At 73.6% G+C, this 45,515-nt stretch carries 42 protein-coding genes and 1 other RNA gene; 22 read left to right on the top strand and 21 right to left on the bottom strand.

The annotated features are described in order from the left end of the window. Positions 1 to 218: 218 nt before the first annotated feature. Entirely contained in the window at positions 219 to 1,853 is a 1,635-nt protein-coding gene (locus ABZ318_RS19750) for an MFS transporter (RefSeq protein WP_356903752.1), read from the bottom strand. 189 nt (positions 1,854 to 2,042) lie between these two features. Here ABZ318_RS19750 and panB point away from each other — a divergent pair, with 189 nt between their 5' ends. From panB to ABZ318_RS19735, 3 genes are all read left to right on the top strand, one after another. After that, complete coding sequence (gene panB / locus ABZ318_RS19745; RefSeq protein ID WP_225798847.1) at positions 2,043 to 2,906, top strand: 3-methyl-2-oxobutanoate hydroxymethyltransferase; 864 nt, start codon at positions 2,043 to 2,045, stop codon at positions 2,904 to 2,906. A gap of 120 nt (positions 2,907 to 3,026) precedes the next feature. Next, on the top strand, positions 3,027 to 4,028 hold the full coding sequence (locus ABZ318_RS19740; protein WP_356903751.1) for an ATP-binding cassette domain-containing protein: 1,002 nt from the start codon (positions 3,027 to 3,029) through the stop codon (positions 4,026 to 4,028). Next, positions 4,025 to 4,885, top strand: a complete 861-nt coding sequence (locus ABZ318_RS19735; RefSeq protein WP_356903750.1) for an ABC transporter permease — start codon at positions 4,025 to 4,027, stop codon at positions 4,883 to 4,885. The genes ABZ318_RS19740 and ABZ318_RS19735 overlap by 4 nt, the downstream gene beginning before the upstream one ends. Before the next feature lie 15 nt (positions 4,886 to 4,900). Here the strand turns inward: ABZ318_RS19735 and ABZ318_RS19730 are convergent, their stop codons facing one another. Beyond that, on the bottom strand, positions 4,901 to 8,374 hold the full coding sequence (locus ABZ318_RS19730; RefSeq protein WP_356903749.1) for a BTAD domain-containing putative transcriptional regulator: 3,474 nt from the start codon (positions 8,372 to 8,374) through the stop codon (positions 4,901 to 4,903). Between the two features lie 137 nt (positions 8,375 to 8,511). On the opposite strand from ABZ318_RS19730, the gene ABZ318_RS19725 reads away from it, so the two are divergent. Continuing rightward, positions 8,512 to 9,309 (top strand): site-2 protease family protein, encoded by a 798-nt coding sequence (locus ABZ318_RS19725; protein ID WP_356903748.1) that lies wholly within the window; start codon positions 8,512 to 8,514, stop codon positions 9,307 to 9,309. A gap of 71 nt (positions 9,310 to 9,380) precedes the next feature. Here ABZ318_RS19725 and ABZ318_RS19720 read toward each other — a convergent pair whose 3' ends face one another. Both ABZ318_RS19720 and ABZ318_RS19715 read right to left on the bottom strand, forming a co-directional pair. Next, the gene (locus tag ABZ318_RS19720) at positions 9,381 to 10,598 is read right to left on the bottom strand and encodes a helix-turn-helix transcriptional regulator (protein ID WP_356903747.1); all 1,218 of its coding nucleotides are present in this window, start codon (positions 10,596 to 10,598) and stop codon (positions 9,381 to 9,383) included. Positions 10,599 to 11,006: 408 nt separating this feature from the next. Continuing rightward, positions 11,007 to 11,519 (bottom strand): PadR family transcriptional regulator, encoded by a 513-nt coding sequence (locus tag ABZ318_RS19715; protein ID WP_356903746.1) that lies wholly within the window; start codon positions 11,517 to 11,519, stop codon positions 11,007 to 11,009. Between the two features lie 106 nt (positions 11,520 to 11,625). On the opposite strand from ABZ318_RS19715, the gene ABZ318_RS19710 reads away from it, so the two are divergent. Continuing rightward, a complete protein-coding gene (locus ABZ318_RS19710; protein ID WP_356903745.1) occupies positions 11,626 to 12,180 on the top strand; it encodes a hypothetical protein in 555 nt (184 codons plus the stop codon). Beyond that, complete coding sequence (locus ABZ318_RS19705; RefSeq protein ID WP_356903744.1) at positions 12,177 to 13,490, top strand: carotenoid oxygenase family protein; 1,314 nt, start codon at positions 12,177 to 12,179, stop codon at positions 13,488 to 13,490. Before ABZ318_RS19710 ends, ABZ318_RS19705 begins: the two co-directional genes overlap by 4 nt. A gap of 36 nt (positions 13,491 to 13,526) precedes the next feature. Here the strand turns inward: ABZ318_RS19705 and ABZ318_RS19700 are convergent, their stop codons facing one another. Next, positions 13,527 to 13,712 carry a hypothetical protein gene (locus ABZ318_RS19700; protein WP_356903743.1) on the bottom strand — a complete coding sequence of 62 codons (186 nt, stop codon included), beginning with the start codon at positions 13,710 to 13,712 and terminating at the stop codon, positions 13,527 to 13,529. Between the two features lie 106 nt (positions 13,713 to 13,818). Continuing rightward, complete coding sequence (gene npdG, locus ABZ318_RS19695) at positions 13,819 to 14,517, bottom strand: NADPH-dependent F420 reductase (protein ID WP_356903742.1); 699 nt, start codon at positions 14,515 to 14,517, stop codon at positions 13,819 to 13,821. A 106-nt stretch (positions 14,518 to 14,623) separates the two neighbouring features. Between npdG and ABZ318_RS19690 the strand changes: the two genes are divergently transcribed. Further along, positions 14,624 to 15,229, top strand: a complete 606-nt coding sequence (locus tag ABZ318_RS19690; RefSeq protein ID WP_356903741.1) for a hypothetical protein — start codon at positions 14,624 to 14,626, stop codon at positions 15,227 to 15,229. Between the two features lie 211 nt (positions 15,230 to 15,440). After that, complete coding sequence (locus tag ABZ318_RS19685) at positions 15,441 to 16,745, top strand: MFS transporter (RefSeq protein ID WP_356903740.1); 1,305 nt, start codon at positions 15,441 to 15,443, stop codon at positions 16,743 to 16,745. Between the two features lie 27 nt (positions 16,746 to 16,772). Here the strand turns inward: ABZ318_RS19685 and ABZ318_RS19680 are convergent, their stop codons facing one another. Next, positions 16,773 to 17,006 (bottom strand): hypothetical protein, encoded by a 234-nt coding sequence (locus ABZ318_RS19680; RefSeq protein ID WP_093876397.1) that lies wholly within the window; start codon positions 17,004 to 17,006, stop codon positions 16,773 to 16,775. 61 nt (positions 17,007 to 17,067) lie between these two features. Here ABZ318_RS19680 and map point away from each other — a divergent pair, with 61 nt between their 5' ends. Both map and ABZ318_RS19670 read left to right on the top strand, forming a co-directional pair. After that, positions 17,068 to 17,925, top strand: coding sequence for a type I methionyl aminopeptidase (gene map, locus ABZ318_RS19675; protein ID WP_033209659.1), 858 nt, complete (start codon positions 17,068 to 17,070; stop codon positions 17,923 to 17,925). Positions 17,926 to 18,039: 114 nt separating this feature from the next. Further along, a complete protein-coding gene (locus ABZ318_RS19670; RefSeq protein ID WP_356903739.1) occupies positions 18,040 to 18,690 on the top strand; it encodes a biliverdin-producing heme oxygenase in 651 nt (216 codons plus the stop codon). Between the two features lie 41 nt (positions 18,691 to 18,731). Here the strand turns inward: ABZ318_RS19670 and ABZ318_RS19665 are convergent, their stop codons facing one another. Then, entirely contained in the window at positions 18,732 to 19,400 is a 669-nt protein-coding gene (locus tag ABZ318_RS19665; protein ID WP_356903738.1) for a PhzF family phenazine biosynthesis protein, read from the bottom strand. A gap of 266 nt (positions 19,401 to 19,666) precedes the next feature. On the opposite strand from ABZ318_RS19665, the gene efeO reads away from it, so the two are divergent. Genes efeO through ABZ318_RS19645 form a run of 4 tightly spaced genes read left to right on the top strand, consistent with a single transcriptional unit; the run spans position 19,667 to position 23,995 of the window. Further along, a complete protein-coding gene (gene efeO, locus ABZ318_RS19660; RefSeq protein ID WP_356903737.1) occupies positions 19,667 to 20,821 on the top strand; it encodes an iron uptake system protein EfeO in 1,155 nt (384 codons plus the stop codon). Between the two features lie 14 nt (positions 20,822 to 20,835). After that, positions 20,836 to 22,113 carry an iron uptake transporter deferrochelatase/peroxidase subunit gene (gene efeB, locus ABZ318_RS19655; protein WP_356903736.1) on the top strand — a complete coding sequence of 426 codons (1,278 nt, stop codon included), beginning with the start codon at positions 20,836 to 20,838 and terminating at the stop codon, positions 22,111 to 22,113. Positions 22,114 to 22,131: 18 nt separating this feature from the next. Beyond that, positions 22,132 to 23,013, top strand: coding sequence for an iron uptake transporter permease EfeU (efeU, locus tag ABZ318_RS19650; RefSeq protein WP_356903735.1), 882 nt, complete (start codon positions 22,132 to 22,134; stop codon positions 23,011 to 23,013). After that, a complete protein-coding gene (locus tag ABZ318_RS19645) occupies positions 22,970 to 23,995 on the top strand; it encodes a hypothetical protein (protein WP_356903734.1) in 1,026 nt (341 codons plus the stop codon). Before efeU ends, ABZ318_RS19645 begins: the two co-directional genes overlap by 44 nt. Positions 23,996 to 24,295: 300 nt before the next feature. On the opposite strand, the gene ABZ318_RS19640 is transcribed toward ABZ318_RS19645, so the two are convergent. Together ABZ318_RS19640 and ABZ318_RS19635 are read right to left on the bottom strand one after the other, a co-directional pair. Further along, positions 24,296 to 25,075 (bottom strand): bifunctional DNA primase/polymerase, encoded by a 780-nt coding sequence (locus ABZ318_RS19640; RefSeq protein ID WP_356903733.1) that lies wholly within the window; start codon positions 25,073 to 25,075, stop codon positions 24,296 to 24,298. A 113-nt stretch (positions 25,076 to 25,188) separates the two neighbouring features. Beyond that, complete coding sequence (locus ABZ318_RS19635) at positions 25,189 to 25,821, bottom strand: TetR/AcrR family transcriptional regulator (RefSeq protein ID WP_356903732.1); 633 nt, start codon at positions 25,819 to 25,821, stop codon at positions 25,189 to 25,191. Positions 25,822 to 25,985: 164 nt separating this feature from the next. Between ABZ318_RS19635 and ddaH the strand changes: the two genes are divergently transcribed. Next, positions 25,986 to 26,816 carry a dimethylargininase gene (gene ddaH, locus ABZ318_RS19630; RefSeq protein ID WP_356903731.1) on the top strand — a complete coding sequence of 277 codons (831 nt, stop codon included), beginning with the start codon at positions 25,986 to 25,988 and terminating at the stop codon, positions 26,814 to 26,816. Between the two features lie 32 nt (positions 26,817 to 26,848). Here the strand turns inward: ddaH and ABZ318_RS19625 are convergent, their stop codons facing one another. Next, positions 26,849 to 27,826 carry a small ribosomal subunit Rsm22 family protein gene (locus tag ABZ318_RS19625; RefSeq protein WP_356903730.1) on the bottom strand — a complete coding sequence of 326 codons (978 nt, stop codon included), beginning with the start codon at positions 27,824 to 27,826 and terminating at the stop codon, positions 26,849 to 26,851. A gap of 9 nt (positions 27,827 to 27,835) precedes the next feature. Continuing rightward, positions 27,836 to 29,131: a multidrug effflux MFS transporter gene (locus ABZ318_RS19620; protein WP_356903729.1), complete on the bottom strand. Its 1,296-nt coding sequence runs from the start codon at positions 29,129 to 29,131 to the stop codon at positions 27,836 to 27,838. A 77-nt stretch (positions 29,132 to 29,208) separates the two neighbouring features. Here ABZ318_RS19620 and ABZ318_RS19615 point away from each other — a divergent pair, with 77 nt between their 5' ends. Then, the gene (locus ABZ318_RS19615) at positions 29,209 to 30,216 is read left to right on the top strand and encodes a Gfo/Idh/MocA family oxidoreductase (RefSeq protein WP_356903728.1); all 1,008 of its coding nucleotides are present in this window, start codon (positions 29,209 to 29,211) and stop codon (positions 30,214 to 30,216) included. On the opposite strand, the gene ABZ318_RS19610 is transcribed toward ABZ318_RS19615, so the two are convergent. Then, positions 30,203 to 31,831, bottom strand: coding sequence for an alkaline phosphatase D family protein (locus ABZ318_RS19610; RefSeq protein ID WP_356903727.1), 1,629 nt, complete (start codon positions 31,829 to 31,831; stop codon positions 30,203 to 30,205). The genes ABZ318_RS19615 and ABZ318_RS19610 overlap by 14 nt on opposite strands. 102 nt (positions 31,832 to 31,933) lie before the next feature. Here ABZ318_RS19610 and ABZ318_RS19605 point away from each other — a divergent pair, with 102 nt between their 5' ends. After that, positions 31,934 to 32,710, top strand: coding sequence for an SDR family oxidoreductase (locus ABZ318_RS19605; RefSeq protein ID WP_356903726.1), 777 nt, complete (start codon positions 31,934 to 31,936; stop codon positions 32,708 to 32,710). A 54-nt stretch (positions 32,711 to 32,764) separates the two neighbouring features. Here the strand turns inward: ABZ318_RS19605 and ABZ318_RS19600 are convergent, their stop codons facing one another. After that, positions 32,765 to 33,088 (bottom strand): nuclear transport factor 2 family protein, encoded by a 324-nt coding sequence (locus tag ABZ318_RS19600; RefSeq protein ID WP_356903725.1) that lies wholly within the window; start codon positions 33,086 to 33,088, stop codon positions 32,765 to 32,767. Positions 33,089 to 33,254: 166 nt separating this feature from the next. Further along, positions 33,255 to 33,716 (bottom strand): VOC family protein, encoded by a 462-nt coding sequence (locus ABZ318_RS19595; protein WP_356903724.1) that lies wholly within the window; start codon positions 33,714 to 33,716, stop codon positions 33,255 to 33,257. 140 nt (positions 33,717 to 33,856) lie between these two features. Here ABZ318_RS19595 and ABZ318_RS19590 point away from each other — a divergent pair, with 140 nt between their 5' ends. Beyond that, the gene (locus ABZ318_RS19590) at positions 33,857 to 34,369 is read left to right on the top strand and encodes a DUF1203 domain-containing protein (protein ID WP_356903723.1); all 513 of its coding nucleotides are present in this window, start codon (positions 33,857 to 33,859) and stop codon (positions 34,367 to 34,369) included. 69 nt (positions 34,370 to 34,438) lie between these two features. On the opposite strand, the gene rnpB is transcribed toward ABZ318_RS19590, so the two are convergent. Next, an RNA gene (gene rnpB, locus ABZ318_RS19585) (RNase P RNA component class A) lies at positions 34,439 to 34,837 on the bottom strand. A 210-nt stretch (positions 34,838 to 35,047) separates the two neighbouring features. Here rnpB and ABZ318_RS19580 point away from each other — a divergent pair. Continuing rightward, the gene (locus ABZ318_RS19580) at positions 35,048 to 35,959 is read left to right on the top strand and encodes a hypothetical protein (protein WP_356903722.1); all 912 of its coding nucleotides are present in this window, start codon (positions 35,048 to 35,050) and stop codon (positions 35,957 to 35,959) included. On the opposite strand, the gene ABZ318_RS19575 is transcribed toward ABZ318_RS19580, so the two are convergent. Then, complete coding sequence (locus tag ABZ318_RS19575; RefSeq protein ID WP_356903721.1) at positions 35,904 to 37,346, bottom strand: RNB domain-containing ribonuclease; 1,443 nt, start codon at positions 37,344 to 37,346, stop codon at positions 35,904 to 35,906. The genes ABZ318_RS19580 and ABZ318_RS19575 overlap by 56 nt on opposite strands. Before the next feature lie 267 nt (positions 37,347 to 37,613). Here ABZ318_RS19575 and yaaA point away from each other — a divergent pair, with 267 nt between their 5' ends. After that, a complete protein-coding gene (gene yaaA / locus ABZ318_RS19570; RefSeq protein WP_356903720.1) occupies positions 37,614 to 38,381 on the top strand; it encodes a peroxide stress protein YaaA in 768 nt (255 codons plus the stop codon). 65 nt (positions 38,382 to 38,446) lie between these two features. After that, positions 38,447 to 39,094 (top strand): bifunctional 4-hydroxy-2-oxoglutarate aldolase/2-dehydro-3-deoxy-phosphogluconate aldolase, encoded by a 648-nt coding sequence (gene eda / locus ABZ318_RS19565; protein ID WP_356903719.1) that lies wholly within the window; start codon positions 38,447 to 38,449, stop codon positions 39,092 to 39,094. A 150-nt stretch (positions 39,095 to 39,244) separates the two neighbouring features. Here the strand turns inward: eda and ABZ318_RS19560 are convergent, their stop codons facing one another. From ABZ318_RS19560 to ABZ318_RS19545, 4 genes are all read right to left on the bottom strand, one after another. Beyond that, positions 39,245 to 41,023 (bottom strand): bifunctional RNase H/acid phosphatase, encoded by a 1,779-nt coding sequence (locus ABZ318_RS19560; RefSeq protein ID WP_356903718.1) that lies wholly within the window; start codon positions 41,021 to 41,023, stop codon positions 39,245 to 39,247. Next, positions 41,023 to 41,766, bottom strand: a complete 744-nt coding sequence (locus ABZ318_RS19555) for a C4-type zinc ribbon domain-containing protein (RefSeq protein WP_356903753.1) — start codon at positions 41,764 to 41,766, stop codon at positions 41,023 to 41,025. Before ABZ318_RS19555 ends, ABZ318_RS19560 begins: the two co-directional genes overlap by 1 nt. Continuing rightward, entirely contained in the window at positions 41,763 to 42,581 is an 819-nt protein-coding gene (locus ABZ318_RS19550) for a Nif3-like dinuclear metal center hexameric protein (RefSeq protein WP_356903717.1), read from the bottom strand. The genes ABZ318_RS19555 and ABZ318_RS19550 overlap by 4 nt, the downstream gene beginning before the upstream one ends. Positions 42,582 to 42,733: 152 nt before the next feature. Further along, positions 42,734 to 43,768 carry an iron-siderophore ABC transporter substrate-binding protein gene (locus tag ABZ318_RS19545; protein ID WP_356903716.1) on the bottom strand — a complete coding sequence of 345 codons (1,035 nt, stop codon included), beginning with the start codon at positions 43,766 to 43,768 and terminating at the stop codon, positions 42,734 to 42,736. Between the two features lie 231 nt (positions 43,769 to 43,999). On the opposite strand from ABZ318_RS19545, the gene ABZ318_RS19540 reads away from it, so the two are divergent. Then, positions 44,000 to 45,127, top strand: coding sequence for a hypothetical protein (locus ABZ318_RS19540; protein ID WP_356903715.1), 1,128 nt, complete (start codon positions 44,000 to 44,002; stop codon positions 45,125 to 45,127). Positions 45,128 to 45,515: the final 388 nt, after the last annotated feature.

Genomic DNA, 45,515 nt, shown 5'->3' with positions numbered 1-45,515 from the left:
CTTGCCGGTGCCCGAGGCTCCCGCGCCCTGACCCGCACCGGGTTGTGCGCCGCCGCTGGGGTGCGGGTCAAGGCCCGGAACGCGGAGGCGCCGCTCAGCGCGCCGTCCCGTGTGCCCACCCGTCCCGCCCCAGCGGGACGATTGCCCACACGGCGGGTGGCGGGGGGCACCGCCCGGCAAGGGCGCGGGCCCCACACGGGCGGGGTACCGGGTCGGGGCTAGCCGGCCGAGGTCGCGGTCGGGGCCGGCGTCTCAGCCGCACCGGCATCCGCGCCCGCCCCCGCCCCGCCGCCCCCGGCCGGCGCCCGGCCCGGGAGGAAGACGGCGACGACCACCGCGCCGGTCAGGCCGATCGCGGCCGAGGCGATCGCCGTGACGTGCATGGCGTCCAGGAAGGCCGTGTACGCGGGGCCGACCAGGGCCTCGCCCGCCGGGCCGAGCTTCGCCGCGACCGCGAGCGTGGCCTCGATGGACTCGCCCGCCGTGTCGCGCAGGGCCGCCGGGACGCCGCCCAGGTGCCCCTCGATCTCGCCCCGGTACGCGGAGGAGAGCACCGAGCCGAGGACGGCCACGCCCAGCGCGCCGCCGACCTGCCGGAAGGTGTTGTTGACGGCGGAGCCGGAGCCCGCCTTCTCGCGGGGCAGCGCCTGCATGATCGAGACCGTGACCGGCGGCATGATGTGCGCCATGCCCGCGCCCTGCAGGAAGAAGACGACCTCCAGGACCCAGACGGGGGTGTCGGCCTCGAAGAAGGCGAAGGCGGCCAGGCCGGCGGCGACGAGCAGCATGCCGCCGGTGCAGACGGCCCGGGCGCCGAAGCGTTCGACGACGAGCCGGGCCCGGGGCGCGAAGACCATCTGCGCGACGGCGAGCGGCAGGATGAGCAGCCCGGACTCCAGCGCGGTGTAGCCGCGCACGCTCTGCAGGTAGAAGGCGGAGAAGAAGGTCACGCCCATGAGGGCGAAGAAGACGAGCGCGATCGCGGCGACGGCCGCCGAGAACGCGGGCTTCCTGAAGTACGACATGTCGAGGGCCGGGTGGTCGCTGCGCCGCTCGTGGAGGACGAAGACGACGAGGACCGCGAGGCCGCCGAGGACGGGGGCGAGGACGGTCACGTCGGTGAAGCTCGCCAGCTCGCCGCCGCGGATGATCCCGTACACGAGCAGGACGAGTCCGACGACGGAGAGCAGCACGCCGGGTATGTCGATGCGGCCGGGCTCGGGGTCCCGGGAGTCGGGCACGAGCCACAGCATCAGGGCGAGGGCGAGGAGCACCACGGGCACGTTGACGAGGAAGATCGATCCCCACCAGAAGTGTTCGAGGAGGATGCCGCCGGTGATGGGGCCGATGGCGATGGCGAGGCCGACGCTGCCGGCCCAGATGCCGATGGCCTTGGGCTGCTCGTCGCGCTCGAAGACGTTCATGAGGACGGCGAGCGTCGCGGGCATCACGAACGCGGCGCCGAGGCCCATGACGGCCCGGTAGGCGATGAGTTCGCCCGGGGAGCCGGAGAGCGCGGCGAGGGCGGAGCCGATGCCGAAGACGGTGATGCCGAAGAGCAGCACCTTCTTGCGGCCGAGGCGGTCGCCGAGCAGGCCGGAGGTGAAGAGGAGTCCGGCGAAGACCAGCGTGTAGGAGTTGATGGACCACTCCAGCTCGCTCTGGGTGGCGCCGATGCCGGTGGGCGCGGGGGCCGCGATCGTCTTGACCGCGACGTTCAGGATCGAGTTGTCGAGGACGACGATCAGCAGGCTGAGCATGAGGACGCCGAGGACGGCCCAGCGGCGCCGGTGGACGGCCTCGGGGACGCGGGGCCCGGCGGGCGTGACGGGTGCGGTGGACTGCTGTGACATGGCCACCACCCTAGATCGATTTCGATACGAGACCGTCTCGTATCGAAAATCCAGAGAAAGTCTTTACGTTGCGGCGGTGTGAACAGCGCCACTCCGGCCCACTTCCCCGCCCGCCCGGCGAAGTGCCACCATGGACGTGGTCCGGGGACGCCACAGGGCGCCTCGAGATGACAAGAGGAGCCGTTCACCATGACGCTTCAGGCTGCCCAGAAACCGCCCGCCGACAGCAGCAAGGCGCTGTACGGGGGGAAGGGCACGCGCCGCATCACCGTCCACGACATCGCCGCCGCCAAGGTCCGCGGCGAGAAGTGGCCCATGCTCACCGCCTACGACGCGATGACCGCGTCGGTCTTCGACGAGGCCGGCATCCCCGTGATCCTCGTCGGCGACTCGATGGGCAACTGTCACCTCGGCTACGACACCACCGTGCCTGTCACGATGGACGAGATGACGTTCCTGTCCGCCGCCGTCGTCCGGGGCACCAAGCGCGCCCTCGTCGTCGGCGACCTGCCCTTCGGCTCGTACCAGGAAGGGCCCGTCCAGGCCCTGCGCAACGCCACCCGCCTCGTCAAGGACGCGGGCGTCGGGGCGATCAAGCTGGAGGGCGGCGAGCGCTCGCTGCCGCAGACCGAGCTGCTCGTCCAGGCCGGCATCCCCGTCATGTCCCACCTGGGACTCACCCCGCAGTCCGTCAACACCATGGGCTACCGGGTGCAGGGCCGCTCCGACGAGGCCGCCCACCGGCTCCTCAGCGACGCCAAGGCGGCGCAGGACGCGGGCGCCTTCGCCGTCGTCCTGGAGCTCGTCCCGGCCGAACTGGCCGCCGAGGTCACCCGCTCCCTGCACATCCCGACCATCGGCATCGGTGCCGGCGCCGGCACCGACGCCCAGGTCCTCGTCTGGACCGACATGGCCGGCCTGACCGGCGGCAAGGTGCCGCGCTTCACCAAGCAGTACGCCAACCTCCGCGAGACGCTCGGCGACGCCGCCCGCGCCTTCGCCGAGGACGTCGGCGGCGGGGCGTTCCCCGCCGAGGAGCACACGTTCCACTAGCCGGAACCGGCTGACCGACAGCCACTGCGGCACCACCCGACAGCCCGCCGACATCCCCCATCGGCGGGCTGTCGGTCGCCTGTCGGGGGATTGTCGGTGGCCCCCTGTTCCATGGTGGACATGACGCGATCACACACCAACGCCGTCGAGGTCCGGGGCCTCGTGAAGCACTTCGGCGCGACGAAGGCCCTCGACGGGGTCGACCTGGACGTCCGGGAGGGCACGGTCCTCGGGGTCCTCGGCCCCAACGGCGCCGGGAAGACCACCCTCGTCCGCTGCCTGTCCACCCTCCTCGTCCCGGACGCCGGGACCGCCACCGTCGCCGGCTACGACGTGGTGAAGCACCCCCGCCAGCTGCGCCGCACCATCGGCCTCACCGGCCAGTACGCCTCGGTCGACGAGAAGCTGTCCGGCTGGGAGAACCTCTACATGATCGGGCGGCTGCTCGACCTCTCCCGCGCCGACGCCCGCCGCCGCGCCGACGAGATGCTGGAGCGCTTCTCCCTCACCGAGGCCGCCAAGCGCCCGGCCATGAACTACTCCGGCGGCATGCGGCGCCGCCTCGACCTCGCCGCCTCGATGATCGGACAGCCCGCCGTCCTCTACCTGGACGAGCCGACCACCGGCCTCGACCCCCGCACCCGCAACGAGGTGTGGGACGAGGTGCAGCGCATGGTCTCCGAGGGCGTGACCGTCCTCCTCACCACCCAGTACATGGAGGAGGCGGAGCAGCTCGCGAGCGAGCTGACCGTCATCGACCGGGGCAAGGTCATCGCCAAGGGCGGGGTCGACGAGCTCAAGGCCAAGGTCGGCGGCCGGACCCTGAAGGTCCGCCCCACGGACCCCGGCCGGCTGTCCGAGATGGCCGCCGCGCTCCGCGAGACCGGCCTCGACGGGGTCGCCGGCTCGACCGTCGTGCCCGACGAGGGCGTGCTGTACGTGCCGATCCTCGCCGACGAGCAGCTGACCGCCGTCGTGGGCCTGCTCGGCGCGCGCGGCTTCGGCATCGCCCACATCGGCACCCATCTGCCCAGCCTGGACGAGGTGTTCCTCGCGATCACCGGTCAGAAGACCGCCGACTCCGAGCTTTCCGACGCGATTCCCGAGGAGGTCGCCGCGTGAGCACGACCACTGTCACCAAGTCCCCCGCCGTCACCCGGAACCCCGGGCCGGCCTCGGCACGCCCCGCGCCCGTCGCGGAGGGCCGGATCGGCCTGCGGGCCAACCTCCGCCACATCGGCGCCCTGGTCCGCCGCAACGCCCTCCAGATCAAGCAGGATCCGGAGTCGATGTTCGACGCCGTCCTGATGCCGATCATCTTCATCCTGCTCTTCGTGTACGTGTTCGGCGGCGCCATCGCCGGCAAGGGCAACAACGACGCGTACGTGAACTACGTGACGCCCGGCCTGATGGCGATGATGGGCATGAACATCGCCATGGCCGTCGGAGTCGGCATCAACGACGACTTCAAGAAGGGGGTCATGGACCGGTTCCGGACGATGCCGATCGCCCGGTCCTCGGTCCTCGTCGCGAAGATCGTCGTCGAGGCGGGCCGGATGCTCATCGCCACCTCGATCCTGCTCGGCATGGGCTTCCTGCTCGGCCTGGAGATCCACACCTCGGTCCTCCACCTCTTCGCCGCCATCGGCCTCTCGATGGCCTTCGGAGCCTCCCTCATGTGGATCTTCATCCTGCTCGGCCTCACCATGAAGACGGCCCAGGCCGTCCAGGGCGTGGCGATGCTGGTCCTGATGCCGCTGCAGTTCGGCTCGTCGATCTTCGCCCCGCCGACCTCGATGCCCGGCTGGCTGAAGTCCTTCACCGACTACAACCCGCTGTCCAACCTCGCCGACGCCGCCCGCAACCTGATCAACGGCGGCCCGGTCGCCCACTCGGTGGGGATGGTCCTCGGCTGGGCGGCGCTGATCACCCTCGTGACGGCACCGCTCGCGGTCGCCAAGTTCCGCAAGAAGACCTGAGTCCCGACCGGGGGATCATGACTCGGCGCGCTCACTGATCGCGTCGGCGGCGCGACCGAGCAGGGCGGCGGCCTCCTCCTTGGAGAGGCCGTCGCCCTCCGCGTACGCCGCCTCGAACTCCGCGTCCCCGAGGACGGACCGGCACAGCTCCGTCGCCCGCGCCAGGTTCTCCCGCTCCATCGGCGGCGCCAGGTGTCCCGGCGGCAGCAGCCCCTCGTACCCGCCGAGCAGCACCGCGGCGGTACGGGCGACCCCGGCGGTACGGGCACCGAGCCCGGCGAGCGCCCAGGCCACGGTGACCAGGTGGATCGCCGGCATCTGCGGGGCGACCATCAGCGACAGGCCGCCGAGGGAGCGCTCGTACGCCCGCCGGGACAGCTCGAACGCCGTCTCGTACCGCTCCTCGAGGTTGTTCACCCAGGCCAGGCTGCCGAGCGCGAAGCCCTCGAAGATGGAGAACGTCTCGGAGCTGAAGACGCTGTCGGAACGGAACTCGTCGAGCAGCCGCTCCAGTTGCTCGCGGGCCTCGGCCGTCCGGCCGGTCCGGCCGAGCAGCAGCCCCAGGAAGATCCGCCCGGCCAGCATCGGCTCGTGGCCGCGCCCGTGCTCGCCCTCCACCACCTGGCGCAGGATCCGCTCCGCCTCCTCGCCGCGGCCGGTTTCGATCAGCATGTCGGCGTAGCGGGCGCGCAGCAGGGCCATCTGGGACTGGGCGCCGATCCGCTCCGCGTACGCGATGGCGTCGGCGAAGTCCCGGGCCGCGCCCTCGAACTCGAGCCGCCGCTCCCGGGCCTCGGCGCGCGAGGACAGCGCCTCGGCCGCGCCCCAGGCGTCCCCGAGGCGGACGAAGATCTCCAGGCTCTCCTCCGCGTCGGCGCTCGCCCGCTCGGCCAGGTCGCCCCGGTTGGCCAGCATGTTGGCGCGCAACTGGAGGGCGTGGGCGAGCTCCCACTCGTCGCCGTGCCGGCGGCAGGCGTCGACGTGCGCCTCCAGGGCCTCGCCCATGCGGCCCGGTTCGCCCAGGAGGAGGACCGCGAAGACCGTGAAGGAGCCGGGCAGCCGGCAGGTCTGCGGGAGCCCCGGCGGGTAGATCGCGTTGATCCGCCGCAGCCTTTCGACGCCGGCGGGCGTCATCCAGCGGCCGGTCTCGTAGTCCATGTTGATCAGCTCGATCAGCCGCACCCCGCGCCGGGCCTCCCAGCGCTGCTCCTCGGAGAGCGGCGGAGGCGTGGCGGTGCACGGCTCGTGCAGCGGTACGACGGGGGCGGCGGGCGTCCCGAACGGGTCGGGGCCGAGCGCGGCGACGGACTCCGCCCAGTGCAGGGCGTCGGCGCGCAGGTCGCGCATCTGCCAGTACCAGAGCAGGGAGTGGACGAGGACCAGCGCCTCGTCCTCCTCCCGGGCGTCGACGGCCCGGCGCAGGGCGGTACGGATGTTCCCGTACTCGGTGTTGAAGCGGGCGATGGCCCCGGCCTGCCCGGAACCGCGCAGCTCGGGGTCGGTGCGGCGGGCGAGTTCGCGGTAGTACGTGAGGTGCCGGCGCTCGGTGCCGGCCCGCTCCCCCGCCTCGTCGAGCCGCTCCCCGGCGTACTCGGCGACGGTCTCCAGGAGCCGGAACCGCATGCCGGCCTCACCGGGCACGGCGACGACGAGCGACTTGTCGACGAGGGCACCGAGGAGATCGAGGACGGGTGCCGACTGCTCGACGGCGTGGGGTTTGACGGCGTGGGGCTCGGGGGCTTGGGGCTCGGAGGCTTGGGGCTCATGTACGGACGGCTCGGCGGCGCACGGCTCGGCCGGGCGGGGCTCGTGTACGGACGGCTCGGCGGCGCGCGGCTCGGCCGGGCCCGGCTCGGCGGCGTGCGGCTCGCCCGCGCAGACGGCCTCCGCCGCCTCCAGGTCGCAGCCGCCCGTGAAGACCGAGAGCCGGCGCAGGACGGCCCGTTCGGCCCCGTCCAGGAGGTCCCAGGACCAGTCGACGACCGCCCGCAGGGTCTGCTGCCGGGGCAGCACCGTCCGCGCGCCCGACGTCAGCAGCCGGAAGCGGTCGTCGAGCCGGTCCGCGATCTGGCGCAGGGTCAGCATCCGCAGTCGGGCCGCCGCCAGTTCGATGGCCAGCGGCAGACCGTCGAGGCGCCGCACGACCTCGCCCGCGGCGACCGGGTCGTCCTCGACGCGGAACCCCGGACGGACCGCGGCGCCGCGCTCGCCGAGGAGCCGCAGGGCCATCCCGGTCGGCAGCGGGCCGAGGGGGCGGAGCGTCTCCCCCGGGACGCCCAGCGGCTCCCGGCTCGTCGCGAGCACCCGGAGCTCGGGGCAGCGCGCGAGCAGCGTCTCGGCCAGTTCGGCGGCCGCGCCGACGAGGTGCTCGCAGTTGTCGAGGAGGAGCAGCATCCGGCGCCCGGCGCAGTGCTCGACGAGCCGGGCGAGCGGGTCGCCGCCGCCCCGTAGCTCCTCGGCCCCGGCGCCGCGGAGCACGGTCTCGCGGGCGCCGACGGCCGCGAGGACCGCCTCGGGCACGGCCTCGGGATCCCGTACGGGAGCGAGCTCCGCCACCCAGGCGCCGTCCGGCCAGTCCTCGGTCCCCCGCTCGGCCGCCTCCTGCGAGAGCCGGGTCTTCCCGGCGCCTCCGGGCCCGAGCAGCGTCACGAGCCGTGCGCCGCGCAGGTCGTCCCGCACGAGGGCGATCTCCTCGTCGCGGCCGACGAAACTGGTGAGCCGGGCGCGCAGGTTGCCCCGGAGGGGAGCACGCGGGGGCTCCGGGGCCAGCAGCTCGGCGTGCAGGGCCCGCAGGGCGGGTGACGGGTCCGTGCCCAGGCGGGTGGCGAGGGCCCGGCGGACCGACTCGTACGCGGCGAGGGCCTCGGCCGCCCGGCCGGTGTCCCGCAGGGCGCGGATCCGGAGGGCCTGGAGGGGTTCGTCCAGGGGGTGGGCGGCGCAGAGGGCGGTGAGTTCGGGAAGGGCGGCCGCGGCGCCGCCGAGCACGAGGGCGGCGTCGAGCCTCGCCCGGCGGGCGTCGAGCCGACGGGCCTCCCAGCGGGCGGCCTCCGCCTCCCGGTCCGGCAGGTCGGCGAAGGCCGGCCCGCGCCAGAGCCCGAGGGCCTCGTCGAGGAGGGCGGCGGCGCGTGCGGGATCGGCCGCGCCGAGCGCGGCCAGGCCCTCGGCGGCGAGGCGCTCGAAGCGGCGGACGTCCACGTCCTCGGGCCGGGCGTCCAGCCGGTAGCCGCCCTCGGCGGAGACCACCCGGTCCCGGCCGAGGGCCCTGCGGAGCCGCCCCACGAGGGCCTGGAGTGCGGCGGGCGCGTCGGCGGGCGGCTCGTCACCGTGCCACACCTCGTCGACGAGGTCGGGCACGGGAACGATCCGGCCGGCCCGCAGGGCGAGGACGGTGAGCAGCGCACGGACCCGGGGGCCGCCGACGGGCACGTCGGTGCCGTCGGGGGTGCGGGCGAGGGTCGGGCCGAGGACGGAGTAACGCACGGGCCCCATTCTCCGCGAGACCGCCGCACGACTCCCCGCCGGGACCACCCGCCGCACGGGCGAAGCCCGGCAGCGGGGGTGGAACTCCCCTCGGGGACCGGTACGTTTCCCCGGCAGTAGTCCTTCGTCCCCTGGGAGCCCCCGCGATGACCACGGCCACCACCCGGCACCACGAGCGGCGGATCAGCCCCGTCTTCCTGGCGATCCTCGCCGTCATGGCCGTCACCGGGTGGGCGGTGTGGACGGGTTTCGCCGCCTCGCCCGGCCTCGCGGTGTTCCTCTTCGTGACCTCGGCGTGGGTCGTGTCGCTCTGTCTGCACGAGTACGCGCATGCCCGGACGGCCCTGCACGGCGGGGACATCACGGTGGGCGCGAAGGGCTATCTGACCCTGAATCCGCTCGCGTACACGCACGCCGTGCTGAGCGTCGTCCTGCCGGTGCTGTTCGTGATCATGGGCGGGATCGGTCTGCCGGGCGGCGCGGTCTTCATCGAGCAGGGCCGGATCAGGGGCCGCTGGAAGCACAGCCTGATCTCGGCGGCGGGCCCCCTGGCCAATGTGCTCTTCGCGCTCGTCTGCACGGCGCCGTTCTGGCTGGGCGCGCTCGACGGCGTGCCCGTCGCGTTCCAGTACGCGCTGGCGTTCCTGGCGTTCCTCCAGGTGACGGCCGCGCTCCTGAACCTCCTGCCGGTGCCGGGGCTCGACGGCTACGGCGTGGTGGAGCCCTGGCTGTCGTACAAGGTGAAGCGGCAGATCGAGCCGTACGCGCCGTACGGCTTCTTCATCGTGATCGCGCTGCTGTTCGTGCCGGCGGTCAACGCCGCCTTCTTCGACGCGATCGACGCCCTGATGCGGACCCTCGGGGTGCCGGAGCCGAGCCGGTACTGCGGCTCGCAGCTGTTCCGGTTCTGGGAGGAGGCCCCGGAGTTCTGCCGGGCCCAGTAGCACGTCGGCCCCGGCCGGAGCGGAAACGGCCGTCGACAGGCGCAGGGCCGGCGTACCGGGGCCGAAGGGGGCTATCCCCCGGCCCCGGAAGCCGTCGGCCGTTCGGGTTCCTCCCCACCGCCCTCCTCAAGGAGGGCGGGTAGTTCGGTGCGGGAGGCGATGCCGAGTTTGGGGAAGGCGCGGTAGAGGTGGTGGCCGACGGTGCGGGGGCTCAGGAAGAGGTGGGCGGCGATCTCGCGGTTGGTGGCGCCCTCGGCGGCGAGGCGTACGACCTCCCGCTCCTGCGGGCTGAGCCGGGCGAGCGGGGAGCGCGCGGTCACGAGCGGGCTCAGGGGTTCGCCGATCGCCTGGAGTTCGACGCGGGCGCGGGATGCCCAGGAGAGGGCGCCCAGCGCCTCGAACGTCTCCAGCGCGGCGTGCAGGTGGCGGCGGGCGTCCGTGCGGCGGCGTTCGCGGCGGAGCCATTCTCCGTACAGCAGGTCGGTGCGTGCCCGTTCGAACGGTTGGACCGGATCCTCCGCGTGGGCGCGCAGGGCGGCCGCGAAGTGTTCGGCCACGGCCTGGGTCTCGGCAGGGCTGTTGCCCGCTCTGGTCAGCGCCCCGCAGCGGTGGAGCAGGGCGGTGGCCGGCGGTTGTCCTGCGGCCGCGGCCCAGGCCGCCAGCCGTGTCATCGGTTCGGCTGTCCGGTCCGGAAAGCCGGCGCGTACCGCGGCTTCGACGAGGTCGGGCAGCAGGTGAGCCGACAGGCCGGGATGGTCGACGCGCGCATCGGCGGACTCCAACCGGGCGAGCGCGTCCTCGGCCCTGCCGAGGCCGAGGGCGAGCAGGCCGAGCGCCCGGTCGGCCTGTGCGGCCGCGAAGCCGATGCCGTGCGCGTCGGCGTACTCCAGGGCTGCGGTGCTCAGCGCGGTGCAGCGTTCCTCCTCGCCGAGTACGGCGGCGAGCGTCGCCAGGGTCGCGCGCAGATACGTGGCCCGGTGGTTGCGGCCGAACTCCTCGGCGATGGCGAGCCCTTCCTCGGCCGCCGCACCGGCCTCCCGGTACCGGCTCAGGGCGAACTCCGCCTCGGCGAGCAGGTGCAAGGAGGCCGGCAGCCAGCCGAGGACGTCCTGCTCCCGGCAGTCGCGGACGCAGGCGGTGGCCTCCCGGTGCGCGGCGACGTGATCGGCGAGCAACCAGGCGTGACGGCCGGCTGTGATCCGCTCGGCGAATCCGGCTCCGGGCGCCGCGCCGTCGGGCAGGGCGGCCCTCCGGGTCTCCGTCTCGGTGATCAGATCCGCTGAACCCACGGACTGCGCCGCCTGGAGCGCCTCGGACAGCACTGCGTCCAGGTCGGCGGCGCGCTCGGGGAAGGAGCGGATCCGGTCCGCGCACTCCAGGAGGATGCGAGCGGCCCGGCGCGGCGACCCTTGGTCCAGTTCGACGATGGCGCGGACCCTGGCCAGGTCGGTGAACGTCGCCGGGTCCAGGGCGAGCGCGTCGATCCGGTCGGCCAGCGCGGCTGTCCGGGCGAACTGGCACGCCTCCGCCGAGGTGAAGGCCGCGGCGGCCAGCAGCCGGGTACGGCGGGCCGGGTCGGCCGTGAGCTGAGCGGCCCGCTCGTACGCGGCCGAGGCGGCGGCCGCTCTCTGGCGTCCTCCGGCCCGGATCGCGGCTTCCTCCCGGCCTTCACGCCGTCGCGAACGTGACGGCAGGCCCTAGCGGAGCTGGGTGGCCGCCCAGCGGGCCCACTCGCGCTTCATCTCGTTGAAGCGGAGCCCGTACTCCAGGGCGATTCGGCCGTACACCGAGAGCTGGTCGTCGCCCCAGTCGATCGACCGCTCCAGCTCCCGCAGGGCTTCGACCTCCCGGTCGGACATGTCCATCAGCCCGGCGAGGTAGCCGCTCGCCTGCTCCCGCGTCAGCACGCCGAGGAAGAAGACCCTCAGCAGGGTGTCGCTGCGGGGGTTGCGCTGCGGCTCGGTCTCCGTCAGCCAGTGGCGCAGCTCGGCCAGTCCCTCGTCCGTGAGGGTGTACTCCTTGCGGCCGCGCGGACCTTCCGCCGAGACGCTGATCAGCCCGGCGGCGGCGAGCTTGGACAGCTCGCCGTACATCTGGCTCTGGGTGGCGGGCCAGACGTTGGCCAGCGAGGTCTCGAAGCGTTTCAGCAGGTCGTAGCCGCTGGCGGGGCGCTCGGAGAGAAGCCCCAGGAGGGCGTGTCGAAGGCTCATGGACGTCACTCTACATTCCATCCTTGACATGTCACTTCTGGAACGTCTAGCTTCGACATGTCAGAACAGGAACGTCAGAGCAGCGAACAGCAACCGGGGGCCTTCGATGGCGTACGTGCGCACCTTCCTTCCGTGGATCGTCTTCGCGGTGATCCCGTCCGCCCAGTGGCAGTGGGGCGCGCTCGCCGCCCTGGTGGCCGCCGTCGCGGTGACCGTGCAGCAGCGCCGCGCGGGGGCCGGGTTCGACGCGCTGGTCATCGAGACCGGCTCGGCGGTCTTCTTCGCGGCCCTGGCGTGCATCGCCTTCGCCGACCCGCGATCGGCCGTGCACGGCTACTCGGCGGCCCTGTCCTCGGCCACCCTGGCCCTGGTCGCCGCGGTCTCGCTGCTCGTCCGCAAGCCCTTCACCCTGGGCGTCGCCAAGCGCACCACGCCGCGCGAGGTCTGGGGGCTGCGCCCCTTCGTGCGGGCCAACACCGTCATCACCGCCGTCTGGACGGCCGCCTTCGCACTGACCGCCGGCGCGCTCGCGCTCCTCGCCCGGGCCGGCCAGGGCCACTCGACGGCCGCCACGGCCGTCCAGGTGGCCGGGTTCGCCGTCCCGATGCTGTTCACCTCCCGCCACGTCGCCTCCCTCCGGGCCGAGGCCGGTGCCCGATGAGCTCCTCCACCACCCCCCGCCACCTCTCCGGCAACTACGCCCCGGTCACGGAGGAGCTGACCGCGCACGAGCTGCCCGTCACCGGGCGGATCCCCGAGGAGCTGACCGGCTGGTACCTGCGCAACGGGCCGAACCCGGCCGACACCGCCTCCGGCCACTGGTTCTTCGGCGACGGCATGGTCCACGGCGTACGACTGGAGGGCGGCCGGGCCGTCTCGTACCGCAACCGCTGGGTCCGCACGGCCACCTTCACCGACGGGGCCCGGATGTACGACGAGCGGGGCCGGCGGGACCTCACCGCGGGGCCGGCCAACACCCACGTCGTCCGGCACGCCGGCCGCACCCTCGCCCTCGTCGAGACGGCCCTGCCCCACGAGCTCACCCCCGCGCTCGACACCGTCGGCCCGTACGACTTCGGCGGCCGGCTGACGACCGCGATGACCGCACACCCCAAGACCTGCCCCCTCACCGGGGAGCTGCACTTCTTCGGCTACGGGATCGCGGAGGCCCCGTACCTCACCTACCACCGGGCCGACGCCTCCGGCGAGCTGACGGTCAGCCGGCCGGTGGAGGTGCCGGGGCCGACGATGATGCACGACTTCGGCCTCACCGCCGGGCACGTCGTCTTCCTGGACCTGCCGGTGGTCCTCGACCTCGGCCTCGCCGGCACCGGCACGATGCCGTACCGCTGGGACGACGGGTACGGGGCCCGGCTCGGCGTGCTGCGCCGCGACGACCCGTACGGGCGGGTGCGCTGGTTCACCGTCGACCCCTGCTACGTGTTCCACGTGCTCAACGCGTACGACGCGGCGGACGGGACGGTCGTCGTCCACGTCATGCGCTACCCCGAGCTGTGGCGGCGCGCCGCGGACGGGACGGTCGACCGGGACCGGGAGGCCGTGCTGTGGAAGTGGACGGTCGACCCCGTCACGGGGACCGTCCGGGAGGAGCAGTGCGACGACCGCCCGGGCGAGTTCCCGCGGACGGACGACCGGCTGGCCGGGCTACGGGCGGCGCACGGACACGTGACCTGCGGGAACTCGCTGGTGCGCTACGACCTGGACGCGGGGTCCTCCGTCACCCACGACTTCGGGCCGGCCCGCACGCCCGGTGAGGCCGCGTTCGCCCCGGCCGCCGACGGGTCCCCCGCCGGCTGGCTCATGACGTACGTCCACGACGCCGGCACCGGCCGCAGCGACCTGGCCGTCCTCGACGCCGACGACCTCGCGGCCGGACCGGTGGCCACGATCCACCTGCCGGCCCGGGTCCCGCACGGCTTCCACGGCAACTGGCTGCCGGACCTGCCGTAGCCCCCGACCTCGCCGGGCGGTGCGCCCGGGGCTCGGTCAGGCCTGGGCCGCCGCGGCCTTCTCGGCCTTCGCGCGGCGGAGGTAGTACCAGGCCATGTTGGAGGAGAGGCCGGCGAGGAGGACCCAGACAATGCCGAGGAAGCTGCCCTGGACGAAGGAGACGACGGCCGCGGCGACGGCCAGGGCGCAGACCACGAGGGCGTAGAGGGCGAGGCGGGGCATGGGGTCGGCTCCTGTCGGGCGGGTACGGCTGATGGTGCCCGTCCAGTGTCCCCCATGCCCCGAAGGGTCCGTTCTCCGGCTCAGGGCCTGTCTTCCGGACCGGGCCCTAGACGTCGGTGACCCGCAGCCCCGCGTGGGCCTTGTAGCGGCGGTTGACGGAGATCAGGTTGGCGACGAGCGACTCGACCTGGTGGGCGTTCCGCAGCCGTCCGGCGAAGACTCCGCGCATGCCGGCGATGCGGCCGGCGAGGGCCTGGACGATCTCGACGTCGGCGCGCTCCTCGCCGAGGACCATGACGTCCGTGTCGATCTCCTCGATGGAGGTGTCCTTGAGGAGGACGGCGGAGAGGTGGTGGAAGGCGGCGGCGACCCGGGAGTCCGGGAGGAGTGCGGCGGCCTGCTCGGCGGCGGAGCCCTCCTCGGGCTTGAGGGCGTAGGCGCCCTTCTTGTCGAAGCCGAGGGGGTTGACGCAGTCCACGACGAGCTTGCCGCGGAGCTCCTCGCGCAGCGACTCCAGGGTCTTGGCGTGGCCGTCCCACGGCACGGCGACGATGACGACGTCGCTGCGGCGGGCGGTCTCGGCGTTGTCGGCGCCCTCGACGCCGTGGCCGATCTCCGCCGCCACGTCCCGCGCGCGCTCGGCGGCGCGGGAGCCGATGATCACCTTCTGGCCGGCCTTGGCGAGCCGGTAGGCGAGACCGCGGCCCTGGTCGCCGGTGCCGCCGAGGACGCCGACGACGAGACCGGAGACGTCGGGGAGGTCCCACGGGTCCTTGGGGGCGGGCTTGCTGTCAGTCGTAGTCATGGCCCCGACATTACCGACCGGTCGGGCTCGTGGGGTCCCTCCCGTACGGGTGGAACCGCCGCGACCGGGCCGCGCGCGGGACCCGGCTGGGGCAGGATGCGGGCCCATGGATGCCGTACGGGTCGCGTTGCTGCGGGAAGTGCTCGCCGGGACGGAGTGGCCGGCGGCGGCCCGCCGGTTCGCGGGCGCGCTCCGGTCGTCGGTGGTGCCGCACCGGGGCGGGCTGCTCCTGGTGGGCACGGAGGAATACGAGCCGTGGCACCTGGCGGCGCACCTGGTCGACGAGTCCGCCTGGTCGGGGCTGCCGGAGCTGGCGCCGACGCTCGTGCGGCACCGGGTGCGTCCGGGCGCGCCGGCGCACCTCGCGGTCGGTCTCGGGCGGCTGGAGGCGGCGGGGCGCGGGGCGACGCTGCTGATGGTGGCGCCGGGGCGGCCGGACGCGGGGCTGCTCCAGCGGGTGCACGACGCCCGGCGGGCGGGGGCGACGGTGCTGTCGCTGGACGGGGGCGACGAGGAGGTCCGGGGGCTCGCGCACGAGACGCTGACGGTGGCGGAGGGGGCGGAGGTGGACCTGGACACGGTGCAGCACCTGGTGAGCGCGGCGGCCGGGGAGAACAGCCTGCCGTCGCCGCGCGGCGGCCGCCGCCGCTTCCGGGACCGGCTCTCGACCCTCGCGGACCGCCTGACGGCCCCGCCCCCGACCCGCTGGTAGACCGCCGGGGCCCGTACCACCGCAACCGGCTGGCACCCCGCCGACGAACCACCGGAGCCCGCACCTCCCACCACCGGCTGACGGGCCCCGCCGCCCGACCGCCGGAGCCCGTACCACCCGCCGCCGGCTGACGGGCCCCGCCGGTGGGCCCCGGTCCGTACCGACGTAATTCGGTTGTCCCCGTCGTCCGGCGGACGGAGCATGGCCCCTCGTGTCCTCCCCTCGTACTTCCCTCCTCGCCGGGCTCGTCGCCCTGCTGCCCGATCCGGCGCCCTGGCGTTCGTCCCGCGACTTCCGCCTCCTGTGGGTGCAGGGGCTCGTCACCTACTTCGGCAGCGCTACGGCCATGATCGCCCTGCCGCTGCAGATCAAGGAGCTGACGGGTTCGCCGCTGGCGGTCGGTGCGATGGGCGCGGTCGAGCTGGTGCCGCTGGTGGTGTTCGGCCTGTACGGCGGGGCGCTCGCGGACGCGGTCGACCGGCGGAAGGTGATCCTCTGGACGGAGGCGGGGCTCGGGCTGATCGCCGTGCTCCTGCTGGTCGACGCGCTGCTCCCGGAGCCGATGCTCTGGCCGCTGTACGTGGTGGCGGCCGGGGTGTCGGCGCTCGCGGGGCTCCAGCGGCCGGCGCTCGACTCGCTGCTCGCCCGGATCGTGCCGCACGAGCAGCAGACGGCGGCGGCCGCGCTGAACTCGCTGCGCTGGCAGATCGGCTCGATCGCGGGTCCGGCGGTCGCGGGTCTGGTGGTGGCGTACGCGGGTCACGCGCCCGCGTACGGGGTGACGGTCGTCTGTTTCACGGTCTCGGTCCTGATGTGCCGCCGGCTCTCCCCCGCGCCGGCCGCGCACGACGCGGAGAGGCCCTCGCTGCGGGGCATCGCGGAGGGCGCGCGGTACGCCTGGTCGCGGCCGGTCCTGCTCGGCACGTACGTGGTCGACCTGGCGGCGATGCTCTTCGCCTTCCCGAACACGATCTTCCCGTTCCTCGCGGACGAGCTGGACGCGGACTGGTCGCTGGGTCTGATGTACGCGGCGGGTTCGGTCGGCTCGCTGGTCCTGGGCCTGACCAGCGGCTGGACCTCGAAGGTGCGGCGGCACGGGCTGCTCGTGGCCGGCGGCGCGGCCGGCTGGGGTCTGGCGATCGCGGCGGCCGGCTGGTTCGGGAACGTGTGGCTGGTGCTGCTCTGCCTGGGTCTGGCGGGCGCGGGCGACATGCTGAGCGGGCTCGGGCGCGCCACGATCTGGAACCAGACGATCCCGGAGGAGCTGCGCGGCCGGCTCGCCGGCATCGAGGTGCTCTCCTACAGCGTGGGCCCGCAGCTGGGTCAGGTCCGGGCGGGCGCGATGGCCGGCTGGACCGGCACCCGGGCGGCCGTCTGGACGGGTGGCGTGGCGTGCGTGGCCTCGGTGGGGCTGCTCTGCCTGGCGCTGCCGAAGCTCCTCGCGTACGACTCCGCGACGGACGAGGACTCGCTGCGCCGGAAGGCCCAGCGGGAGGAGGCGGCCGGAACCGTCTGACGGGTCCCGGCCGCTCCCTCGGAGGTGTTACTCGTCCTCCGTGCGGTCCTTCCCGGCGGCGTCGTGCCAGCGGGGGTCGGTCTCCCACTCCAGGTTCCGGTCGCGGGCGGTCTCCATGGCGTGGGAGGCCTCCTCACGGCTGGCGTACGGGCCGAAGCGGTTCTTCGCCGGGCACTCGGGGCCCTCCTCGACCTTCTTGTGTTCCAGGCAGTAGTACCACTCGCCCGGTTTGCCCGTGGTGCGCTTCTTGAACAGGGCCATCGTCTTCGGCTCCTTCCTTCGGGACCATGCTGCCCCAGACCCGGTCGTTAGACTCGCTGGCATGTCTGGCCAGTCGCTTCTCGTACCGGGGGAGCTCTCCCCCCATCGCTCCGTTCCGGGCTCCATCCGCCGCCCCGAGTACGTCGGGAAGCCCGCCCCGGCCCCGTACACCGGGCCCGAGGTGCAGGATTCCGACACCATCGAGCGGATGCGGATCGCCGGCCGCATCGCCGCGCAGGCGATGGAGGAGGCCGCCAAGCACATCGCCCCGGGTGTCACCACCGACGAGCTCGACCGGGTCGCGCACGAGTACATGTGCGACCACGGCGCCTACCCGTCCACGCTGGGCTACCGCGGCTTCCCGAAGTCGCTGTGCGCCTCGATCAACGAGGTCATCTGCCACGGCATCCCGGACTCCACCGTCCTGCGGGACGGCGACATCGTGAACCTGGACGTCACCGCGTACATCAACGGCGTCCACGGCGACAACAACGCCACGTACCTCTGCGGCGACGTCGACGAGGAGTCGCGGCTGCTCGTGGAGCGCACCCGGGAGTCCCTCAACCGGGCCATCAAGGCGGTGAAGCCGGGCCGCCAGATCAACATCATCGGGCGGGTCATCGAGTCGTACGCCAAGCGCTTCGGCTACGGGGTCGTGCGCGACTTCACCGGGCACGGCATCAACTCGTCGTTCCACTCCGGCCTGATCGTGCCGCACTACGACTCGCCCCACCACACCACCGAGATCAAGACCGGCATGACGTTCACGATCGAGCCGATGCTGACGCTCGGGACCCACGACTACGACATGTGGGACGACGGCTGGACCGTGGTGACCAAGGACCGGAAGCGGACGGCGCAGTTCGAGCACACGCTCGTGGTGACCGAGAACGGGGCCGAAATCCTCACGTTGCCCTGACCCCTCGAACGGGTAGCGTTTTACCGACAGGACGTCGGGAACCAGTTGACTTAGGTAAGCCTAACCAGGCACGCTCGTCACTGGTTCCCGTCCCATCGGTCTCGGAGGCACGCCTTGGACACGCCCTTCTCCACGTTGATCCGTACGGCTTCGCACGAGCAGCACACGGAGGCGGAGACCTCGTCCTTCATGGGCGACCTGCTGGGCGGACGGCTGGCCGTCGACGCGTACGCGCGCTACACCGAGCAGCTCTGGTTCGTGTACCGGGCCCTGGAGGAGGGCGCGGAGGCGCTCCGCGCGGACCCGGTCGCCGGGCCCTTCGTGCGGCCCGAGCTCTTCCGCACGGCCGCCCTGGAGCGGGACCTCGCGCATCTGCGCGGCCCCGGCTGGCGCGCCGGTGTCTCCCCGCTGCCCGCCACCGCCGCGTACGCGGAGCGGGTCGCCGAGTGCGCCCGCGACTGGCCCGCCGGCTATGTGGCCCACCACTACACGCGTTACCTGGGCGACCTGTCGGGCGGTCAGATCATCCGCGACAGGGCGGAGCGGACCTGGGGCTTCGACCGCAAGGGCGACGGCGTCCGCTTCTACGTCTTCGAGGAGATCCCCAACCCGGCGGCGTTCAAGCGGGGGTACCGGGAGCTGCTCGACGGGGTGGACGTCGACGACCTGGAGAAGCAGCGGATCGTCGACGAGTGCAGGCGCGCCTTCGCCTTCAACACCGCCGTCTTCCGGGAGCTGGGCGGGGAGTACTCCCTCAGCGCGTGAGGCCCTCCCTCTCCCTCAGCGCGTGAGGCCCTCCCTCCGGGTCAGCGCGTGAGCGTTCCCTCCAGGAGGACCCGGCCGCCCAGTTCCACGACGCCGTCGGGGCCGGGGGCGGTGAGGAGCTGGGAGCCGCGGCCCTGCGTGATGTTCAGGGCCCGGCCCAGTTCCGCCGTGAGGAGCAGGGCGGCCGCGCCGGTCGCCTCGTCCTCGTCGATGCCGTCGCCCCGGCCGGGGAACGCCCGCGCCCGGATCCGGCCGGCGGCCTCCTCCTCCCAGGCCCAGGCGTAGATCCACTCCCCCGGCTCGGGCACCTCCAGGGCGTCGACCTCGGCGACGGAGCCGTACCGGCGCAGGGTGCGGGGCGGTGCCCACTCGGCGCGCGCCTCGATCCAGGTGAACTCGCCGTCGCCGCGCACCCACACCTCGCCGGCGGGCGGGTGGACGACCTCCAGGTCGAGCAGCCAGGCGGCACCGACGAGCGGGTGTCCGGCGAACGGCAGCCGCAGGCCGGGCGTGTAGATGTCGACGATCCCGCGCTCCGGATCGTCCACGAACACGGTCTCGCTGAAGCCGAGTTCCTTGGCGAGCGCCTGCCGGGAGGACTCGTCGGGGTGGGTACGGGCGTCCCGCACGACCCCGAGACGGTTGCCGTGCCGGCCGTCGCCCGCACAGAAGACCCGGAGGACGTCGATGTCAGTGGCGGTCGTGTTCATGACTGAATTGAACCACCCGTCACCTGCGGACAGGGGCGCTCCGCCGTTTCCCCGCCGCCCTACCGAGGCGTAACCGGAACCGGGACAATCCACCTTCCTTGACTCTCCCTTGACCAAGCCATGAGGGCCCCATGGAGACCCCGTGACCCCGCTGTGTCCGGTACGCCCGACCTGAGAGCTGAATCACTGGACGCGCGGGTATTGCTGAGGTAAGCCTCGGTTAAGTTAGGTCCGCCTCAGTCCGTCCCCGCGTTCCTGGAGTCCTCATGCGAGCCGTCCGCCTCTCCGTCGTCACCGCCGCCGCGACCGCGGCCGCTCTGACCGCCGTCACGGGCTGCGCCGAGAAAAGCGACTCCAAGGCGGGCGACGACGCCATCACCGTCGTCGCCAAGGACGACTCCTGCGAGGTCTCGAAGAAGGAGTTCCCGGCCGGGCACGTGAAGCTGGCCGTCGAGAACCGCGGCTCCAAGATCACCGAGGTCTACGTCCTCTTCCCGGACGACCGGATCGTCACCGAGCGCGAGAACATCGGCCCCGGCACCAAGGCCACCATCACCGCCGAGATCAAGGCCGGCGACTACGCCATCGCCTGCAAGCCCGGCATGAAGGGCGACGGCATCCGCCAGCAGGTCAAGGCCACCGGCGGCAAGGCCGCCGCCAAGCGCTCCCCCGAGATGGACGGCGCCGTCGCCGCCTACCGCCAGTACGTCCAGGCGCAGGCCGACGAGACCCTCCCCAAGGTCAAGGTCTTCACCGACGCCGTCCGCGCCGGTGACGTCGAGGCCGCGAAGAAGGCCTACGCCGAGTCCCGCATCGGCTGGGAGCGCACCGAGCCGGTCGCCGAGTCCTTCGGCGACATCGACCCCAAGGTCGACGTCCGCGAGGACGGCCTGGAGGACGGCCAGGACCCGGCGAAGGACTGGACCGGCTGGCACCGCCTGGAGAAGGCGCTCTGGCAGGACAAGAAGATCGGCGACCGCGAGAAGCAGCTCGCCGACCTCCTCGACAAGGACCTCGCCGACTGGCAGAAGCGGGTCGGCAAGGCCGAGATCACCCCGACCTCCATGGCCAACGGCGCCAAGGAGCTCCTGGACGAGGTCGCCACCGGCAAGGTCACCGGCGAGGAGGAGCGCTACTCCCACACCGACCTCGTCGACTTCAAGGCGAACGTCGAGGGCGCGCAGAAGTCCTTCGAGCTGCTCAAGCCGGTCGCCACGAAGAACGACCCGAAGCTCGTCGCCGAACTCGACAAGCAGTTCGCCGCGCTGAACACGCTGCTCGACAAGTACCGCACGGACAAGAGCGGTTACGTCTTCACCTCGTACGACAAGGTCGGCAAGGCCGAGCGCAAGGAGCTCTCCGACGGCGTCAACGCGCTGGCCGAGCCGCTCTCCAAGCTCGCCGCCGCGGTCGTGAAGTAACAGGGGGCATCATCATGACCGACGAGACCACCACGGAGCAGGCCGCCGCGGAGCAGGCCTCCGCGCCCTCCCGTCGCAAGGTCATCGGCTGGGGCGGTGCCGGGCTCGCGCTCGGTGCCGCCGCGGCCGGCGGCGCGGTCGCCCTGACCCGCGACGGCGACTCCACCGTCCCGGTCGCCGAGAGCGGCGGGGCCGTCCCCTTCCACGGCCCGCACCAGGCCGGCATCGCCACCGCCGTGCAGGACCGGCTGCACTTCGCCTCCTTCGACGTGAAGACGAAGGACCGCGACGAGCTGATCCAGCTCCTCAAGGACTGGACGCGGGCCGCCGAGCGCATGACGGCCGGCGCCGAGGTCGGCGAGGGCGCCTACGGCGGCCTGCCGGAGGCCCCGCCGGACGACACGGGCGAGGCCCTGGGCCTCAAGCCCTCCCGCCTCACCCTCACGATCGGCTTCGGCCCCACGCTCTTCGACGGGCGCTTCGGGCTGAAGGACAAGCGGCCCGGGGCCCTGGTGGACCTGCCCAAGTTCCCGGGCGACAACCTGGATCCGGCGCGCAGCGGCGGCGACATCTGCGTGCAGGCCTGCGCGGACGACCCGCAGGTCGCCGTGCACGCCATCCGCAACCTCGCCCGGATCGGCTTCGGCAAGGTCGCGGTGCGCTGGTCGCAGCTGGGCTTCGGCAAGACGTCCTCGACGACCCCGGACGCCCAGACCCCGCGCAACCTCTTCGGTTTCAAGGACGGCACCCGCAACATCGCGGGCACTGACACCGAGCGGCTCGCGAAGCACGTGTGGGTGTCGGGCAAGGACGCCGAGGGCGCCGCGGCCTGGATGGACGGCGGTTCGTACCTCGTCGCCCGCCGCATCCGCATGAACGTCGAGACCTGGGACCGCACTCCGCTCTCCGAGCAGGAGGACATCTTCGGCCGCGACAAGCGCGAGGGCGCTCCGGTCGGCAAGGCCAAGGAGCACGACGAGCCGTTCCTGAAGGCGATGAAGCCGGACTCGCACGTCCGGCTCGCCCACCCGGACAGCAACAACGGGGCGACGATCCTGCGCCGCGGCTACTCCTTCACCGACGGCACGGACGGCCTCGGCCGTCTGGAGGCGGGCCTGTTCTTCCTGGCGTACCAGCGGGACGTCCGCACCGGCTTCATCCCGGTGCAGAGCTCGCTGGCCAAGTCCGACGCGCTCAACGAGTACACACAGCACGTGGGTTCGGCGCTCTTCGCCGTCCCGCCGGGCGTCCGCGACAAGGACGACTGGTGGGGCCGGGCGCTGTTCGCGTAACCGAGGAGGAGAACCGACGTGTTCGGAAACTATCTGATCGGCCTGCGTGAGGGCCTGGAAGCCAGCCTGGTCGTCTGCATCCTCATCGCGTACCTGGTGAAGACCGGGCGCCGGGACGCGCTGAAGCCGATCTGGATCGGCATCGGCGTGGCCGTCGGCGTCGCCCTGGCCTTCGGCGCCGGGCTGGAGTTCGGCTCCCAGGAGCTGACCTTCGAGGCGCAGGAGGCGCTCGGCGGCTCGCTGTCGGTGCTCGCCGTGGGCCTGGTGACCTGGATGGTCTTCTGGATGCGGCGGACGGCCCGGCACCTCAAGGCGGAGCTGCACGGCAAGCTGGACGCGGCCCTGCAGATGGGCACCGGCGCGCTGGTGGCCACCGCCTTCCTGGCGGTGGGCCGCGAGGGCCTGGAGACGGCGCTCTTCGTGTGGGCGTCGGTACGGGCCTCCTCGGACGGCTCGTACGCGCCGCTGGTCGGTGTCGTCCTGGGCCTGCTCACGGCCGTCCTCCTCGGCTGGCTGTTCTACCGGGGCGCGCTGAAGATCAACCTGGCGAAGTTCTTCACCTGGACCGGCGGGATGCTGGTCGTGGTGGCGGCGGGCGTGCTCGCGTACGGCGTGCACGACCTCCAGGAGGCCCGCTTCCTCGGCGGCCTCGCGGACAAGGCCTTCGATATCTCGGCGACGATCCCGCCGGACAGCTGGTACGGCACGCTCCTCAAGGGCGTCCTCAACTTCCAGCCGGACCCGACGGTCCTTCAGGTCACGGTGTGGGCGCTGTATCTGATCCCGACTCTCGCGCTGTTCCTGGCCCCGATAGGGTCGGGTCCGTCCGTGCGGGTGAAGAAGCAGAAGGCGACCGATGAGAAGGCTGAGGCTGAGGCGAGCGCCGGGACGACCGCTTGAGCGGCTGTCGTCGCGGCCCACGAGGTTCCTCGCCGCCGCGGCGGCGGCGACCGTCCTGTCGCTGACGGCGAGCGGCTGCGTGACCGTCCACGGCGAACTGGCGCTGCTGCCGCCGGCGACGAAGGCCGAGGCGGCGCAGGCCCTCGCGGACTTCACGACGGCCTACAACAAGGCCGACAAGGCCTATGACCCGGCCCTGGACGCGGGCCGGGTCACCGGCCCGCTCGGGGAGGTCAACCAGGCGGGCCTGCGCGCCCGGTCGATCAACACCCCGGGCGGCAACCCGGACCACAAGCCCCTCCAGCTGACCGACGCGCGGTTCGTGCTGCCCCGGAAGGCGGGCTGGCCGCGCTGGTTCGTGGCGGACACCGCGTCCAACCGGGCCTCCGGCGACCAGCGCTGGCTCCTGGTCTTCCTGCGCAACGGGCCCGAGCAGCTGTGGGAGGTCGCGTACCTCACGATCCTCCCCCGGGGCGACGTGCCCGAGTTCGCCGAGGAGGAGGGGTACGCGGTGCCGGTCGCCGCGGACACCGACGCGCTCGCGGTCGCGCCCGAGGACCTCGGCAAGGAGTACGTGGCGTACCTCAAGGACGGGCGGCCGGGGCCGTTCGCGCCGGGCGTCCACACCACGGAGTGGCGGGCGCAGCGGCAGAAGGCCGCCAAGCGGCCGGGCATGGCCACCCAGTACATCGACCGGGTCACGGACCAGGGGGACTTCGCGCCGCTCGGGCTGCGGACCCGGGACGGCGGCGCGCTCGTCTTCTTCGCGACGCGGTACTTCGAGCGGCAGACGGCGGCGAAGGGCTACCGGCCGAAGGTCGGCGCCGACACCAAGGCGCTGCTGACCGGCGAGATCAAGAACACGGTCACCCGGGAGTGGGTGTCGAGCCAGGCGGTCCTGGTGAAGCCGGCGGGCACGAACCGGAACGGGGTCGTGGTCGCGAGCCGGCTCCAGGGCGTGGTGGGCGCGGAGGGCTCGTAGCCCGCCAGCCCTGTGCGGGGCTCGGCGCGTCCGTCGGCGGCCGGGTGACGGGGCTCAACGCGTCGGCGGTCGGCCCAGGCGGGGCTCAGCGGGTCAGCGGCCGACCGCGCGTCAGCGGCCGGCCCGTGCGGGGCTCGGCGGGTCAGCGGCCGGCCCGGGCGACGGGGCTCGGCGCGTCCGTCCGCGGCCGGGCGACGGGCTCAGCGCGTCAGCGGCCGCCCCGTGCGGGGCCCAGCGCGTCGGCGGCCGGCCCGGGCGACGGGGCTCAACTCGTCCGTCGGCGGCCGGCCCAGGCGGGGCTCAGCGGGTCAGCGGCCAGGCGATTTCGTGGGCCGTGTGCTCCCCGTCCCCGTCCGCCTCGCGCTCGGCCGCGTGGCGGGCGCAGGCGTCCTGGAGGGCCTCCAGGAGGTTCAGCGGGTCGGGCAGCGGGTGCTCGGGACCGCGGAGCCAGGCGACGACCGGGTGGGCGTCCTCGTCCCCGGGCAGCCGGGCCGGCGGCACGAGGACGTAGCTGCCGCGGCAGTGCCAGCGCAGCCCCGGATGCTCGTCCATCGTCTCGGGGTGGCAGTCCAGCTCGCACGGCCACCACTCGTCCTCGTCCTCGGGGGTGCCCCGGGTGGCGGTGAAGAAGAGCATCCGCCCGCCGACCGTGTCGACGTCGGCGGACTCGGCGACCGGGCCGACCTCCACGCCCTCCGCGAGGAGGCGCTCCAGGGCGGCGCGGCCGGCGGCCAGCGGGACGTCGAGGACGTCGTGGACCATGCCGGTGGCGGTGACGAAGTTCGCCTCGGGCTCGTTGCGGGCCCAGCGCTCGATCTGCGCGCGGTCGGTGGTCGACTGCGTCTGCCAGGCGAAGGAGACGGGGTGCCGGGCGGGGGTGGGACAGCCGATCCGCTCACAGGAACAGCTGTAGCCCACGGGGTACGCGGCGGGGGCCAGGGGCAGCCCGGCGGCGGCGGTGGCCAGGAGCAGCTTCTCGCGGTCGTTCTCGTCGTCGGCCGCGGTGCGTTTGGGGCGCCTGCGCAGCCACTGTGCGAGTCTGCTCTCCGTGCCGCGGTAGCGGCCGATGCCGTCGCCCATCTATCCCCTCACACCTCATGCTCGCCCGTTCGGCTCTGCCCATGGTCCCACCATCCTGCGCCCCGGGTGACCGGAGTGTGGAACCGGGGTGGGGAACCGGTGTGCGGACGGGGTCAGGTACGGGGGGCGAGGCCGCGCAGGGCGAGGTCGACGAGGGTGTCGGCGTAGGCGTGGGTGAGCGGCAGGGTGCGGTGGATCCAGCGGTGGTGGAGCGGTCCGACGAGGAGTTCGACGGCGACGCGGGGATCGACCCCCGGATCGATGTCGCCCTTGGCCTGAGCGGCCTCGATGCGGCGGACGTAGTACTGGAGCTGGGGTTCGAGCAGGGCCTCGGTGAAGCGGGCGCCGAGCTCGGGGTCGACGACGCCCTCGGCGGCGAGGGCGCGGGTGGGGCCGTCGAAGGCGGGGTTGGCCAGCTCGTCGACGGTGGCGCGCAGCACGAGCTTGAGGTCGGCGGCGAGGTCTCCGGTGTCGGGGATCTCACTGCCGGCGTCTCCACCGAGGGCCTCGTTGGCCCGGGCCGCGAGGTCGAGGAAGGCGTCGAGGAGGACGGCCGCCTTGGAGGGCCACCAGCGGTAGATGGTCTGCTTGCCGACGCCGGCGCGGGCGGCGATGCCCTCGATGGTGGTCTTCGCGTAGCCGGTCTCGGAGACGAGGGCGAGGGCGGCGTCGAAGATGGCGCGACGGGAGCGCTCGCTGCGGCGGGAGGCGTCGGGGGCGGCCTTGGCGGGCCTGGTCTCGGGCATGGCCCCAATCTAGCAGCGAACGAGACGCCGCGTCTCGCCCACTGGGCGGGCCCCGAACCACCCGAACGGTCCACAGCGCGGAGCCCGCCGAGAGCGGACCATGGGTCCACCGATCGACCACAGATCACCGGCCGCTCCGGCCGCCCGTCCGTGAGGAGCCTTCATTGCGCCCCACTCCGCGCACGCCCTCGCCCCGCCGTTATCTGATGTGCCCACCCACGCACTTCACGGTGACGTACTCCATCAACCCCTGGATGGACCCCACGAAACCGGTCGACCTGCCGCTCGCCCTCGCCCAGTGGGAGGACCTGCGCGACCGCTACCGCTCGCTCGGCCACACCGTGGAGCTCCTGGAGCCCGACCCGGCGCTGCCGGACATGGTCTTCGCGGCGAACGGCGCGACGGTCGTCGAGGGCCGGGTCCTCGGCGCGAAGTTCGCCCACCCGGAGCGGGCCCGCGAGGCCGACGCCCATGTGTCCTGGTTCCGCAGGAACGGTTGGGCGGACGACGACGTGCGCGTGCCGGAGCACGTGAACGAGGGCGAGGGCGACTTCGCCGTCACCGCCTCCTGGATCCTCGCCGGCCGCGGCTTCCGCTCCAGCCCGCTCTCCCACGACGAGGCGCAGGAGTTCTTCGGCCGCCCGGTGATCGGCCTGGAGCTGGTGGACCCGCGCTACTACCACCTGGACACGGCGCTGTGCGTCCTGGACGACGCCCGGGACGAGGTCATGTACTACCCGGACGCCTTCTCCCCCGGCAGCCGCGCGGTGCTCGCCCGGCTCTTCCCGGACGCGCTGATCGCGACCGGCCAGGACGCGGCGGCCCTCGGGCTCAACGCGGTGAGCGACGGCCGGCACGTCCTGCTCCCGCAGGCCGCGGTGGGCCTCTTCGAGCCCCTCCGCGCCCGGGGCTTCGAACCGGTCGGCATGGACCTGGGCGAGCTCCTCAAGGGCGGCGGCAGCGTGAAGTGCTGCACCCAGGAGCTGCGGCCCTAGGGCCTGCCCGACCCTGATCCGCCGGACAGCTCCTAGGCGTCCTCACCCCACGCGTCGCCCCACTCGGCGTCACGGGCCTGCTTGTACAGGGGCCCGTGGCGCTTGGTGACGGTCTCGCGGCCGAGGCCCTCGGGTCCGCACAGCTCCAGCAGGACCTGCCCCTTGCGGATCTGCGGGCGACGGATGATCCGGGAGACGGCGGGGGTCACCGGGAACCTGGTCGCCGCCACGTACGCGTACTTCTCGTCCTCGTACGACAGCGACCCGCCCTTCACCTTCCGGTGCAGCGAGGAGCGGCTCACCCGGGCGGAGAAGTGGCACCAGTCCGTGCCGGGCACGATCGGGCAGGCCCCGCTGTGCGGGCAGGGCGCGGCGACGGCGAAGCCGGCGTCGATCAGCAGGGTGCGGGCCGCGATGATCCGCTCGTAGCCGTCGGGCGTGCCGGGCTCGACGATCACCACGGCCTGCGCGGCGCGGGCCGCCTCGGTGACGAGCGCCGCCCGGTCGGCCTCGGTCAGCTCCTTGAGGACGTACGAGACGGTGACGAGGTCGGCGTCGGCGAGGCTCAGGGCGGAGCCGATCCGCTCGCGCCGCCACTCCGCGTCCAGGACGCCGTCGGCCAGCTCGCGGCCGAGCGCGAGGGCGGGCTCCGCCCAGTCGAGGACGGTGGTGCGCGGCGGCTCCTCTCCCCAGGCCTCGGCGACGGCCCAGCTCGCCGCGCCCGTGCCGCCGCCGACGTCGGTGTGGGTGCGCGGCGCCCAGTCGGGCGCGGCCTCCCGGAGGGCGTCGAGGGCGCCCCGTACCGCCTCGAAGGTCGCCGGCATGCGGTACGCGGCGTACGCGGCGACGTCGGAGCGGTCGCGCAGCACGGGGGCGTCCGTCGGGGTGGTGCCCCGGTAGTTGGCGATCAGCCGCTCGACGGCCTGCGCGGCCCGGTGGGGCGGCAGCCCGTCGAGGAGCCCGGCGAGGGCGGCGCGCAGGGAGTCGGCGGAGGGAGCTGAGGCGTTCACCGCAACAGTCTAGGCGGCCGGGCCCTGCGCCTTCGCGGACTGCCAGGGGCGGCAGAGGCCCAGGAAGCAGGCCAGGGCCAGGACGGCGCAGCCGAGCTGGACGACCGCCATGGGGACGGCGGTGCGCTCGCCCGCGATGCCGACGAGCGGGGAGGCGACGGCGCCGATGAGGAAGGAGGAGGTGCCGAGGAGGGCGGAGGCGGATCCGGCGGCGTGCGGGGTGCGCATGAGGGCCTGGGCGTTGGTGTTGGGCATGGCCAGGCCCATCGCGGACATCAGGACGAAGAGTCCGGCGGCGACCGGGGCGAGCCCGACCTTTCCGAGGACGCCGCTGGTCATGAGGGTCAGGGCGACGGCCGCGAGCAGGATGGTCCCGAGGCCGCAGCCGAGCGCCTTGTCGAGGCTGACGCGGCCGACGAGGAGCTTGCCGTTGATCTGGCCGACGGCGACGAGCCCGATGGAGTTGAGGCCGAAGAGCAGGCTGAAGGTCTGCGGCGAGGCTCCGTAGATCTCCTGGACGACGAACGGGGACGCGCTGATGTACGCGAAGAGGGCGGCGAAGGCGAGTCCGCCGGTCAGCATGTAGCCGGTGAAGACCCGGTCGGCGAGGAGGCCCCGCATGGTGCGCAGGGCCTGTCCGACCCCGCCCTCGTGCCGCCGCTCGGGGGGCAGCGTCTCGTGGAGGAAGCGCCAGACGACGAGGGTGAGCAGGACGCCGATCGCGGTGAGGACGTGGAAGACGCCCCGCCAGTCGGTGAGCCGGAGGATCTGGCCGCCGATGAGGGGGGCGATGATCGGGGCGGCGCCGGAGATCAGCATCAGGGTGGAGAAGAAGCGGGCCATCTCGACGCCGTCGTACAGGTCGCGGACGACGGCGCGGGCGATGACGATGCCGGCGGCGCCGGCGAGGCCCTGGAGGAGCCGGAAGCCGATGAGGAGTTCGGCGGTGGGGGCGAGGGCGCAGACGGCGGTGGCGAGGACGTACACGGCCATGCCGGCGAGCAGCGGGCGCCGGCGTCCCCACTTGTCGCTCATGGGGCCGACGACGAGCTGGCCGAGGGCCATGCCGGCGAGGCAGGCGGTGAGGGTGAGCTGCACGGTGGCGGCGGGGGCCCGCAGCGCGCCGGTGACCTCCGGGAGTGCCGGGAGGTACATGTCCATGGAGAGCGCGGGGAGGGCGGTGAGTCCGCCCAGGACGAGGGTGACGAGGAGTCCCGTACGCCGGGCGGCGGTGACGGCCGGGGCGGTTTCGGTTATGTGTCCTTGTGTTGTTTTCTGGCCGCTCTCCGGCATCGACTGCTCCATTTCGTTGAATCCTTGTCTATGCTCTCAGCTCGACCGGCATGGTCGAGACCTGTGGGGTGGGGATGATGAGGGCGGGGATGGACGCGAACAGGACGGTGCGCTGGGGAATCCTGGCGACGGGCGGCATAGCGGAACGGTTCACCACGGACCTGACGACGCTCGACGGCGCGGAGGTCGTCGCGGTGGCGTCCCGTACGGAGGCGTCGGCGAAGGCCTTCGCGGACCGGTTCGGGATTCCGCGGGCGTACGGGGAATGGGCCGGGCTCTTCGCCGACGAGGACGTCGACGTGGTGTACGTGGCGACTCCGCATCACGCGCACCGGATGGCTGCCGGCCTCGCCCTGGAGGCGGGAAAGGCGGTGCTCTGCGAGAAGGCTCTCACACTCAACGCCCGCGAGGCGGAGGAACTCGTCACCCTCTCCCGGGACCGCGGCCTCTTCCTGATGGAGGCCATGTGGATGTACTGCAACCCGCTGGTCCGGCGGATCGCCGAGCTCGTGCGCGACGGGGCGATCGGCGAAGTCCGCACGGTCCAGGCCGACTTCGGGATCGCGGGCCCCTTCGACGCCGGCCACCGGCTGCGGGACCCGGCGGTGGGCGGCGGGGCGCTGCTCGACCTCGGGGTGTACCCGGTGTCGTTCGCGCAGCTGCTGCTCGGCGAGCCGTCCACGGTCCACGCGCACGCGCGGATCTCGCCGGAGGGCGTCGACCTGAACACGGGCATGCTGCTGGGCTGGGACTCGGGCGCCTCGGCCCTGCTGTCCTGCTCGCTGGAGGCGGACACCCCGCTGACGGCCTCGGTGACGGGCACGGAGGGCCGGATCGACGTCCCGCGCGGCTTCTTCTTCCCCGAGCGGTTCACGCTGCTGCGCAACGGCGCGGAACCGGAGGAGTACGTGAACGAGGACGACCCGCACTCGCTGCGGCACGAGGCGGCGGAGGTGATGCGCTGCCTGCGCGCCGGCGGGACGGAGTCCCCGCTCGTCCCCCTGGACGGCTCGCTCGCGGTGATGCGGACGCTCGACGCGGTACGGGACCGCATCGGCGTCCGCTACCCCTCCGAACTCGCGGCTACACGGGTGTGAGCCCCGGGTCGCCCGCCTCCGTGACGTAGGAGGCGGCGGTGGTGACGGGGGCGCCCGGCCGGGTCACGTACGGAACCGTGCGGAAGTCGGCACGGGCGCTCTCCTCGCCGAGCTCGACGGTCACGTAGCCGCGGCGCCCGTTGAAGAACCTCAGGTGCGGGTTGGCCTGCATGAGCTTGTCGTAGTTGGACGGCCGGTCGGCGCCGTCCCTGCCGCTGGTGACCGACGTGGCGACGATCTCGGTGCCGAGGGTCCGGGAGGCCGGGTCGCGGAAGTCGGCCTTGATGTCGAGCCCGTAGCCGACGTGGACGTCACCGGTGAGCACCATCAGGTTCTCGACGCCGGCGGCCTCGGCCCCCGCGAGGATCCGCCGCCGGGAGGCCGGGTAGCCGTCCCAGGAGTCCATGGACAGCTTGAAGTCGGCGGTGGAGCGGTCGCGGCGCTCGGAGAACACCACCTGCTGCGGCAGCACGTTCCAGCGGGCCTCGGAGGCGCGCCAGCCGTCGAGCAGCCAGCGCTCCTGGGCGGCGCCGGTCAGGGTGCGCGCCGGGTCCTCGGACTCGGGGCCCGGGACCTGCCAGCCGTCCCCGTACGCCTGGTCGGAGCGGTACTGGCGGGTGTCGAGGACGTCGAACTGGGCGAGCCGCCCGAAGCGCAGCCGCCGGTACAGCCTCATGTCGGGACCCTCGGGCAGCTGGGGGCGGCGCAGGGGCTGGTGCTCCCAGTAGGCGCGGTAGGCGGCGGCGCGGCGGAGCAGGAACTCCTCCGGTGGGACGCCGTTCTCGGGGGTGTCGCCCGCGTAGTTGTTCTCGGTCTCGTGGTCGTCCCAGGTGACGACGAAGGGGTGGGCGGCGTGCGCGGCCCGCAGGTCGGGATCCGACTTGTAGAGCGCGTGGCGGAGCCGGTAGTCCTCCAAGGTGAGCGTCTCGCGGTTGAAGACGCCCGGAAGGGTCCGGTCGGTGTAGGCGCGGGCGCCGCCGGTGGCGTTGACGGCGTACTCGTACAGGTAGTCGCCGAGGTGGAAGACGACGTCGACGTCCTCCCGGGCGAGGTGGCCGTAGGCCGTGAAGTACCCGTCGTGGTAGGCCTGGCAGGAGACGGCGGCCAGCTTCAGGGCGGTGTTCCGGGCACCGGGGGCCGGGGCGGTGCGGGTCCGCCCCACCGGGCTGACCCACTCGCCGGCCCGGAAGCGGTAGAAGAACACGCGGTCGGAGTCGAGGTGCCCGACCTCGACGTGGACGCTGTGCCGGAACTCGGGGTGCGCGGTCGCCAGGCCGCGCCGGACGATCCGGGTGAAGCGCTCGTCGCGGGCGAGCTCCCAGTGCACGGAGACCCGGCCGGCGGGCAGCCCGCCGTCGGGCTCGAAGGGGCGGGGCGCGAGCCGGGTCCACAGGAGCACGGAGCCGGGCAGGGGGTCGCCCGAGGCCACGCCCAGGGTGAACGGGTCCTCCGTGACACGCCGGGCGTCCAGCTCGTCGGCGGCCGCGGTGCCGGCCGCGGGCAGCTGGGTCGCGAAGGCGAGCGCGGCGGCCGCGCCGGTGACGGTGAGGAACCGGCGGCGCCCGAAGTGGCGCGCGGCGGCGAGGAGTTCCTCGGAATGCTGTACGTGGTCCATGTGCCCCTCCCCAGACGGATGCTGTCCGTCCGTCATTCGAAGGGGAGGGAACGACCTCTCATTGTCGAGTACAGAACATCCACGTGTCGGACGGATGAGTTCATGGGGCACGCGTCTCGCGTACGCTGCGCGCCCATGAGCATCGCAGTGGTGACGGGAGCCGGTTCGGGCATCGGGCGGAGCGTGGCGCTGGCCCTCGCGGCGGCCGGCTGGTCGGTGGCCCTCGCGGGCCGCAGGGCCGGGGCCCTGGAGGAGACGGCGGCGGCCCTCCCGGCGGGCGACTTCCTGTCCGTCCCGACGGACGTGACCTCCGAGGAGGAGGTGGCGGCCCTCTTCGCGTCCGTACGGGACCACTGGGGCCGGGTCGACCTGCTCTTCAACAACGCCGGTACGTTCGCGGGCGGCGGCGTCCCCGTCGAGGACCTGGACCCGGCGACCTGGCGCGCGGTCGTCGACGTGAACCTGACGGGCGCGTTCCTCTGCGCCCAGGCGGCCTTCCGGACCATGAAGGAGCAGGACCCGCAGGGCGGCCGGATCATCAACAACGGCTCGATCTCCGCGCACGTGCCGCGCCCGCACTCGATCGCGTACACGGCGACGAAGCACGCGATGACGGGCCTGACGAAGTCCCTGTCCCTCGACGGACGGCCGTACCGGATCGCCTGCGGTCAGCTCGACATCGGCAACGCGGCGACGGAGATGACGGCCCGCATGCAGACCGGCATCCTCCAGGCCAACGGCGAGCTGGCGGTGGAGCCGGTGATGGACGCGGCGGACGTGGCGGCGACGGTGGTGCACATGGCGGGGCTGCCGCTGGAGGCGAACGTGCAGTTCGCGACGGTGATGGCGACGACGATGCCGTACATCGGCCGGGGTTGAGATCCCGTGCCGCACACCGGCCGGGGGTGAGGCCCACCCCCGGCCGGAGGGGGATCAGGCCTGCCCGGTCTCGAAGCGCGAGATCTTCCCGCCGTCGACGGTGAAGGCCCACTTGGTACGCATCTCGCCCCAGGTGTCGTTGCGGTAGCGGGCGACGAGCGCGCGCCCGCCGTCCGCCTCGGACTCGACGTCCATGTGCCCGCGCGAGGCGAACACCTCGCGGTCGAGCCACTCCCGCACATCGCGGTCGGAGCCGTCGTCGGACATGGTCACGTCGGGTGTCAGGGCCTCGAAGAGGGCGGCCTCGTCGTTGGCGTTGAGAGCCGTGACGAAGACGCGCACGGCCGGGTCGCTGAGTCGGTCCACGGGAATGGTCATGCTCTACGCGTACACCCGTGGGACCGCCCTGACCGTTCACCCCGGCCGTGAGGTCCCTCCGACAGCGGTCCCGGTCCGTCAGGACCAGTCACAGGTCTTGCCGCCGCGGGCGGGTCCGCCGGCGGGTCGCTGGTGCCGACCGCCGCGAACCAGACGGCGGAACGGTTCAGTCCAGGCAGAACTCGTTGCCCTCGGGGTCGGTCATCACGATGTGGCCGCCGCTCATCGGCGGAGCGGGCTCGAAGCGGCGCACCCGCTTCGCCCCGAGGCCGACGAGCCGGTCGCACTCGGCCTCCAGGGCCGCCATGCGCTCCTCCCCCACGAGCCCGGGGGCGGCGCGGACGTCGAGGTGCACCCGGTTCTTGCCGGCCTTGTCCTCCGGCACCCGCTGGAAGAAGACGCGCGGGCCCTGCCCGTCCGGGTCCTCGATGGCGGACCTCGCGTTGCGCTCCGCCTCCGGTACGCCGGCCCTCGCGAGGAAGTCGTCCCAGGCGGCCAGCAGGTCGGCGCCCTCGGGCAGTTCGACCCCGGGCGGCCCCGGGTGGACGTACCCCAGCGCGTCACGCCAGAAGGAGGACAGCGCACGGGGGTCGTGGGCGTCGAAGGTGACCTGGAAACGGCGGCTCATGGGGACGTGCTCCCTTCGTAGCGGTTCGCCAGGCGACCGTATCGGAGCCCTCTGACAGTCGCCCGGCGGAACACCGGACGCCTCAGCACGCCGTCCGAATTGCGCCAGCGGCACGGGAGCCGGCCCGACACCCTGGCGTCATGAGCACCCACACCGCCACGGCGTACCGTGCCCTCGCGATCCCCTCCGCGACCCTCGCCCGGTTGCGCGTCACCGACGACGCCGGCCGCGCCTGCGTGCCCCGCACCGCCACCGACGGCGGCGATCCCCTCCGCTGCTGCCTGCGGCTCTCCGTGCCCGGCGAGCGGATCGCCCTCGTCTCGTACGCGCCCCTGCGCCGCTGGGCCGCCGAGACCGGTGCCGAGCCCGGGGCGTACGACGAGCAGGGCCCCGTCTTCCTCCACGCCGAGGACTGCGGCGGGCCCGCGCCCTCGGAGACGTACCCCTTCTCCCGCCCCGGGGCGCTCCGCGTCCTCCGCCGCTACGACGCGGCCGGCCGGATCGTCGGAGGCCGCCTCCTGGAGCTCCCGGAGACCCCCGCCGACGGCTTCGACCAGGCCCTCACCGAGGCCTTCGCCGATCCGGCGGTGGCCCTGGTGCACGTCCGGGCGGTCGAGTACGGCTGCTTCCACTTCGAGGTCCGGCGCCCCTGACACCGCGGCCACGAGAAGGGCCCCCGACCAGGCGGAAACCTGCTCGGGGGCCCTCCCCACGTGGGCCGACAGACGAGTCGGGCTGTACGCCGGGTTCTGTGCCCCGGGACCTCGCGGTCGTCGGGGCGACGGCCATCCATCTAGGACCGGCGTTGCCGCCGGCCTCGTGCGGTCTACCCGCGGACTCGGGCGAGCAGCCCTCGAACATCCGCGCAGGGACACCGGGGTGTCCCCTCTTGACCTTGCTCCGGGTGGGGTTTACCTAGCCGCCTGAGTCACCTCAGGCGCTGGTGGTCTCTTACACCACCGTTTCACCCTTACCGAGGACCGAGGTCCCCGGCGGTCTGTTTTCTGTGGCACTGTCCCGCGGGTCACCCCGGGTGGCCGTTAGCCACCACCCTGCTCTGTGGAGCCCGGACGTTCCTCGGGGAGATCCGGGGATCTCCACGCGGCCGTCCGCCCGGCTCGTCTGCCGTGCCGACCATGCTACCCGCCGATTCAGGGGAAGTCGGCCGTCTCCAGGTCGAAGCCGAAGGGTTCCGGCAGTGGAAGCGACGTGCCGAAGGGGGCGAGGTCCCGTCGGAGGTACGGCGGGCGGTCGGGCCGGTGCGGGAACGGCGGGACGTGGAGGGACGTTGATTCAGGGGGAAGAGGGGGCGAGAAGAGGGGGGCGGGTCGATGACGGAGCCGGGGGGCGGGCCGGTGACCGGTGGCGGCGGGCGCGCGACGGGTCGGGAGCGGGCGGGTGGCGTGCACGCGCGCGGTCGGGGGCTGCGGCTGCTGCGCGGGGTCGCGTACGCCGCGCTGCCCGCCGAGTTCGTGCTCTTCGTCTGTCTCCTGGCGGGCGTACGGATACCCGGGGGCGTGCTGCTCGCCGGGGAGGCGCTCGTCCTGGGGCTGCTCGCCGCCGAGGTCGTCGTCTGGGTGCGGCTGCGGAGGCGCGGGCTCTCCCGGCGGGCCGTCGCGGCCGAGCTGGTGCCCGGGCCCGCGCTGCGGCTCATCGGACACGAGCTCCGCCTGCTGGCGAGCCTGGGGCGCTGGATCGCGCGGCGGCCGCACGGGGTGGCGGGCGCGGACGGGGTGTTCCCGCACGGCCGGGACCAGGCGGCGCTGATGTACGGCTTCGCGTTCGTGTGCGTGGTCGAGACGGTCGGCATGTCGTACCTGCTGGCCGAGTGGCCCTTCGTCCACGCGGTCTTCCTCGTCCTGGACGTCTACACCGTGCTGTTCGTCCTGGGGCTGCACGCCGCCTCCGTGACCCGCCCGCACACGCTCGCCGGGAACGTCCTGCGGCTGCGGCAGGGCGCGCACGTCGACGTGTCCGTCCCGCTCGACCGGATCTCGGCCGTCCGGCGTGAGCTGTGCTTCTCGCACGAGAAGGCCGAGGGCGAGCTGAACCTCGCCGTCGGCTCCCAGACCTCCGTCACGATCGAGCTGACCGGGCCGGTCGACGCGCCCCGACTGCTCGGCACGCCCCGCCCCGTCCACACCCTCAGGGTGCACGCCGACGATCCCAGGGCCCTGTACGACGCGCTCACGCGGGCGCGAACAGGACCTTCGCCGTCCCCGGGTCCGCTTCCGACAGCCTGACGCGGAGCCACTCTCCCAGGGGGAGCCTCGTCGCGCCGCCCTCGATCCGGGCGACGACCGCCGGATCCTCCAGGTGGACGGTGCCGACGGCCGGTTCGCGTTCCTTCACGTCGATGACGTACGCGTCGAAGATCTCGCCGACCCGTTCCTTCAGGAGGGCCGCCTCGACGATGTCGACGCTCTCGCGTTCGACGGTGTTGGCGCGGCGGGCGCCGGTGGCCATCTCGTCGGGCAGGGCGGGCAGGGCGGTCCGTACCCACTCGGGCGGCTCGTCCCCGGCGACGGCCGCCACACACAGCTCGCCCGCGTACCGGTCGGCGAGGCGGCGCAGCGGGGCGGTGGCGTGGGTGTACTCGTCGGCGACGGCGGCGTGCACGGCCGGGGTGGGAACGTGGCCGTCGGTGAAGACGGTGTACCCGGCGCCGCGCAGCAGGGTGGTGCACTCCTGGAGGAAGGCGGCGTGGCGCGGGTTCGTGGGGTCGGCCGAGCGGACGACGTCCGCGTAGGAGACGTGGTGCGGCCAGTCGACGCCGAGGGCGTGGGCGGAGCGGCGCAGCCGGGCGACGGCGCCGTCGGGGGCGGTGGGGAGGGTGCGCAGGATGCCGGTGCCGGCGGCGGTCATGAGGTCGGCGGCGGCCATGCCGGTGAGGAGGGAGATCTGCGCGTTCCAGCCGTCGGCGGGGAGCGGCGCCCGGTATTCGAGGGCGTAGGTGTGGTCCCGCTCGACGATCTCCTGCTCGGGGACGTTGAGGGAGATGCCGCCGCGCTCGGCTTCCAGGGCCTCGCGGAGCCGGCCGACGTCCCGGAGGAGGGCGAGCGGTTCCTCGGCGGTCCCGTCGTCGATCCGCCGCTGCACGCCCGCGTAGTCGAGTTTGGCGCGGCTGCGGACGAGGGCGCGGCGGACGTCGGTCGCGACCCTCCGCCCCTCGGCGTCGAGGTCGATGCGCCAGAGCAGGGCGGGGCGGGGTTCGCCGGGGAGCAGGCTGGCGGCGCCCTCGGAGAGGACGGGCGGGTGGAGGGGGACCTTGCCGTCGGGGAAGTAGAGGGTGAGGACGCGCCGGTGGGCCTCGGCGTCGATCGCGCCGCCGGGGGTGACGAAGGCGGCGACGTCGGCGATGGCGTAGTGCACCCGGTAGCCGCCGTCGGCCCGGCGGGCCAGGTGCATGGCCTGGTCGAGGTCGGTGGAGGCGGGCGGGTCGATCGTGAAGAACGGCAGGTCGGTGGCGTCGTACGAGGGGAGCCGGGGGATCTTGGCGGCGGCTTCGGCCTCGGCGAGGACGGCGGGCGGGAAGGCCTCGGGGATCGCGAGCTCGGTACGGAGTGCGCGCAGGGCGGCCCGCAGCGGAGCCTCGGCTGCGCCGGTCACGTGGAGGTGGCGGCGGGGCATGGACCGAGCGTATGAGCTGGGGCGGGGTGCGGCACCTCGTACGGGGGCGGGGAGGCGGGGTGTGGGACCTCGTACGGGAGAGCTCGTACGGGGGCGGGGACGAGACCCGGGAGCTCGTACGGGGGCAGGGAGCGAGACCCGGGAGCTCGTACGGGGGCGGGGACGAGACCCGGGAGCTCGTACGGGGGGCGGAGCCAGGGGCGGGACCTCGTACGCTGGACCGTCGGGGCCGCACCCCCATCCCCGTACGGACGAAGGAGAACCACCGTGCTCGTGCTGTTGCCGCCCTCCGAAGGCAAGGCCTCCTCGGGGCGCGGGGCGCCGCTCAAGCCGGAGTCGCTGTCCCTGCCGGGGCTCGCGGAGGCGCGGGCGGCGGTCCTGGACGAGCTGGTCGAGCTGTGCGCCGCCGACGAGGAGAAGGCGCGCGAGGTGCTCGGCCTGAGCGAGGGGCTGCGCGGCGAGGTCGCGAAGAACGCGGAGCTGCGGACGGCGGGCGCGCGTCCGGCCGGGGAGGTCTACACGGGCGTGCTGTACGACGCGCTGGGCCTGGCGACCCTGGACGCGGCGGCCCGGGAGCGGGCGGGGAGCTCGCTGCTCGTGTTCTCGGGGCTGTGGGGCGCGGTGAAGGTGACGGACCGGATCCCGTCGTACCGCTGCTCGATGGGGGTGAAGCTGCCGGGTCTCGGCGCGCTGAACGCGCACTGGCGGACGGCGATGGCGGACGTGCTGCCGGAGGCGGCCGGGGACGGTCTCGTCCTGGACCTGCGTTCGTCGGCGTACGCGTCGGCGTGGAAGCCGAAGGGGGAGGTCGCGGCCCGGACGGCGACGGTGCGGGTGCTGCACGCGCCGACCCGGAAGGTGGTCAGCCACTTCAACAAGGCGACGAAGGGCCGGATCGTGCGGAGCCTGCTGGAGGCGGGCGCGGCGCCCGGTTCGCCGGCGGAGCTGGTGGAGGCGCTGCGCGATCTGCGGTACGTCGTGGAGGAGGGCGGCAAGGCGGGGGCGCTCGACGTGCTCGTGGACGAGATCCACTAGCGGAGCCGTTGCACCCTCCGCAACGCTCGTTGCGGGTGACGCTCGCCCTGGGCAGGATGACGCCCATGACGAGCGTGTTCGGCCTTGCCCCGGGGGACCGGGACGTCCCCGTCGTCCCCGTCGTCGTGATCGAGGACGCCGCCGACGCCGTCCCCCTGGCGCGGGCCCTGGTGGCCGGCGGGCTGCCGCTGATCGAGGTCACCCTGCGCACCCCCGCCGCGCTCGACGCCGTCCGCGCGATCGCGGCCGAGGTGCCGGAGGCGGTCGTCGGCGCGGGCACCGTCGTCTCGGCGGCCGGGGTCGCGGACGCGGTGGGCGCGGGGGCGCGGTTCCTGGTCAGCCCGGGGTGGACCGAGCGGCTGCTCGGCGCGATGCGGGACTCCGGCGTGCCGTTCCTGCCGGGGGTCTCGACGGCCTCGGAGGTCGTGGCCCTCGTCGAACGCGGGGTCGAGGACATGAAGTTCTTCCCGGCCGAGGCTGCGGGCGGCGTCCCGTACCTGAAGTCCCTCGCGGGCCCGCTCCCCCGGGCCCGCTTCTGCCCCACGGGCGGCATCTCCCCCGACTCCGCCCCCGCCTACCTGGCCCTGCCGAACGTCGGCTGCGTCGGCGGCACGTGGATGCTCCCGCCCGCCGCGCTCGCCGCCCGCGACTGGGGGCGCGTGGAGTCCCTCGCCCGCGGCGCGGCGGCGCTGCGGGCGCCGGTCAGGGCGTGAGCCCGATGAACGCCACGCCGAGGCGGGCGATGACGGGGCGGTGGCCGAGGCGCTGGTGGAGGGCGTTGCTGGTGGGGTTGGCCAGGTCCGTGAAGGACCACGTCATGCGGGAGATGGGGGTACGGGCCGGACGCCGGCGGTCTGCGGCGGCTACCTCAGGTGCGAGGTGTCGTTGAGGAGCCGTACGGAGGCGTTGCCGTCGGCGTAGTAGGCCACGGCCGAGATCGAGGCCGCCGACAGCTCCATCCGGAACAGCGACTCCGGCGGGGCGCCGAGCGCGAGCCGGACCAGGGTCTTGATGGGCGTGACGTGGGTGACCAGGAGGACCGTACGGCCCGCGTACGCGGCGGTCAGCCGGTCCCGGGTCGCGGCGACGCGCCGGGCGACGGTCGCGAAGCTCTCGCCCCCGCCGGTCGGCGCGACCTTCGGCGAGGCCAGCCAGGCGTCGAGGTCCTCCGGGTACCGCTCGCGGACCTCACCGAACGTCAGGCCCTCCCAGGCGCCGAAGTCGGTCTCCCGCAGGCCCTGCTCGATCCGCACGTCCAGGCCGAGCCGGGCGGCGACGGCACCGGCGGTCTGGCGGCAGCGGGCGAGCGGCGAGCTGACGATCTCCTGGATGGTGCCGCGCGCGGCGAGCGCCTCGGCGACGGCCTCGGCCTGGCGCAACCCGGCCGTCGACAGCTCGGGGTCGCTCCCCCCGCTCCCCGAGAACCGCTTCTCGGGCGTGAGCGCGGTCTCCCCGTGCCGCAACAACACGAACGTCGCGGGCGCCCCCATGTCGGGACCGGTCCAGCCCTGGCGGGCGGCGGGCGCACCTGCGGCGCCGGCTTGCGCGGGCGTGCTGCCCGCCGTGGGCGTCACCGCGAGACCTGCCCGGGCCGGAGCGGCGCCGGCCTGCGCGGGTGCGGCGCCCGCCGCGGGCGTCACAGCGGGCGCGGCCGGAGCCGGAGCGGCTCCGCCCTGCGCGGGCGCGGCGCCCGCGGCAGGCGTCGCCGCGGGGCCGGACTGCGCCGGAGCGGCATCGGCCGCAGGCCCGTCGGCCTCGGCGGTGCCCGCGCTCGCCGTGGGCGTCGCCGCGGAACCAACCTGCGCCGGAGCGGCACCGGCCGCGGGCCCGTCGGCCTCGGCGGTGCCCGGGCTTGTGCTCCGAACCGCGTGGCCCGTTCGGGCCAGCGCGCCCGCCTCCGCCTCGAAGTCGCCGGAGGCGATCGAGGCCGCGACGGCCTCCTCGGCGGCGAACAGGCCGTCGTCCGGAACCGTGTCCGGGGCCGCCGGGCGCGACACCGCACCCGGCCAGGCACCCGAGCCCGTGCCCGTACCGAGGCCCCCGGTCGTACCCGTACCAAGGCCGCCGGCCGTACCCGCACCGGCGCCCCCCGCCGTGCCCGCCAGCGCCGCGCGCGCCCGGGCCGCGCCCGCCGTCGCGTCGCCGGGCGGGCCCGACGGGGGCGGGGTCGCGGCGTTGCGGGCGGCCGTGGCGTCGAGGCCCGCCGTGGAGCCCGAGGGCTCCCACTGGAGGCCCCGCTTGCCCGCGTCCATCGCCTCGTTCGCGAGCCGGTCCGCGTGCTTGTTCCGCTCGCGCGGGATCCACTCGTAACGGACCCGGCCGGGCGGGAAGACCCGTCCGGCCTCGGCCGCGAGCGGCTTCATGTCCGGGTGCTTGATCTTCCAGCGGCCGGACATCTGCTCGACGACCAGCTTGGAGTCCATGCGGACGTGGACGAGGGCGTCCGGGAAGAGTTCCCGGGCCGCCTTCAGGCCCGCCACGAGGCCCTTGTACTCGGCGACGTTGTTCGTGGCCACGCCGATGTACTCGGCGGCCTCCGCGAGGGTCTCCCCCGTCGCGGGGTCGAGGACGACCGCGCCGTAGCCGGCGGGCCCCGGGTTGCCCCGGGAGCCGCCGTCCGCCTCGACCACGAGTTCGCGCATTACAGGCCGGACTCCGAGGTGCGGACGAGGATCCGGCGGCAGTTCTCGCACCGGACGACCGTGTCGGCCGCGGCGGCGCGGACCTCGTTGAGCTCGGTGATGTTGAGCTCGATGTGGCAGCCCTCGCACTTGCGCTGGTACAGCCGGGCCGCGCCGACACCGCCCTGCTGCTCGCGCAGCTTCTCGTACAGCTTGATCAGGTCGGCCGGGACGGAGCCCGCGACGAGCTCGCGCTCCTTGGCGACGGAGGCGGACTCGGCGTCCAGCTCGCCCTGCGCGGCGTCGCGGCGCGCGGTGGCGTCGTCCACCTTGGCCTGCACGGCGGTGACCCGCTCGGTCAGCTCGGCGAGGCGCTCCTGGACGGCCTCGCGGCGCTCCATGACCTCGAGGACGATCTCCTCCAGGTCGCCCTGGCGCTTGGCGAGGGAGACGATCTCGCGCTGGAGGCTCTCCAGGTCCTTCGGGGAGGAGACGGCGCCGGAGTCGAGCCGCTGCTGGTCGCGGGCGGCGCGCTGGCGGACCTGGTCGACGTCCTGCTCGGCCTTGGTCTGCTCGCGGCCGCAGTCGCTCTCCTCGGTCTGCGCGGCGACGAGCAGGTCGCGCAGCTGGGTGAGGTCCTTGGTCAGCCCCTCGATCTCGGCGTGCTCGGGCAGCGAGCGGCGCTTGTGGGCGAGCTGCTGGAGGCGGACGTCCAGGGCCTGGACGTCGAGGAGGCGGATCTGGTCGGCGGGCGCGGCGTTCAGTTGGGGGCTCCAGGGGAGGTGTGGTGGGAGGACCAGGGGTCGGTGACCGTCTTCGAGACGTGGACGCGGAGGCCCCAGCCGTGGCGGTCGGAAATCTCGTCGAGCTGTGCGGCGGCCTGCTCGCACCAGGGCCATTCGGTGGCCCAGTGGGCGGCGTCGACCAGGCCCAGCGAAGAGTGCTGGGTGGCCTCGGAGACCGGGTGGTGGCGCAGGTCGGCGGTGAGGAAGGCGTCGACGCCCGCGGCTCGTACGGCGTCGAAGAGGCTGTCGCCGGAGCCGCCGCTGACGGCGACGCGGCGCACGGTCATGGCGGGGTCGCCGGCGACCCGGATGCCCTGCGCGGTGGCGGGCAGCCGCTTCGCCGCGCGGGCGGCGAAGTCGGCGAGGGTCTCGGGGTGGTCGAGCTCGCAGATCCGGCCGAGGTTGTTCTCGGGGACGAGAGGTCCGGTGACCCGGAGGTCGAGCGCGCCGGCGAGGGCGTCGGAGACGCCGGGGTCGGCGGTGTCGGCGTTGGTGTGCGCGACGTGGAGGGCGATGTCCTGCTTGATCAGGGTGTGCACGACGCGGCCCTTGAAGTGGCCGGCCGCGACCGTCGTCGTACCGCGCAGGTAGAGCGGGTGGTGGGTGACGATCAGGTCGGCGCCGAGGGCGACGGCCTCGTCGGCGATCTCCTGGACGGGGTCGACGGCGAAGAGGACACGGGTGACCTCGGCGTCGGGGTCGCCACAGACGGTGCCGACGGCGTCCCACGACTCGGCTCGCTCCGGTGGCCAGAGGGCGTCGAGCTCGGCGATGACTTCAGACAGACGGGGCACGAGGGAAAGGCTACCTGTCTCCCCTTTGGGCCTGAACCGGCGCCGCTTTCGCGGGGGTGGCGGGCCGCCGTCGGGGTTCCTCGATCGTCGCTGCCGTGCCCCCCGGACGGAGGAAGCCCCTGGCCGCCGATCGGCGCCAGGGGCTTCGCCGCCTACTTCACGAGGTAGCCGCGCAGGTCGTCGAGGACGCTGTTCGCCGCCGTGACGCCGAGGCCGAGGTACCAGGTCTCGTCCGGGACGTCCTTCGCCCGGCCGGCCTTGACGGCCTTGAGGTTCTTCCAGAGCGGGTTGGCCTGGGCGGTGTCCTTCTTGGTGGCCTTGGCGTCGCCGTAGACGCCGGTGAAGATCCAGTCGGCGTCGGCCTCGTCGATCTTCTCGGGGCTGATCTCGGCGGCGAGCTCGTCGATCTGCTGGTTCTTGGGCCGGGGCAGGCCGGCGTCCTCCAGGATCGTGCCGATGAAGGAGGCCTTGGCGTAGAGGCGGATCTTGCCGGGGAGGTAGCGGACCATGGAGACGGTCGGCTTGTTCGCCCCGATGTCCGCGCCGAGCTGCTTGGCCTTGGTCTCGTAGGCGGCGAGCTTCGCCTTCGCCTCGGCCGTCCTGTCGAGCGCGGCGGCGTTGAGGAGGTAGTTCTCCTTCCAGGTGAAGCCCGGGCGGATGGAGAACACGGTGGGCGCGATCTTCGACAGCTCGTCGTACTTGTCGGCGGCGCGCAGCTGGCTGCCGAGGATGAGGTCGGGCTGGAGGTTGGCGATGGCCTCCAGGTTGAGGTTGTTGATGGTGCCGACGGACTTCGGGGTGCCTGCGTCCTTGGCGAGGTAGCCGGGGATGCCGTCGTCGCCTTCGGAGGGGGCGTAGCCGACGGGCTTGACGCCGAGGGAGACGACGTTGTCGAGCTCGCCGACGTCGAGGACGACGACCCGTTTGGGGGCGGTCTTCAGCTCGGTCTTCCCGAGGGCGTGGGTGAGGGTGCGGGGGAACTGGCCGGGCTTCGCGTCGGTGCCCATGGCCGCGGTCTTGGCGGCGGCGTCGCCGAAGTCCTTGCCGCCGGTGGCGACGTCCTTCTTCTTGGCCGTGTCCTCCTTCCCGGCGGGGCCGGAGGGCCCGTCGCCCCCTCCGCAGGCCGCGAGCGAGAGCGCGGCGGCGAGGGCGACGACGGCGGCGGTGCCGCGGCGGCGGAGGGACATGAGAAGGCTCCTGTACTGGTCGTCCCGGCGGGGCGTACGGACACGGTCCAGCGGAGGCGGGACCTCCACTTAGGTTCGCCTTACCTTACTCACCATGGGTCACTCCAGCACAACCACCCCCTCACCCTCAGCCGAACCACCGGACAGCCACCCTTATGTGTGAAGTGACCCTGCTCGTGTTGTTCGGCTGGAAGTGCGAAAACTAGCTTCGTTGCCGGAGGTGACGAGTCGATGACAGCGTGTGCCATCGAGACCACGGCCGAGGACGACGACCGCGACCCCGGCGCGGCATGGCCGACGGGGTTCACGATCACGGCCAACGGCGCGTACGCGGCCAGGCTCGCGGGCGAGGGCGACGCCCTGTACGTGGAGAGGTGGACGCTCGACGGCCCCGAGCCGTACGCCGTGCCGCTCCCCCTCGGCCAGCCGGAGGAGCCCGGCACCCGGCTGCTGCCCCTCGCGGACGGCCGGGTCCTCGTCGCCCGCCGCGTCGACGGGCGACGGAACACGTTCTCGCTGCTGTACCCCACCGGCCCGGACACCGGCGAGCTCCGGCTCGGCGCGGTGGAGGCGCCCGGCTCCGAGCGGCTGGTGCTGCTCCCGCCCTCGCCGGACGGCATCTGCGCGTACGCGATGTGCGTCGGCCCCGACACGACGACGCTGTGGCTGGTGGCGGGCGGGGCCTTCGGCCCGGAGCAGGTGGCGGAGGTCAAGGGCCGCTGCACGGGCGGGGTGTGGCTCGACCGCACGGGCCGGATGCTCGCACTCGACCGGCGGCTCGACGACGGGCCGGTGAAGGCGGTCGCCGTCGACCTGGAGCGGGGCGGGGAGGTGACGCCGCTGCTCCAGATCACCGAGGAGAGCCACGACCGGCTGCTGCTCGCCGACCCGGACAGCGGACTGCTCCTGATCCGCTCCGACGCGCCGGGGCACGACCGGCTCGGCTGGGGCGTGCTCGGGAGCCTGCTACCGGTGCGCTTCCCCGAGTGCCTGCGGCTCGACGACGCGGCCGTGACGCCGTTCGCGGTGCAGCCGGGGCAGGTGCTGATGCCGGAGAGCTGCGCGGTGGCGCTGCGGATCGACGCGGCGGGCGGCAGCTGGGTGGGCACCTGGCAGCCCTCGGCCCGCCGGATGGCCCAACTGGCCGCGCCCCAGGGCTGGCTGGCCGGGGCGGGCCTGTGGACGGCCGAGGGCGTGCTGCGGCTGCCGTACGCGACGGCCGAGGTGCCGTGCGGGCTCGCCGGCCTGGAGATGCCGCCGGAGCCGGAGCCCGAGCCGGTGGTCGTCGAGGAGCCCCGGGTGTGCCGTCCGGTGCCTTTGCAGCAGGCTCCTCTGACGGACCGCAACCCGGCTGGTTAGACTCACTGCCGCACAGCAAGAGCAAGACGTACGGGGTGAGTTCGAGCATGTCGGAAGCAAGCACGCAGGGTACGGAGTCGCACGGCTCCGGGAAGCACCGCGGTCAGGCGTCCCCGGCGGAGGATTCCACGTCCTCGCCGCACGGCCGGCACCGCCGCGAGGCCGACGCCCACGCGCACTGAGGGAAGAAACGAAGGGCCCCGGGGTCACCCCCCGGGGCCCTTCGCCTTCTCCCCACCGCCCGTCTTCCGACGGGCCCCCTGCCTGGGGGGTGTCTTGCCGATCAGGCCGGGCTCGCGGCGTCTGGTGCCGCGCCTCGCCGCGTTGTCGTCAGTCGACAACGCTCCGCGTTGCCTCCCTCCTCCGCCTTGCGATCCACGGCACCAGA

Source organism: Streptomyces sp. NPDC006197 (genome assembly GCF_040613865.1).
Classification (GTDB): domain Bacteria; phylum Actinomycetota; class Actinomycetes; order Streptomycetales; family Streptomycetaceae; genus Streptomyces.
The sequence above is the reverse complement of the archived record's forward strand: the minus strand, read 5'-3'. Positions and strand labels throughout refer to the sequence as shown.

Coding starts and splice junctions, on each gene's coding strand:
- ABZ318_RS19605 (WP_356903726.1), top strand. CDS start 31,934: ATGGGGCACGCGTCTCGCGTACGCTGCGCGCCCATGAGCATCGCAGTG.
- ABZ318_RS19740 (WP_356903751.1), top strand. CDS start 3,027: ATGACGCGATCACACACCAACGCCGTCGAGGTCCGGGGCCTCGTGAAG.
- ABZ318_RS19580 (WP_356903722.1), top strand. CDS start 35,048: ATGACGGAGCCGGGGGGCGGGCCGGTGACCGGTGGCGGCGGGCGCGCG.
- ABZ318_RS19610 (WP_356903727.1), bottom strand. CDS start 31,831: ATGGACCACGTACAGCATTCCGAGGAACTCCTCGCCGCCGCGCGCCAC.
- ABZ318_RS19665 (WP_356903738.1), bottom strand. CDS start 19,400: ATGAACACGACCGCCACTGACATCGACGTCCTCCGGGTCTTCTGTGCG.
- ABZ318_RS19710 (WP_356903745.1), top strand. CDS start 11,626: ATGGCGTACGTGCGCACCTTCCTTCCGTGGATCGTCTTCGCGGTGATC.
- ABZ318_RS19640 (WP_356903733.1), bottom strand. CDS start 25,075: ATGGGCGACGGCATCGGCCGCTACCGCGGCACGGAGAGCAGACTCGCA.
- ABZ318_RS19715 (WP_356903746.1), bottom strand. CDS start 11,519: ATGAGCCTTCGACACGCCCTCCTGGGGCTTCTCTCCGAGCGCCCCGCC.
- ABZ318_RS19680 (WP_093876397.1), bottom strand. CDS start 17,006: ATGGCCCTGTTCAAGAAGCGCACCACGGGCAAACCGGGCGAGTGGTAC.
- ABZ318_RS19700 (WP_356903743.1), bottom strand. CDS start 13,712: ATGCCCCGCCTCGCCCTCTACGCCCTCGTGGTCTGCGCCCTGGCCGTC.
- ABZ318_RS19705 (WP_356903744.1), top strand. CDS start 12,177: ATGAGCTCCTCCACCACCCCCCGCCACCTCTCCGGCAACTACGCCCCG.
- npdG (WP_356903742.1), bottom strand. CDS start 14,517: ATGACTACGACTGACAGCAAGCCCGCCCCCAAGGACCCGTGGGACCTC.
- ABZ318_RS19595 (WP_356903724.1), bottom strand. CDS start 33,716: ATGAGCCGCCGTTTCCAGGTCACCTTCGACGCCCACGACCCCCGTGCG.
- ABZ318_RS19645 (WP_356903734.1), top strand. CDS start 22,970: ATGAGAAGGCTGAGGCTGAGGCGAGCGCCGGGACGACCGCTTGAGCGG.
- eda (WP_356903719.1), top strand. CDS start 38,447: ATGACGAGCGTGTTCGGCCTTGCCCCGGGGGACCGGGACGTCCCCGTC.
- ABZ318_RS19730 (WP_356903749.1), bottom strand. CDS start 8,374: ATGGGGCCCGTGCGTTACTCCGTCCTCGGCCCGACCCTCGCCCGCACC.
- ABZ318_RS19635 (WP_356903732.1), bottom strand. CDS start 25,821: ATGCCCGAGACCAGGCCCGCCAAGGCCGCCCCCGACGCCTCCCGCCGC.
- ABZ318_RS19590 (WP_356903723.1), top strand. CDS start 33,857: ATGAGCACCCACACCGCCACGGCGTACCGTGCCCTCGCGATCCCCTCC.
- ABZ318_RS19545 (WP_356903716.1), bottom strand. CDS start 43,768: ATGTCCCTCCGCCGCCGCGGCACCGCCGCCGTCGTCGCCCTCGCCGCC.
- ABZ318_RS19540 (WP_356903715.1), top strand. CDS start 44,000: ATGACAGCGTGTGCCATCGAGACCACGGCCGAGGACGACGACCGCGAC.
- ABZ318_RS19600 (WP_356903725.1), bottom strand. CDS start 33,088: ATGACCATTCCCGTGGACCGACTCAGCGACCCGGCCGTGCGCGTCTTC.
- efeO (WP_356903737.1), top strand. CDS start 19,667: ATGCGAGCCGTCCGCCTCTCCGTCGTCACCGCCGCCGCGACCGCGGCC.
- ABZ318_RS19560 (WP_356903718.1), bottom strand. CDS start 41,023: ATGCGCGAACTCGTGGTCGAGGCGGACGGCGGCTCCCGGGGCAACCCG.
- ABZ318_RS19725 (WP_356903748.1), top strand. CDS start 8,512: ATGACCACGGCCACCACCCGGCACCACGAGCGGCGGATCAGCCCCGTC.
- efeB (WP_356903736.1), top strand. CDS start 20,836: ATGACCGACGAGACCACCACGGAGCAGGCCGCCGCGGAGCAGGCCTCC.
- panB (WP_225798847.1), top strand. CDS start 2,043: ATGACGCTTCAGGCTGCCCAGAAACCGCCCGCCGACAGCAGCAAGGCG.
- ABZ318_RS19620 (WP_356903729.1), bottom strand. CDS start 29,131: ATGGAGCAGTCGATGCCGGAGAGCGGCCAGAAAACAACACAAGGACAC.
- ABZ318_RS19615 (WP_356903728.1), top strand. CDS start 29,209: ATGGACGCGAACAGGACGGTGCGCTGGGGAATCCTGGCGACGGGCGGC.
- ABZ318_RS19575 (WP_356903721.1), bottom strand. CDS start 37,346: ATGCCCCGCCGCCACCTCCACGTGACCGGCGCAGCCGAGGCTCCGCTG.
- map (WP_033209659.1), top strand. CDS start 17,068: ATGTCTGGCCAGTCGCTTCTCGTACCGGGGGAGCTCTCCCCCCATCGC.
- ABZ318_RS19750 (WP_356903752.1), bottom strand. CDS start 1,853: ATGTCACAGCAGTCCACCGCACCCGTCACGCCCGCCGGGCCCCGCGTC.
- ABZ318_RS19690 (WP_356903741.1), top strand. CDS start 14,624: ATGGATGCCGTACGGGTCGCGTTGCTGCGGGAAGTGCTCGCCGGGACG.